This is a genomic window from Janthinobacterium sp. PSRC1-1, from assembly GCF_049897525.1.
Taxonomy (GTDB): Bacteria; Pseudomonadota; Gammaproteobacteria; order Burkholderiales; family Burkholderiaceae_D; genus Janthinobacterium; species Janthinobacterium tructae.
In genome coordinates this window covers 168,875-226,545 of sequence record NZ_JAFCWK010000009.1, presented here as the reverse complement: position 1 = coordinate 226,545, position 57,671 = coordinate 168,875, and the positions used below count along the sequence as shown (strand labels likewise).

Annotated in this window: 46 protein-coding genes and 2 tRNA genes (2 of these 48 running past the window's edge); 15 read left to right on the top strand and 33 right to left on the bottom strand. The window is 62.9% G+C overall.

Going from position 1 to position 57,671, the window contains the following annotated elements; all coding sequences use genetic code 11:
* Both ACP7DW_RS20375 and ACP7DW_RS20370 read left to right on the top strand, forming a co-directional pair.
* Window positions 1–270: the 3' end of a PEP-CTERM sorting domain-containing protein gene (locus ACP7DW_RS20375; RefSeq protein WP_426056384.1), read on the top strand. It extends 297 nt beyond the left edge of the window; the window shows 270 of its 567 coding nt (coding positions 298–567); the start codon falls outside the window, past its left edge; its stop codon occupies window positions 268–270.
* 171 nt (window positions 271–441) lie between these two features.
* Window positions 442–621: a hypothetical protein gene (locus ACP7DW_RS20370; protein ID WP_282409389.1), complete on the top strand. Its 180-nt coding sequence runs from the start codon at window positions 442–444 to the stop codon at window positions 619–621.
* 70 nt (window positions 622–691) lie between these two features.
* Here the strand turns inward: ACP7DW_RS20370 and ACP7DW_RS20365 are convergent.
* The 6 genes from ACP7DW_RS20365 to ACP7DW_RS20340 all read right to left on the bottom strand — a co-directional run bounded on the left by ACP7DW_RS20365 (window position 692) and on the right by ACP7DW_RS20340 (window position 6,207).
* Window positions 692–766: transfer RNA gene (locus tag ACP7DW_RS20365), tRNA-Arg, on the bottom strand.
* Between the two features lie 93 nt (window positions 767–859).
* Window positions 860–936 (bottom strand) — tRNA-Pro (locus tag ACP7DW_RS20360).
* Window positions 937–1,109: 173 nt separating this feature from the next.
* Window positions 1,110–2,447, bottom strand: coding sequence for a phosphoglucosamine mutase (glmM, locus tag ACP7DW_RS20355; protein ID WP_426056383.1), 1,338 nt, complete (start codon window positions 2,445–2,447; stop codon window positions 1,110–1,112).
* A gap of 40 nt (window positions 2,448–2,487) precedes the next feature.
* On the bottom strand, window positions 2,488–3,321 hold the full coding sequence (gene folP / locus ACP7DW_RS20350; RefSeq protein WP_426056382.1) for a dihydropteroate synthase: 834 nt from the start codon (window positions 3,319–3,321) through the stop codon (window positions 2,488–2,490).
* A gap of 115 nt (window positions 3,322–3,436) precedes the next feature.
* On the bottom strand, window positions 3,437–5,320 hold the full coding sequence (gene ftsH / locus ACP7DW_RS20345; protein WP_071077941.1) for an ATP-dependent zinc metalloprotease FtsH: 1,884 nt from the start codon (window positions 5,318–5,320) through the stop codon (window positions 3,437–3,439).
* Window positions 5,321–5,523: 203 nt separating this feature from the next.
* Window positions 5,524–6,207 (bottom strand): RlmE family RNA methyltransferase, encoded by a 684-nt coding sequence (locus tag ACP7DW_RS20340; RefSeq protein ID WP_096234939.1) that lies wholly within the window; start codon window positions 6,205–6,207, stop codon window positions 5,524–5,526.
* A gap of 42 nt (window positions 6,208–6,249) precedes the next feature.
* On the opposite strand from ACP7DW_RS20340, the gene ACP7DW_RS20335 reads away from it, so the two are divergent.
* Window positions 6,250–6,720 (top strand): YhbY family RNA-binding protein, encoded by a 471-nt coding sequence (locus ACP7DW_RS20335; protein ID WP_010397237.1) that lies wholly within the window; start codon window positions 6,250–6,252, stop codon window positions 6,718–6,720.
* Between the two features lie 194 nt (window positions 6,721–6,914).
* Here ACP7DW_RS20335 and ACP7DW_RS20330 read toward each other — a convergent pair whose 3' ends face one another.
* The 6 genes from ACP7DW_RS20330 to ACP7DW_RS20305 all read right to left on the bottom strand — a co-directional run bounded on the left by ACP7DW_RS20330 (window position 6,915) and on the right by ACP7DW_RS20305 (window position 14,079).
* On the bottom strand, window positions 6,915–7,364 hold the full coding sequence (locus ACP7DW_RS20330; RefSeq protein WP_426056381.1) for a DUF4149 domain-containing protein: 450 nt from the start codon (window positions 7,362–7,364) through the stop codon (window positions 6,915–6,917).
* Window positions 7,364–7,840, bottom strand: a complete 477-nt coding sequence (gene greA / locus ACP7DW_RS20325) for a transcription elongation factor GreA (RefSeq protein WP_298407915.1) — start codon at window positions 7,838–7,840, stop codon at window positions 7,364–7,366. The genes ACP7DW_RS20330 and greA overlap by 1 nt, the downstream gene beginning before the upstream one ends.
* A gap of 163 nt (window positions 7,841–8,003) precedes the next feature.
* Window positions 8,004–11,234, bottom strand: coding sequence for a carbamoyl-phosphate synthase large subunit (gene carB, locus ACP7DW_RS20320; RefSeq protein ID WP_426056380.1), 3,231 nt, complete (start codon window positions 11,232–11,234; stop codon window positions 8,004–8,006).
* Window positions 11,227–12,405 carry a glutamine-hydrolyzing carbamoyl-phosphate synthase small subunit gene (carA, locus tag ACP7DW_RS20315; protein ID WP_071077946.1) on the bottom strand — a complete coding sequence of 393 codons (1,179 nt, stop codon included), beginning with the start codon at window positions 12,403–12,405 and terminating at the stop codon, window positions 11,227–11,229. The genes carB and carA overlap by 8 nt, the downstream gene beginning before the upstream one ends.
* Window positions 12,406–12,700: 295 nt before the next feature.
* A complete protein-coding gene (locus tag ACP7DW_RS20310; RefSeq protein WP_102123312.1) occupies window positions 12,701–13,108 on the bottom strand; it encodes a GlcG/HbpS family heme-binding protein in 408 nt (135 codons plus the stop codon).
* Between the two features lie 59 nt (window positions 13,109–13,167).
* Window positions 13,168–14,079, bottom strand: coding sequence for a patatin-like phospholipase family protein (locus ACP7DW_RS20305; RefSeq protein ID WP_071077947.1), 912 nt, complete (start codon window positions 14,077–14,079; stop codon window positions 13,168–13,170).
* Window positions 14,080–14,371: 292 nt separating this feature from the next.
* Between ACP7DW_RS20305 and ACP7DW_RS20300 the strand changes: the two genes are divergently transcribed.
* On the top strand, window positions 14,372–14,659 hold the full coding sequence (locus tag ACP7DW_RS20300; RefSeq protein ID WP_426056379.1) for a barstar family protein: 288 nt from the start codon (window positions 14,372–14,374) through the stop codon (window positions 14,657–14,659).
* 14 nt (window positions 14,660–14,673) lie between these two features.
* On the opposite strand, the gene ACP7DW_RS20295 is transcribed toward ACP7DW_RS20300, so the two are convergent.
* The 6 genes from ACP7DW_RS20295 to tssF all read right to left on the bottom strand — a co-directional run bounded on the left by ACP7DW_RS20295 (window position 14,674) and on the right by tssF (window position 25,389).
* Complete coding sequence (locus ACP7DW_RS20295; protein ID WP_426056378.1) at window positions 14,674–16,020, bottom strand: virulence factor; 1,347 nt, start codon at window positions 16,018–16,020, stop codon at window positions 14,674–14,676.
* 54 nt (window positions 16,021–16,074) lie between these two features.
* Window positions 16,075–16,908 carry a hypothetical protein gene (locus ACP7DW_RS20290; RefSeq protein WP_426056377.1) on the bottom strand — a complete coding sequence of 278 codons (834 nt, stop codon included), beginning with the start codon at window positions 16,906–16,908 and terminating at the stop codon, window positions 16,075–16,077.
* 548 nt (window positions 16,909–17,456) lie between these two features.
* Window positions 17,457–19,679, bottom strand: a complete 2,223-nt coding sequence (locus tag ACP7DW_RS20285; protein ID WP_426056376.1) for a T6SS effector phospholipase Tle3 domain-containing protein — start codon at window positions 19,677–19,679, stop codon at window positions 17,457–17,459.
* Between the two features lie 40 nt (window positions 19,680–19,719).
* Window positions 19,720–22,473, bottom strand: coding sequence for a type VI secretion system Vgr family protein (locus tag ACP7DW_RS20280; RefSeq protein ID WP_426056375.1), 2,754 nt, complete (start codon window positions 22,471–22,473; stop codon window positions 19,720–19,722).
* A gap of 79 nt (window positions 22,474–22,552) precedes the next feature.
* Window positions 22,553–23,584: a type VI secretion system baseplate subunit TssG gene (gene tssG / locus ACP7DW_RS20275; protein WP_426056374.1), complete on the bottom strand. Its 1,032-nt coding sequence runs from the start codon at window positions 23,582–23,584 to the stop codon at window positions 22,553–22,555.
* Entirely contained in the window at window positions 23,548–25,389 is a 1,842-nt protein-coding gene (gene tssF, locus ACP7DW_RS20270) for a type VI secretion system baseplate subunit TssF (RefSeq protein WP_426056373.1), read from the bottom strand. The genes tssG and tssF overlap by 37 nt, the downstream gene beginning before the upstream one ends.
* A 489-nt stretch (window positions 25,390–25,878) precedes the next feature.
* Between tssF and leuA the strand changes: the two genes are divergently transcribed.
* Window positions 25,879–27,585 (top strand): 2-isopropylmalate synthase, encoded by a 1,707-nt coding sequence (leuA, locus tag ACP7DW_RS20265; protein ID WP_426056372.1) that lies wholly within the window; start codon window positions 25,879–25,881, stop codon window positions 27,583–27,585.
* A 169-nt stretch (window positions 27,586–27,754) separates the two neighbouring features.
* Entirely contained in the window at window positions 27,755–29,359 is a 1,605-nt protein-coding gene (locus ACP7DW_RS20260) for a methyl-accepting chemotaxis protein (protein WP_426056371.1), read from the top strand.
* Between the two features lie 5 nt (window positions 29,360–29,364).
* On the opposite strand, the gene egtB is transcribed toward ACP7DW_RS20260, so the two are convergent.
* Both egtB and egtD read right to left on the bottom strand, forming a co-directional pair.
* Window positions 29,365–30,597: an ergothioneine biosynthesis protein EgtB gene (egtB, locus tag ACP7DW_RS20255; RefSeq protein WP_426056370.1), complete on the bottom strand. Its 1,233-nt coding sequence runs from the start codon at window positions 30,595–30,597 to the stop codon at window positions 29,365–29,367.
* 151 nt (window positions 30,598–30,748) lie between these two features.
* Complete coding sequence (egtD, locus tag ACP7DW_RS20250; protein WP_426056369.1) at window positions 30,749–31,741, bottom strand: L-histidine N(alpha)-methyltransferase; 993 nt, start codon at window positions 31,739–31,741, stop codon at window positions 30,749–30,751.
* Window positions 31,742–32,061: 320 nt separating this feature from the next.
* Here egtD and ACP7DW_RS20245 point away from each other — a divergent pair, with 320 nt between their 5' ends.
* The 3 genes from ACP7DW_RS20245 to ACP7DW_RS20235 all read left to right on the top strand — a co-directional run bounded on the left by ACP7DW_RS20245 (window position 32,062) and on the right by ACP7DW_RS20235 (window position 38,985).
* Window positions 32,062–32,754, top strand: coding sequence for an ABC transporter ATP-binding protein (locus ACP7DW_RS20245; protein ID WP_141168680.1), 693 nt, complete (start codon window positions 32,062–32,064; stop codon window positions 32,752–32,754).
* Between the two features lie 179 nt (window positions 32,755–32,933).
* Window positions 32,934–33,221: a hypothetical protein gene (locus ACP7DW_RS20240; protein ID WP_034786045.1), complete on the top strand. Its 288-nt coding sequence runs from the start codon at window positions 32,934–32,936 to the stop codon at window positions 33,219–33,221.
* A 286-nt stretch (window positions 33,222–33,507) separates the two neighbouring features.
* Window positions 33,508–38,985, top strand: a complete 5,478-nt coding sequence (locus tag ACP7DW_RS20235; RefSeq protein ID WP_426056368.1) for a CHAT domain-containing protein — start codon at window positions 33,508–33,510, stop codon at window positions 38,983–38,985.
* Here the strand turns inward: ACP7DW_RS20235 and ACP7DW_RS20230 are convergent.
* From ACP7DW_RS20230 to ACP7DW_RS20205, 6 genes are all read right to left on the bottom strand, one after another.
* Window positions 38,918–39,679 (bottom strand): GNAT family N-acetyltransferase, encoded by a 762-nt coding sequence (locus ACP7DW_RS20230; RefSeq protein WP_077402770.1) that lies wholly within the window; start codon window positions 39,677–39,679, stop codon window positions 38,918–38,920. The two genes, ACP7DW_RS20235 and ACP7DW_RS20230, sit on opposite strands and share 68 nt — an antisense overlap.
* Window positions 39,680–39,832: 153 nt before the next feature.
* A complete protein-coding gene (gene fdhD / locus ACP7DW_RS20225; protein WP_426056367.1) occupies window positions 39,833–40,660 on the bottom strand; it encodes a formate dehydrogenase accessory sulfurtransferase FdhD in 828 nt (275 codons plus the stop codon).
* 70 nt (window positions 40,661–40,730) lie between these two features.
* On the bottom strand, window positions 40,731–41,429 hold the full coding sequence (locus tag ACP7DW_RS20220) for a hypothetical protein (RefSeq protein WP_426056366.1): 699 nt from the start codon (window positions 41,427–41,429) through the stop codon (window positions 40,731–40,733).
* Window positions 41,430–41,522: 93 nt separating this feature from the next.
* A complete protein-coding gene (locus ACP7DW_RS20215; RefSeq protein ID WP_426056399.1) occupies window positions 41,523–42,980 on the bottom strand; it encodes a Ppx/GppA phosphatase family protein in 1,458 nt (485 codons plus the stop codon).
* Window positions 42,981–43,143: 163 nt separating this feature from the next.
* Window positions 43,144–44,226: a calcium:proton antiporter gene (locus ACP7DW_RS20210; protein ID WP_099759686.1), complete on the bottom strand. Its 1,083-nt coding sequence runs from the start codon at window positions 44,224–44,226 to the stop codon at window positions 43,144–43,146.
* 88 nt (window positions 44,227–44,314) lie between these two features.
* Window positions 44,315–44,491, bottom strand: coding sequence for a hypothetical protein (locus tag ACP7DW_RS20205; protein ID WP_426056365.1), 177 nt, complete (start codon window positions 44,489–44,491; stop codon window positions 44,315–44,317).
* Here ACP7DW_RS20205 and ACP7DW_RS20200 point away from each other — a divergent pair.
* On the top strand, window positions 44,490–44,804 hold the full coding sequence (locus ACP7DW_RS20200; protein ID WP_426056364.1) for a hypothetical protein: 315 nt from the start codon (window positions 44,490–44,492) through the stop codon (window positions 44,802–44,804). The two genes, ACP7DW_RS20205 and ACP7DW_RS20200, sit on opposite strands and share 2 nt — an antisense overlap.
* Before the next feature lie 6 nt (window positions 44,805–44,810).
* Here the strand turns inward: ACP7DW_RS20200 and ACP7DW_RS20195 are convergent, their stop codons facing one another.
* Both ACP7DW_RS20195 and ACP7DW_RS20190 read right to left on the bottom strand, forming a co-directional pair.
* A complete protein-coding gene (locus ACP7DW_RS20195; protein ID WP_426056363.1) occupies window positions 44,811–45,962 on the bottom strand; it encodes a diguanylate cyclase in 1,152 nt (383 codons plus the stop codon).
* Between the two features lie 37 nt (window positions 45,963–45,999).
* The gene (locus ACP7DW_RS20190) at window positions 46,000–46,275 is read right to left on the bottom strand and encodes a hypothetical protein (protein WP_426056362.1); all 276 of its coding nucleotides are present in this window, start codon (window positions 46,273–46,275) and stop codon (window positions 46,000–46,002) included.
* A 159-nt stretch (window positions 46,276–46,434) separates the two neighbouring features.
* Here ACP7DW_RS20190 and ACP7DW_RS20185 point away from each other — a divergent pair, with 159 nt between their 5' ends.
* The 3 genes from ACP7DW_RS20185 (at window position 46,435) to ACP7DW_RS20175 (ending at window position 51,451) form a co-directional block, all read left to right on the top strand.
* On the top strand, window positions 46,435–47,205 hold the full coding sequence (locus tag ACP7DW_RS20185) for a transferase spermidine synthase (protein ID WP_426056361.1): 771 nt from the start codon (window positions 46,435–46,437) through the stop codon (window positions 47,203–47,205).
* Between the two features lie 154 nt (window positions 47,206–47,359).
* On the top strand, window positions 47,360–50,227 hold the full coding sequence (locus ACP7DW_RS20180; protein ID WP_426056359.1) for a bifunctional diguanylate cyclase/phosphodiesterase: 2,868 nt from the start codon (window positions 47,360–47,362) through the stop codon (window positions 50,225–50,227).
* A gap of 273 nt (window positions 50,228–50,500) precedes the next feature.
* Window positions 50,501–51,451 (top strand): hypothetical protein, encoded by a 951-nt coding sequence (locus ACP7DW_RS20175; protein WP_426085163.1) that lies wholly within the window; start codon window positions 50,501–50,503, stop codon window positions 51,449–51,451.
* An 82-nt stretch (window positions 51,452–51,533) separates the two neighbouring features.
* Here ACP7DW_RS20175 and ACP7DW_RS20170 read toward each other — a convergent pair whose 3' ends face one another.
* The 4 genes from ACP7DW_RS20170 to ACP7DW_RS20155 form a co-directional block, all read right to left on the bottom strand.
* The gene (locus ACP7DW_RS20170) at window positions 51,534–52,415 is read right to left on the bottom strand and encodes a LysR family transcriptional regulator (RefSeq protein ID WP_141168670.1); all 882 of its coding nucleotides are present in this window, start codon (window positions 52,413–52,415) and stop codon (window positions 51,534–51,536) included.
* Between the two features lie 69 nt (window positions 52,416–52,484).
* The gene (gene trhA, locus ACP7DW_RS20165) at window positions 52,485–53,102 is read right to left on the bottom strand and encodes a PAQR family membrane homeostasis protein TrhA (RefSeq protein WP_426056357.1); all 618 of its coding nucleotides are present in this window, start codon (window positions 53,100–53,102) and stop codon (window positions 52,485–52,487) included.
* Between the two features lie 100 nt (window positions 53,103–53,202).
* Entirely contained in the window at window positions 53,203–54,693 is a 1,491-nt protein-coding gene (locus tag ACP7DW_RS20160; protein WP_426056355.1) for an NYN domain-containing protein, read from the bottom strand.
* 113 nt (window positions 54,694–54,806) lie between these two features.
* Window positions 54,807–55,937: a dienelactone hydrolase family protein gene (locus tag ACP7DW_RS20155; RefSeq protein WP_426056354.1), complete on the bottom strand. Its 1,131-nt coding sequence runs from the start codon at window positions 55,935–55,937 to the stop codon at window positions 54,807–54,809.
* A 214-nt stretch (window positions 55,938–56,151) separates the two neighbouring features.
* Between ACP7DW_RS20155 and ACP7DW_RS20150 the strand changes: the two genes are divergently transcribed.
* A complete protein-coding gene (locus ACP7DW_RS20150; protein ID WP_426056353.1) occupies window positions 56,152–56,523 on the top strand; it encodes a flagellar basal body protein in 372 nt (123 codons plus the stop codon).
* Between the two features lie 25 nt (window positions 56,524–56,548).
* On the opposite strand, the gene ACP7DW_RS20145 is transcribed toward ACP7DW_RS20150, so the two are convergent.
* On the bottom strand, window positions 56,549–57,148 hold the full coding sequence (locus tag ACP7DW_RS20145) for a TetR/AcrR family transcriptional regulator (protein WP_298413150.1): 600 nt from the start codon (window positions 57,146–57,148) through the stop codon (window positions 56,549–56,551).
* Between the two features lie 140 nt (window positions 57,149–57,288).
* On the opposite strand from ACP7DW_RS20145, the gene ACP7DW_RS20140 reads away from it, so the two are divergent.
* A protein-coding gene (locus ACP7DW_RS20140) for a sugar phosphate isomerase/epimerase family protein (RefSeq protein WP_426056352.1) crosses the window boundary here: on the top strand, window positions 57,289–57,671 show its start. 679 nt of this gene lie beyond the right edge of the window; 383 of the gene's 1,062 nt are visible here — the first part of the coding sequence; the start codon lies at window positions 57,289–57,291; the stop codon falls past the right edge of the window.

Below are 57,671 nucleotides of genomic sequence, written 5' to 3'. Positions count from 1 at the left end.
ACCACGGCAGGCTGGAGCGGCGGCGTCAATTCGTATACGAGCGCGGCCGCCTATGACTATCTGGCCATCCACTTCGGCCAGGGCGAACTGGTGTTCCACTGGGCCGCACCCGTGGCCGCCGGCACCACTTTCACGGTGGCGGGCCTGCCCAAGGATCTGAGCAACTACAGGGCCTTCATTTCCGCCGTGCCGGAACCTGAAACCTATGCCATGCTGCTCGCCGGCCTGGGCATGCTGGGCTTCCTGGCACGCCGCCGCCAGGGAGAGTAAGTCTCATCATCAGCCGCATAACGGCGGCGGCGCGCCAGCGCCCGCTGCCGCCCTCAATGCCAGCAGCATCTTTACGCCGCGCTTGCGGCGCCAGGCCCGCTTTTTACACCATCTTTAGACTCCCCTCGCTATGCTCGACAGCATCAACTGCTGATCGACAAGGGAGAACTCATGCACGAACAACCGTTTCAGCCACGCGCGCGCAGCGTGATCCGCCAGCACTTGCCTGTGCGGGAACGGCTGCGTCTGGCCCGACTGGCCAACAGAAAAATCGTTTCGCTATGCTCGGCGCTGCTGTGCGCGGTGCCGCTGTTGTATTTGCTGAGCGTGGTGCTGTTTGCGCAGCCTTAGGGCCGCGTGCTGACAGACAGGAAAGAGAGAAGATGCGGCCGCATGGCGCAAGCCGTGGCCAGTATGAAACTGGTCCGCCCAGAGGGAATCGAACCCCCATTCACGGTTTAGAAGACCGTTGTCCTATCCGTTGAACGATGGGCGGAAAGGTGCAGTATTTAATCCATGCGCGCCAGCAATGAATTGCCAGCGCGGAATAGAAAACGGGCTGTCATTTCTGACAGCCCGCTTATGACTTTGGTCGGAGTACAAGGATTCGAACCTTGGACCCCCTGGTCCCAAACCAGGTGCGCTACCGGGCTGCGCCACACTCCGAAGACAAGATAATAACGCCCCCATCCAATTTCGTCAATTGCCATAGACGAATTAGATGGAAATAACTATCGGCGCTTGCTTGAAGAGGCTTGCTGAAAACGTTCAGAGCAAGGCGCGCTGCCGAAGACAGTACGCTAGTACGGCAAGGCAGTGCAACGCCGCCCTGGGCGTTTTCAGCTGCCGACTTTATCGGCGATGCGGCGCGCCATCAATTCGGCCTGATCCTTGTCTTTCGCCTCGACCATCACGCGGATCAGCGGTTCGGTGCCCGATGCACGGATCAGCACGCGGCCCGTGTCGCCCAGTTCGGCCTCGACCAGTTCCTTCTCGGCCACCATGGCGGCATTTTTCTGCCAGTCAAAACCGGGGGCCACGCGCAGATTGATCAGGGTTTGCGGGAACAGCACCAGTTCGGCCAGGCATTGCTGCAGGCTCTGGCCGCTGCGCTTGAGCGCGGACAAGACTTGCAGCGCGGAGACGATACCATCACCCGTCGTATGGCGGTCCAGGCACAGCAGATGGCCAGAGCCCTCGCCACCCAATATCCAGCCCTTTTCCTTCATGACTTCCAGCACGTAGCGGTCGCCCACCTTGGCGCGCGCAAAGCCGATGCCCTGCTGCTTGAACAGCACTTCCAGCGCCATATTCGTCATCAGGGTGCCCACAGCGCCCGCCACGGGGCCCGTTGCCAGGCGGTCCTTGACCATGACGTACAACAACTCGTCGCCGTTATACAGGCGGCCTGTGGCGTCGCACATGATCAGGCGGTCGGCGTCGCCATCGAGAGCGATGCCGAGATCGGCGCCATGCTCGACGACGGCTTCAGCCATCGCCTTGGTTGCCGTGGCGCCGAAGCCCGCATTGATGTTGAAACCGTCGGGCTTGTTACCGATGGCGATGACTTCCGCGCCCAGCTCATGGAACACGTGCGGCGCGATATGGTAGGCGGCGCCATGCGCGCAATCGACGACGATCTTCAGGCCGCGCAAGTCCAGTTCGTTCGGGAAAGTGCCCTTGCAAAATTCGATGTAGCGGCCCTGGGCATCGTCCAGGCGCTTGGCGCGGCCCAGCTTGTCCGACGGCACGCAAGCCATGGGCTCGTCGAGCGCCGCTTCGATTTCCAGTTCCACGCTGTCGGGCAGCTTGGTGCCCTGGCCGGAAAAGAACTTGATGCCATTGTCATGGTACGGATTGTGCGAGGCGGAAATGACCACGCCGGCCGCCAGGCGCAGCGCCCGCGTCAGGTAGGCGATCGCCGGCGTCGGCATGGGGCCTGCCAGCATCACATCCACGCCAGCGGCCGACAGGCCCGCCTCCAGCGCCGCTTCCAGCATGTAGCCGGAAATGCGCGTGTCCTTGCCGATCAGCACCGTCGGGCGCGCCTTGCCGCCCTGTGAATTGGCCAGCACCTTGCCAGCCGCATAACCGAGGCGCATGACGAAATCGGGAGTGATCGGAGCCGTGCCCACCAGACCGCGGATGCCATCGGTGCCAAAATATTTACGTGTCATCGTATTTCTCTTTTTGTTGTTTATGATAAATCTTACAGGCTCAGTGTGCCATGCGCCAGACCTTCAGCGCATCGACGGTTTCAGCTACATCATGCACACGGATAATTTCTGCACCTTGCGCTACCGCAGCAAGCGCACCGGCAACACTGCCGGCCAGGCGCTGCTCGACGGGACGTCCCGTGACGGCGCCGATCATCGACTTGCGCGACAGGCCCGCCAGCACGGGCAGATCCAGTTCGCTGCGCAACTGGCGCGTGGCGCGCAGCAAGGCATAGTTTTGCTCCACCGTCTTGCCGAAACCAAAGCCGGGATCGACACACAGGCGCTCGCGGACGATGCCCGCCGCCGTCATCGTGTCGATGCGTTCGCGCAGAAAGTCGGTGACTTCGCGCACCACATCCTCGTACTGCGGCTGGGCTTGCATGGTTTCTGGCACGTTTTGCATGTGCATGATGCACAGCGCGCAGTCGCTGCCCTGCACGGCCTCGATGGCGCCCGGCGCGCGGAAACCGTTGATGTCGTTGATCATGTCGGCGCCCGCCAGGATGGCTTCGCGCATCACTTCGGGTTTGTACGTGTCGACGGACAGGGGCTTGCCGCAGTCGCGCAAGGCGTACAGCACCGGCATGACGCGCGCAAGCTCGTCCTGCAGGGGCAACGGCGGCGCGCCGGGGCGGCTCGATTCGCCGCCGATATCGATGATGTCGACGCCGTCGACTATCATCTGCTCGGCGCGCGAAAGGGCAAATTCAAGCAGTTGATACTGGCCCGCATCGGAAAACGAGTCGGGCGTGATATTCAGGATGCCCATCACCAGCGCCTGCGTGCCGGACAGGTTGAAGCCGAAACGGCCGAATTGCAAATAGTGTCGCATGTGAATCTTTGTAGTCGTCAGGGAAAAACTGCTGCGGCAACGAAAAAGGGCAAGGATCGCTCCTCACCCTCGTTCTTGCCATACCCTTGCGTGCCGCCCGTCAGGGCGGCCGTTATCAGGCTGGCGCCGTCACGTTTGGCGAGATGCCGCCCGTGCCGCTGTCACCGCCCGCATTGCGGCGTGGCGGAATGACTTTCGGTGGACGCGGCTCCAGGCCGGCCATGATGTCATTGATTTGCTCTGCATCAATGGTTTCCCATTCCAGCAAGGCTTTGGTCATCATTTCGACCTTGTCGCGGTTGCTTTCCAGCAAAGTACGCGCCAAAGCATATTGCTTGTCGAGAATGTTGCGGATTTCAGCATCGACCTTTTGCTGGGTCGCTTCCGAGATCGTCTTGGTGGCGCCACCGAAGAAACCTTCGTTTTCGCTGTCTTCGTAGACCATCACGCCCATGCTGTCGGACATGCCGAAGCGGGTCACCATGGAACGGGCCAGCTTGGTGGCACGCGAGAAGTCGTTCGACGCGCCGGTGGACATCTGCCCCACGAAAATCTCTTCGGCGATGCGGCCACCGAACAGGATGGAAATTTCTTCCAGCATCTTGTCCTTGTAGGCGGACAAGTTGTCGTGTTCCGGCAGCTGCCAAGTCAGGCCCAGGGCCCAGCCGCGCGGCATGATCGTCACTTTGTGCACGGGGTCGGCTTTTGGCAGCAGCTTGGCCACCACCGCGTGACCGGACTCATGGTAAGCCGTATTGCGACGCTCTTCCTCGCGGATGATCATCGATTTGCGCTCAGGACCCATGTAGATCTTGTCTTTCGCATCTTCGAAGTCGGCCATTTCCACCAGGCGCTTGCTGCGACGGGCGGCAAACAGCGCTGCTTCGTTGACCAGGTTGGCCAGGTCCGCGCCCGAGAAACCGGGGGTGCCGCGGGCCAGGATATCGGCTTTCACGTCAGTACTGATAGGTACTTTGCGCATGTGCACGTTCAAGATCTGTTCGCGGCCGCGGATATCGGGCAAGCCGACGGAGACCTGGCGGTCGAAACGGCCCGGACGCAGCAAGGCTTTGTCGAGCACGTCGGCGCGGTTGGTGGCGGCCACGACGATCACGCCGGAGTTCGCTTCAAAACCGTCCATCTCGACCAGCAACTGGTTCAAGGTCTGCTCGCGCTCATCATTGCCGCCGCCCATGCCGGCGCCGCGGTGACGACCGACAGCGTCGATCTCATCGATGAAGATGATGCACGGCGAATGCTTTTTCGCGTTTTCGAACATGTCACGCACGCGGGAGGCGCCCACGCCGACGAACATTTCCACGAAGTCGGAACCCGAAATCGAGAAGAACGGCACCTTGGCTTCGCCGGCGATGGCGCGCGCCAGCAGGGTTTTACCCGTGCCCGGAGGACCGACCATCAGCACGCCGCGGGGAATGCGGCCGCCCAGTTTCTGGAATTTGCTCGGGTCCTTGAGGAAGTCGACCACTTCGTTGACTTCTTCTTTCGCTTCGTCGCAACCGGCGACATCGGCGAAGGTGACGGTATTGCTGGCTTCATCCATCATGCGCGCCTTCGACTTGCCGAACGAGAATGCCCCGCCCTTGCCGCCGCCTTGCATCTGACGCATGAAGAAGACCCAGACGCCGATCAACAGCAGCATGGGGAACCAGGATACAAAAATAGTTTGCAGGAAAGACGCTTCCTCAGGCGGGCGCACATCGAAGTGCACGCCATTGTCGCGCAGATCGCCGATCAAGCCCTTGTCGAGGCTGGTGGCGGTGGTACGCACCTTGGTGTCGTCCATCAGCTTGGCGGTGATCGACGAACCTTCGATCACGACATCCTTGACACGCTTGGCTTTGACTTCATCCAGCAAATCGGAATAAGCGATGGCCTTGCTGCCGCCTGTGGCGCCATGACTGTCGAATTGCTTGAACAGCATGAACAACAGCAGCAATACGACTACCCAGATGGCAGATTTGGAAAACATGTTATTCACGAAGACTCCTTGGATGCAGTGCGCATCTCTTTACCAATAGCTAGAAACACGATTTTACTCGCAATAAGCGGGCCGTGCCAAAGCCCGCCGATCCGTGCGCGCGAAAAAACCGCGCTCACGCAAAAAAAATGCAGTATAAACAATTTAGGCTTTTATGCCATCAGACGCTACTGCACTTCTCGTTCCCATGTGCGGATTCCCGCTTAAATATCAAGGGCGGAATCATCTTCTTGCACGGCATTTTTCAGCGGATTCTTGAGACCACGCCCCATCAAGAAGATTTCTGATGATTTGTCGCGGCTGGCCTTGGGCTTTTTCTGCACCACGACCTTGAATTCGGCGCGGAATTTCTCCACGATCTGGCTGAAACCCATGTCTTTGAAGCATTTCACCAGCAAGACGCCCGACGGCTTCAAATGCAATTGCGAAAATTCGATGGCCAGGTCGATCAGATGTTCCATGCGCGCGGCATCCGCCGTGGCGATGCCCGACAGATTCGGCGCCATGTCCGACAGGACCACGTCAACCTTGCGTCCTTGCAACACCACTTCCAGCTGGCGCAGCACGCGCGCTTCGCGGAAGTCGCCCTGGATGAAGTGGAAATCGGCGATCGGTTCCATTTCCAGCATGTCCAGGCCAATCAGGGTACCATTGACCCCGCCGCCGTCCTTGCCGGCCAGCTTGCGCCGCAGATACTGGGCCCAGCTGCCAGGAGTGCACCCAAGGTCAACAATTACCTGGCCATGCTTGATCAGTTTTTCGTCTTCATCGATTTCTTTGAGCTTGTATGCTGCCCGGGCGCGGTAGCCCTCTTTTTGCGCCAACTTCACATAAGGATCATTTATGTGGTCGTGCAACCAGTTTTTGTTTAATTTCTTCTTTGCCATTCGCGTAGAATACTGCTTTTAAGGGAATTACTAAATATTATTATGCTAAAACTTACACCCGTAGAGCGCAGCGCACTGCGCGCCGAAGCACACGCGCTGAAGCCTATCGTCATCATTGGCGAAGCGGGCTTGACACCTGCTGTCCTCAAAGAGATCGACCTTGGCCTGGATTCGCACGGTCTGATTAAAGTCCGCGTGTTCGGCGACGACCGCGAAGCCCGCGTCGGAATGTACGATACGATTTGCGGCAATCTCGGCGCCGCCCCGGTACAACATATTGGCAAACTGCTGGTAATCTACCGTCCGAAAAAAGAAGTGGTTAAGGAGAAGGTCAGCGCCGGCAAAGGCATGCGCGAAGTGACCATCGTCAAGGCCAGCGCCAGCGGCACCAAGCGCCCCAGCGTGACGAAAGTCATGATCAAGGGCAATGAGCGCGTTACCGAAGGCGGTTCCATCAAGCGTGCCAAGCCACGTCAGAAAAGCGCCAAGAAAAGCGCACTGGGCAGCAAGTAAGCCTGTTCACCCGGTCACCGCAAGGCGGCCGGGCTTGAAACAAGAAGCGGAGCACGGGATCTTCCCTGCTCCGCTTTTTTATTGCCGCTGCGGCGTCGGATTACGCGCGGCCTACGGCCTCGCTAATCCGACCTACGTGTTGTCATGTAGGTCGGATTAGCGCGCAGCGCGTAATCCGACAAGCACGGCAGCGATTACTGCTGTTTCCAGATCAATACGCCCGCCAGCAAGCTCTGCACGGCAAAGATCAGGGTCGACACGCCATGCAGCATGCCGAAGCGGCTGCGCATGGCCTCGTCCATGATGCCGGAGGAACCCTGCGCCTGCGCCTTGAGTTCGGCCATCAGCGGCGAAATGCCGAAATGACTGAGCAGCGCGCACACCAGCATAGCCAGCACCAGCGCCCCCAGCAGGCGCCGGCGTTTCGGCTCCAGCGCGCCGGGACTCCACTGCAGCAAGGCCAGCAACACCACAGCACAGGCGATCGACAGCCACGCCTCGGCACGGAACATGCTGCCGGCGATATTGCCCGCCAGCACACGGTCGCTCAAGGTAGCGAACAAGGTGGGCGCCACGATGAAGCCGATGGTCCACAGGCTGCCGGCCCACAGGGTGGCAACCAGGAAGCGCACGCGGGCGAGCATCAGATGTACTGTACTTCCAGGATTTCGTATTCGCGCGGGCCGGACGGCGCCTGCACTTCCACCACGTCGCCGGCGTACTTGCCGATCAGCGCGCGGGCGATCGGGGACGTCACGGAAACCTTGTTCATTTTCAGATCGGCTTCATCGAGACCGACGATCTGGTACGTGACTTTCTGACCCGATTCCAGGTCTTCCAGGTTCACGGTCGAGGCAAATACCACGCGGCCTTCCGCGTCGAGCGCGGTCGGGTCGATGATTTGCGCTGCGCCGAGCTTGCCTTCGAGTTCGGCGATGCGGCCTTCGACGAAGGCCTGGCGTTCCTTGGCGGCATCGTACTCGGCGTTTTCCGACAAATCTCCGTGCGAGCGCGCTTCGGCGATCGCATCGATGACGATGCGGCGTTCCTTGGTCTTCAAGTGATGCAGCTCTTCCTTCAGAAGTTCTGCGCCGTATTTGGTCAATGGGACTGAGGTCATGTTATCTCTACTATCTGCTGGTTATCGGTGCCGTTGTCCATGTTTTACCACGGTTAGCGGACTTACCAAGTGAAAACCACAGAGGCCGCGCGCTGCTCTGCACGGAACTCTGTGGTTGATAAGCATGCAGTGTACCGCCTAACGGCGGCCACTGCAAACGCACTTAGTTCAAGGTCTTGTGCAGGCCTTGCAAATCGTACACACGCAACTCATCCAGGTGACGGATGCCTTCGACGGCCGCTTCCGCGCCCGCGATGGTGGTGTAGGTCGTCACGCGCGACGCCAGGGCCGAGGTGCGGATGGCCCGCGAATCGACGATGGCGCTGCGTTTTTCTTCCACGGTGTTGATCACCAGCACGATTTCATGGTTCTTGATCATGTCGACGATGTGCGGACGGCCTTCGATCACCTTGTTCACTGGCGTGACGGCGATGCCGGCAGCAGCGATCACGGCGGCGGTGCCCTTGGTGGCGACCACGGTGAAACCTGACTCGACCAGGTCACGCGCCACTTGCACGGCGCGCGGCTTGTCCGACGCTTTCACGCTGATGAAGACCTTGCCCGATTTTGGCAGGTTCACGCCGGCGCCCAGTTGCGACTTCACAAACGCTTCGCCAAACGTCAGGCCCACGCCCATGACTTCGCCCGTCGATTTCATTTCAGGGCCCAGGATGGTGTCCACGCCCGGGAACTTGACGAACGGGAAAACGGCTTCCTTGACGCTGAAGTAAGGCGGCACGACTTCCTGCGTGATGCCTTGCGAGGCCAGCGACTGACCGACCATGCAGCGCGCGGCGATCTTCGCCAGTTGCAGCCCGGTGGCTTTCGACACGAAAGGCACGGTGCGCGAAGCGCGCGGATTGACTTCCAGCACGAAGACGACGTCTTTCATTTCGCCATCGATTTCCTGTTTCTGGATGGCGAACTGCACGTTCATCAGGCCGACCACGTTCAAACCCTTGGCCATCAGCGCCGTCTGGCGTTTCAGCTCATCGATGGTTTCTTGCGACAGCGAATACGGTGGCAAGGAGCAAGCCGAGTCGCCCGAGTGGACGCCAGCCTGTTCGATGTGTTCCATCACGCCGCCGATGAACGTCGTTTCGCCGTCGGAGATGCAATCGACGTCGCACTCGATGGCGTCGTTCAGGAAACGGTCCAGCAGCACCGGCGAATCGTGCGAGACCTTGACGGCTTCGCGCATGTAGCGCTCGAGGTCGCGTTGCTCATGGACGATTTCCATGGCGCGCCCGCCCAGCACGTACGATGGACGCACGACCAGCGGGTAGCCGATTTCCTGCGCCAGCGCCAAAGCGTCGGCTTCCGTGCGCGCGGTGCGGTTAGGCGGCTGGCGCAGTTCCAGCTTGTGCAGCAGTTGCTGGAAACGCTCGCGGTCTTCGGCCGCATCGATCATGTCGGGCGAGGTGCCGATGATCGGTACGCCATTCGCTTCCAGGTCCAGCGCCAGTTTCAATGGCGTCTGGCCGCCGTACTGCACGATCACGCCGACCGGTTTTTCGATGGCGACGATTTCCAGCACGTCTTCCAGCGTCAAGGACTCGAAGTACAGGCGGTCCGAGGTATCGTAGTCGGTCGACACTGTTTCTGGGTTGCAATTGACCATGATGGTCTCGTAGCCATCTTCGCGCATGGCGAGGGCCGCGTGGACGCAGCAATAATCAAACTCGATACCCTGGCCGATACGGTTCGGGCCACCGCCCAGCACCATGATCTTTTTCTTGTCGGTCGGATTCGATTCGCACTCTTCGTCGTACGTGGAATACATGTACGCCGTGTCGGTCGAAAATTCCGCTGCGCAGGTATCGACGCGCTTGTAGACGGGACGGATGTTCAGCGCATGGCGCTGCTGGCGCACGGCCGTGTCGGTCGTCTGCAGCAGGAAGCCCAGGCGGCGGTCCGAGAAGCCCTTCTGTTTCAACTTGTACAGGGTGTTCTTGTCCAGGTTGTCCAGCTTCTGCGTATCGAGCCACAGTTCCAGGTCGACGATTTCCTTGATCTGGATCAGGAACCATGGGTCGATCTTGGTCAGGTTGTGCACTTCTTCCAAAGTAAAACCCTGGGCAAACGCATCGCCCACGTACCAGATACGCTCAGGACCAGGCTCGCCCAGTTCTTCTTCGATCTTTTCGCGGTCCTTGGTTTTCTCGTTCATGCCATCCACGCCCACTTCCAGGCCGCGCAAGGCTTTCTGGAACGATTCCTGGAAGGTACGGCCGATCGCCATCACTTCGCCGACGGACTTCATCTGCGTCGTCAGGTGGTGGTCGGCGGTGGGGAACTTCTCGAACGTGAAACGGGGAATCTTCGTGACGACGTAATCGATCGACGGTTCGAACGAGGCCGGCGTGGCGCCGCCCGTGATTTCATTGCGCAGCTCGTCCAGGGTGAAACCGACGGCCAGCTTGGCGGCGATCTTGGCAATCGGGAAACCCGTCGCTTTCGATGCCAGGGCCGACGAACGCGACACGCGTGGGTTCATCTCGATGACGATCATGCGGCCATCGACAGGGTTGATCGAGAATTGCACGTTCGAGCCACCGGTGTCGACGCCGATCTCGCGCAGCACTGCCAGGCTGGCATTGCGCATGATCTGGTATTCCTTGTCCGTCAAGGTTTGCGCCGGCGCGACCGTGATCGAGTCGCCCGTGTGCACGCCCATCGGGTCGAGGTTTTCAATCGAGCAAATGATGATGCAGTTGTCCGCCTTGTCGCGTACCACTTCCATCTCGTACTCTTTCCAGCCCAGCAACGATTCTTCGATCAGCAACTCTTTCGTCGGCGACGCTTCCAGGCCGCGCTTGCAGATGGTTTCGAATTCTTCTTCGTTGTAGGCGATGCCGCCGCCGGAACCGCCCATGGTGAACGATGGACGGATGATGGTCGGGAAGCCCAGCGTGCGCTGCACGGCCCACGATTCTTCCATCGAGTGCGCCACGCCGGAACGGGCCGAACCGAGGCCGATCTTGGTCATCGCGTCCTTGAACTTGGAACGGTCTTCCGCCTTGTCGATGGCTTCCGGCGACGCGCCGATCAGCTCGACGTTGTATTTCGCCAGCACGCCATTGTTGAACAGGTCCAGCGCGCAGTTCAGCGCCGTCTGGCCGCCCATCGTCGGCAGGATGGCGTCAGGACGCTCCTTGGCGATGATGCGTTCAACGACCGACCAGGTGATCGGTTCGATGTAGGTCACGTCGGCCATTTCCGGGTCGGTCATGATGGTCGCGGGATTGCTGTTGACCAGAATGACTTTGTAGCCCTCTTCGCGCAGGGCCTTGCACGCTTGCGCGCCGGAATAATCGAATTCGCAGGCCTGGCCGATCACGATCGGGCCAGCGCCAATAATCAGAATACTTTTGATATCTAAACGTTTAGGCATTTTTCTTTTTCTCCTCCGCAGCCATCAAGTTGATGAAGCGGTCAAACAGGTAAGCAACATCCATCGGGCCCGGCGACGCTTCAGGGTGGCCTTGGAAGCAGAAGGCCGGCTTGTCCGTGCGGGCAAAGCCCTGCAGGGAGCCGTCGAACAGCGATTCATGGGTCACGCGGCAATTCGCGGGCAGAGTTGCCGCGTCGACTGCGAAACCGTGGTTTTGCGAGGTAATCAAGACCTGTTTCGTTTCCAGGTCTTGCACCGGGTGGTTGGCGCCGTGGTGGCCGAACTTCATCTTCAGCGTTTTCGCGCCGGAAGCGATCGCCATGATCTGGTGACCGAGGCAGATGCCGAAGGTCGGGATGCCCTTCTCGATCAGCTCCTTGGTCGCGGCAATCGCGTAGTCGCACGGTTCCGGGTCGCCGGGGCCGTTCGACAGGAAGATGCCGTCCGGATTCAACGCCAGGGCGTCGGCGGCCGTCGCTTGCGCCGGCAGCACGGTGACTTTGCAGCCGCGCGCCGTCAGCATGCGCAGGATGTTGCGCTTGACGCCGTAGTCGAAGGCGACCACGTGGTATTTCGCGTCGGCGTCAGCCAGTTGGCCATAGCCTTCGCCCAAGGTCCATTCCGTTTCGCGGTACTCGTAGGCGGCCTTGCTCGATACCACCTTGGCCAGGTCCATGCCGGCCAGGCCGGGGAAGGAGCGGGCCAGTTCCAGCGCTTGCGCGGCGGATGGCTCATTGCCTTGCGTGCCGACCAGGATGGCGCCGCCCTGCGCACCTTTTTCACGCAGGATGCGCGTGAGCTTGCGTGTATCGATGCCGGCGATGGCGACGATATTTTCAGCTTTCAGGTAATCGGACAGGGAGAGCGTGGAACGGAAATTGGATGCCAGCAATGGCAGATCGCGGATGATGAGGCCAGCGGCGTGAACCTTGGATGACTCGACGTCTTCCGGGTTGACGCCCGTATTGCCGATATGCGGATAGGTCAGGGTGACCATCTGGCGGCAATAGCTTGGGTCGGTAAGGATTTCCTGATACCCGGTCATCGAGGTGTTGAAAACAACCTCGCCCGTGGTATGACCGGCGGCACCGATCGAAAAACCTTTAAAGATCGTTCCATCAGCAAGCGCTAATATGGCTGGAACGGCAGGGCCAGAAAAAAATGGCGGCAAGGGCAACTCCTGATAAAGTTACCGTAGCTGCGCCACGTCAGACCGACCGCCTAGTTACCCGAGCCAGATGCACTCAGGGTGTTTCAACGGTCATTTTGAATGAGGGGATGGGTAGTCGCTACGGTATATGTGTGATTGGCTAAACCTTTGAATTATAACCAAAAGGAAGCTTTTCCACAAGGAAGAAAATACAGAAGGCCCGGCATTTTTTTGCGCAGCAGCATAAATCCTGCGCCCCATGAAAAAAGCCGCCTGGCGTGCGCGAGGCGGCTGGTTCTGCAACTGCGGCGACTATTTAGGCTGTCAGAGCGGCAATGCCTGCTTTGGCGATTTGCGCATCTTCCGCCGACTTCACGCCCGAGACGCCGACGGCGCCCACGTAGTGACCATCAAACACGATGGGCACGCCGCCTTCAAGCAAGCCGTCGATTTCCGGCGCGCTCAGGAACGATACGCGGCCGCCATTGATCATCTCTTCATAGATGCGCGATTCGCGGCGGCCCAGTGCGGCCGTCTTCGCTTTCGATGGGGCGATGTGCGACGAGATCGGCGCCACGCCATCCATGCGCTGCAGCCACAGCAGGTGGCCGCCGTCGTCGACGATGGCGATCGCGACCGCCCAGTTATTCTTGACCGCTTCCGCTTCGGCGGCGGCAGCGATTTTCTTTACGTCGTCCAGGGTCAAAATCGGTTTCGATTGCATGGTGCGTCCTTGTTATGTTGAATCAAAATTGTATACGAAATGCGGGACAGAATAACGGCTTACTGCTCGCGTTTGGCTTTCAGCTTTTGCTTGAGCTGCGCCATGACGGCAAACGTCGCCTGCTCGCCCGCCAGGATGGCCTGGTTGCGGCTGTTGAAATCGTTGCCTTTCATGGTGCCCAGGCTGGGCTGAATCACCACGTCCGCATCCTTCAGTTCGAACTGGTTGATGCGCTGGCCCATGATGGCGAACGTTTGCATCAGCACTTCCATCGAGCTGATGGCCTTTTGCGTATCCGTTTGCGACGAGATATTCACGGCGATGATGAAATCGGCGCCCATGTCGCGCGCAAAGCGCACGGGCACGGGAGCGACGAGGCCGCCATCGACATAGGTGTGGCCGGCGATCGTCACGGGCTGAAATACGCCGGGCACGGCCGACGAAGCGCGCACGGCCATGCCGGTGTTGCCACGCTGGAACAGGATCGGCTGGCCATTTTTCAAATCGGTCGCCACCACGCCAAACGGTATTTTGAGTTTTTCCAGCGGCACGCCGCCGACGGCCTTGTTGACATAGCTTTGCAGCGCTTCGCCTTTCAGCACGCCGGACGACTTGCCGAACAGGGGCAAGGCCCAGTCGGAAATGGCCGCCTCGTCCATGTCGAAGGCCATCTTTTGCAGGGCGAAGCCGGAGTTGCCTGCCGCATACAGGGCGCCCACCACGCTGCCGGCGCTGGTGCCGGTGACGATGTCGGCGTGGATGCCCTGCGATTCGAGCGCCTTGATCACGCCGATATGCGCGAAGCCGCGCGCCGCGCCACCGCCCAGGGCCAGGCCGATCTTGATCTTGCGCGGCGTGACGACGATGGGTTCCGGTGGCGTCAATACTTGTATCGGTTTCGGGGCGGTGGTATCGCAGCCGGCCAGCGCAAAGGCGGCCAGGGCAAGCAGGGTCAGGCGTTTAGGGAACATGGTGGAGAGGGGGAACCGCACGCGGCAGTGGCAATAAAGGAGAGCCGATTGTAGCGCAAGCGGGGCCGCTGGCACTGAAGGCAGTCTTAAATGTTGATAGTGACAAGGTTCGTGCAGGCCGACTCTGCCACCCCACGGCTGCTAGACTGGCGCCTGGTTTGTTACTTGCTCCCGCTATGTCAGAACATCAATTTGCCGACAGCCGCACCTTGAGCGAACCGCTTGCGCAACGGCTGGCCACGCAGGCGCCCGCGCTGCGCTCATCGAACGCCATTTTGCTCAAGGGAACAGTATGAATCGACAATCCCTCATGACCATCGACTTGAGCGATATCAACTCGCCGCGCCAGTTGCATGCGGCGCTGGCCTCCGCGCTGGGTTTCCCTTCCTTCTACGGCATGAACTGGGATGCCTTCTGGGATGCCATCACGGGCCTGGTGCACATGCCGCAACAGCTGGAACTGCGCGGCTGGCCAGCCTTCGCCACGCGCCTGCCCGCCGAGGCGGCCATCCTGCAGCGTATCCTGGCGCGCATGGCGCAGGACATGCCGGCCCAGGCGGCGCACGTACGCCATACCTGAGCCTGCGACATTGTCTATTTCGAATACCCCTGCTCATTGAATTGCCCCGCATCCAAGGTCGCCCAGGCATGGCGAATGCCCCACCACATCAGATAGGCATTGCCGCCGCCGCGCGCGCGGAACCACGGTTTCACAGGGTCGATGGGGCGCACCTTGGCCGGCGGCAAGATCAACACGCCGGTCGTCTGGCCGGCGTCGCTGGCACCCGCCACCAGCACGTTCTGTCCAAAGTGATTCGCCTGCGCGATGCCCAGCGCCACGTTGGTCAAGGCCGTGGCGGCGCCCATTTCACCCAGCAAGGCTGGCGTATTGAAGCTCTGCTGGAGAAAATCGAAGGCCGGCAATTCCATCGTCAAGGTTTGCGCCAGGTGGCCGATGCGATCCGACGAGACCGGATCCGCATTGTGCGCGTCATGGATCACATAGCCGATCTCGGCATCGGTCTTGCGCCCATTCGCGGCCGCCTGCGCCAGCGTCGCCTGCCAGGCCTGCACCGTCGGCGGCGGCAAGCCCTTCTGCGCTGCAAAGGCGCTGACCTGCTGCGTGGCCGGATAGCCTATCCACGCCAGCGCATCGCGCTCCGTCTTGTAATGGGGACCGGCCAGGACCAGCAAGACCATGTTTTCATTGATCTGCTCATCTTTGGGAAAACTGGGCGCATCCCAGCTCATCACCCACACCGTTTCCTTCGGATGCGCCTGCAGATAGTCGAGGGCGGCCGCCAGAGACACAAAGCCCGCATTCGCGCCACCCTCCGTCACGCGCACGTCGGGCGGGGTGGACTTGGTCCAGGAGTTGGGGAAGTTCGGATTCCCGATGGAAAAAGTACTTGTAATTTGCTTGCGCAAGTCTTCCCCGGCGAGAAGGGGATCAAACCGTTCTGCAGGCAAAGCGTACTCAACATGGATACCGGCCAGTTCATTCCAGCCTTTTTTGTGTTTGAAGTCGTGGGCGTTATAAAAATAGGTGGGATTGGAAAAATACATGCCATGAAATCTTGCGATCATTTGGATTACATATTTACGATGATAGCCTTTGAAAGTACCTGTCAATTTATTTGATGATGCTATATCAGACACATATTTTAGTTCAGAAAATTTCTCTGGATATAGCTCCAACATATCATCTCTCTTATTCGGCCGCACCTTCCCCATAGCCCATAATAATTGCCACTCTGTTGAATAATCCTGACGCTGAAGCGGATTTAACCATTGCACGCCCACCACTTGCGCCATGAATGGCTGGGCAATCATTTTTTCATTCTCACGGCCATCTTTGCTCGCCGGATGCGTCATGCATGCCGATAAAGCCAGGCCCGCCAGCAGTGCCGCCAAGTTGCGAAAGGAAAAGAAAAGGTTCATTTTTCACCCTGTTCAGCTCGTCAAGAGCGCCATCTGGCGCACCATCCCCATCGTCTACTTTGAATACCCCTGTTCATTGAACTGTCCCGCATCCAGGGTGGCCCAGGCATGCCGGATGCCCCACCACATCAGATAAGCATTGCCGCCGCCGCGCGCGCGGAACCACGGTTTCACGGGGTCGATCGGCCGCACCTTGGCCGGCGGCAAGATCAGCACGCCCGTCGTCTGTGCGGCATCGCTGGTGCCCGCCACCAGCACGTTCTGGCCAAAGTGATTCGCCTGCGCGATGCCCAGCGCCACGTTGGTCAAGGCCGTGGCGGCGCCCATTTCACCCAGCAAGGCTGGCGTATTAAAGGTCTGCTGGAGAAAATCGAAGGCCGGCACCTCGGTCGTCAAGGTTTGCGCCAGGTAGCCGATGCGATCCGACGAGACCGGATGCGCATTGTGCGCGTCATGGATCACATAGCCGATCTCGGCATCGGTCTTGCGCCCATTCGCGGCCGCCTGCGCCAGGGTCGCCTGCCACGCCTGCACCGTGGGCGGCGGCAAGCCCTTCTGCGCAGTAAAGGCGCCGACCTGCTGCGTGGCCGGATAGCCTATCCACGCCAGCGCATCGCGCTCCGTCTTGTAATGGGGACCGGCCAGGACCAGCAAGACCATATTTTCATTGATCTGCTCATCTTTCGGAAAACTGGGCGCATCCCAGCTCATCACCCACACCGTTTCCTTCGGATGCGCCTGCAGATAGTCGAGGGCGGCCGCCAGAGACACAAAGCCCGCATTCGCGCCACCCGCCGTCACGCGCACGTCAGGCGGGGTGGACTTGGTCCAGGAGTTGGGGAAGTTCGGGTTGCCGATTGAAAAAGTACTTGTAATTTGCTTGCGCAAGTCTTCCCCGGCGAGAAGGGGATCAAACCGTTCTGCAGGCAAAGCGTACTCAACATGGATACCCGCCAATTCATTCCAGCCTTTTTTGTTTTTTACATCATGCGCATTGTAGAAATAGGTAGGATTTGAAAAGTACATACCATGAAATGGAGATATCAACTCATTGGCATACTTAATGTGGAAATTTTTAAAACTCCCCTTCCCATTAAGGGAAGACGCTATTCCAGAAACAGATCTCACACTGGAAAAAATAGCCGGATGCAACTCAACCATATCATCCTTTTCATTCGGCCCAACCTTTCCAAGAGTCCAAAGTAGCTGCCACTCGGTAGGATAGTCCTGTCGCTGCAGGGGATTTAGCCATTGCACACCTACTACTTGTGCGATAAATGGCTTCGCAGTATCTTTTTCTATTTTCTCAACATTCATTTCCGTTTTAACGGCACACGAGGATAAACCTATCGTCGCCATCATCGCAGCCAATGCATTAAATATAAAATTTTTAGCCATAATTACCTACCTTAATCAATAAAATTCCACAATAAAATTCAGAGTGCACTGTTTTCACGCGAATTCTTTATTTTCCCCGGCATAGTTCCATCTATTGATGTTCTTGCCCAATGCGCAACAGTTTTTTCATTCATACGCCCTTCTTTAAAATATTCCTTGAAAATTTTCATTTGTTCACTATCCTCAAAATCAATAAGAAACCGCCAATCCGCCATCGTCCTCAACTCCCGCAAATCCGTTTCCAACAGATGGCAGCAGCCCACGGCCACGTCATACGCCAGTGCCTTTCTGGAATGCTCGCTATTGGTCAAAATGGTGGAGTGATCGGTGGCATAGGTGCCGACATTGCCAGCCAGGCCCGCCTGGATTTTCCGCTGGCGCCATGCTGTGTATTGCGCGCTCGCCGTCTCGGGATGGTCTTCTTCCGTGACGTGTTTGCCTTTCTCGACCTTGCCTTCGCGCTTGGCCATCATGCGCAGGGAGGCGTGGTATTCGTATTGCAGTGCCGCTTCGCTCTCCTCGTTGCCGCGCGCCGCATCGGTTCGCTGTTTTTCGCCATGCAGGCCGCCACGCGGTATCTCCAGCTCGCGCTCGCCATGGAACGGGTCGCCCTGCGGATGGGCGGCATCCTTGTTGCGATCCCAGCCATGCGGATGCAGTCCCATGTCAAAGCTGGGGCAGATCTCGCCAAACAACTTCGCCTGCGGGAAGAAGGTCTCTGGCAGGTCGGGCGCTTCCAGCGGGATTTTCCAGTACTTGTCGGGCGAGGCATTGATACGCTTGCGCATCAAGGTGGTGGCCACGATGACAATGGGCGCAAACGCCACGGTGAGTATCTTGAACAGCCAGTGCTCTTGCGCTTCCAGGCCCTTGGCCACGCTATACGTGGAAATCATGGAAGGCGGATTCCAGAAATGGTCGCTGCCAAAGTCGATGGCAGGACGATGATCGCCCCAGTAGTCGTACGCGCCTTTTATGCCGACAGGAAAACCCTCGGCAAACACGCGCTGGGTAAATATTTCCTCGCCGCCTGCCCTGGCGATTTCGCCCGGGTCAAGCTTGCCATGGCGGTCTTTCTTTGGCAGGCCATTCTTGTCCAGCACAGGGCCGGCCAGGCCGCGCCAGCCCATGCCTTGCACCGTCAAGGAGGAAATCACCTGGTCGTGCGGATTGCAATACAGGGTCACGCGTCCCACGGTTGCGCCCCGCACGCCATAACTGTCAATATCGTGCTGCGCCTTGAACGGGTGGTGCGCACTGCTCATGGCCTGGTCGATTTTCCCGGCTGGCCATTGTGCGGCGCGCCGCTCGCCGATGAGGGCGAAGAAGGCCGCCAGCGTGTCGAAGCGCGCCGCAGCCGTCTGGCGACCCGTGCTGCCATCGGCCGCCTTCAGATTCGACGACGTCCAGTTCTCCGCCATATTGTCTTCCACCACGCTGTACGGCGGATTGCACAGGACATAATTGTCGGCAATGCAAGGCCACTGCCGACCGTGCGCATCGGCCACCTTGGGCAACCGCTCGCCCAGGAAGGCTGCCGCCATGCTGACCATATTGCCCTGGCTATGGCACACGATGGTAATCGGCACATCGGCCTGCTTTTGGCGAATGGCCTCGATCAGCCGGGCCAGGCGGTAGGCGGCCAGCACGAAATACGGCCTTGGCGGGCAGGCATACACCTGCCTGTCATTGGTGGGGTTCATGTGCTGGATCTGCATCCACAAAAACAGCTGGTCCGACAAGCCTTCGCCCCACAGGTCCGGCAGCGAACTGCAGCCATTGGCGAACGGCCCGCCGCCCCAGTAATTCTGCTCGTTCAGGAATATGCCGTCGCCATACGTCTGCAACTCCTCGTCATTGGCCGCATAACCCCAGCGAAAGCGGATCACGGGCGAATAGCCATCGCCTTCCATGAAGGTTCTGGGTTTCATCAGCGGGTTAATGAAACCGTCGCGCGTCAGCTGCTTCAGATAGCGGGCCGGCGTCATGGCGATGCCCTCTTGCGTGCCGCGATCAGGATCATGCTGGCGCCGGTGCAAACGTGCATTCAATCCCGCGCACAGACCGGTTTCGGCTTCGTCATACCACTCGCCATCGGAATTGACGCCATGCACGAAAATCATGATGCCTGGCAAGGGCAAGCGTGTGCTAATGAGTAACTTGTCGTGATCGAAGCGCAACAGGCCGTCTTTTTCGCCTATCTGCAGGTATTTGCTTTCATCGAAGGGCAAGGAACCCGCCTTGGGCCTGTGTACGCTCATGCCTGACTCCCGTGAATGATGGACAACGCAATATCCACGCTCAGTCGCGCGGCCTGAAAATACGTACCTTGAGTTTTTCCAGGCTGTCGCCCACGATGGCGGCACCCTTGCCTTCGCTGTCGGCATCGACCACTTGCTGCGAACCATCTTCGCGCTCGACGACGATCTTGACGCCGCTGACGGGACTGCCGTCGAGGCCGGAAAGCACCTGCGGCATGCGGCCCAGGTCGCCCTCGTCAAAGCTTGGCAATTCAGCCTTGCTGCTGGCCGGGCCATTCCAGTGATGGCCATCGGTCTTGATGGTCAGCGCACCCGGCCCACCCAGTTCCACGTTGCCGCCCGCCAGTTTCAGATAGGCGCCACCGGCCGTCATGAACGTGATTTCATCCTGCGCCATGCCGATCATGCGGGTATTGGCCGTCAATTTCAGGGCCTTGGCGGCGTTCAGCTGCATCTCGTCAAACTGGCTCTGCATGAGAAATTTGCCATGGTGCGCGATCTGGGTGATGCCGCCCTTGTGGGCAAACACGGAAACGCCCTCGCCGGCCTGCATGCTGCAGCGCTGGCCCGCGATCACATGTACATGCTGCTGCGCCACCGTGTCGACATTCACGCCGGCATAGCTGACGATGGTCTTCGGGCTGCTCAGCGCCAGCCCCGCGGGCGCCGTCAGGCTGGCAGCGGGCGCCACGGCACCAGCCACCGCCTCTTTCAAGGCGGCGGCGGGCGCTGCGTCGACCGGCAGCGCCTGGTGCGCGCCAGCGTATTCGCCCAGCGATTTGAACAGGTCCAGGCACTCCTGCATCAGCGCCAGATGTTCCTCGGCGGATAACTGCCCGCCTGTCGCGTCGAGCCGCTGCCAGGCCGACAGCAGCAGCGCCTTGCCGCTGCGGATCGCGCCGCCATGATCGCTACGCAACTCGAATCCGTCGCCGCGCTGCCGGCCGGCGCCGCCCGCGCGCGGCTCGACCAGGAACCCAAGGTTGAGCTCAGTGGTGGCGTGATCGCTGGCCAGCTGGGCGCTGATCTGCCGGGGCGTGTCGTCAAAACGCAGCTGATTGCCGCCCTGGCCGCGCACTTCGCGGCTGCGCATGCCCGCCAGGTAGCGGTTGCCCGGCAGTGCGCCGCGCTTGCTGAGTGCAGGCGGCGGCGCCACGGCATTGAACAATTGTCCCAGTACAATCGGGCGGTCCGGGTCCCCTGCCAAAAATCCGATCAGCACTTCCGAGCCGATGCGCGGCAATGCCAAGGTGCCACACTGGTGCGCGCTGCCCTGTCCATCGCCAGCCCAGTTGCTGACGATGCGCAGCCAGGCCGTGTCGCGCTCCGTATCCGAGGCGCCGGAACCTTGCGCATGTGCATGGTCGGCAGCGCGGGTGGCGGGGAAACGCACCTTGATGCGCCCTTGCGCGTCGCAATACACTTCTTCACCGCTGGGGCCGACGACGATGGCGCTTTGCAGCTGCGGCTGGGGCACATCGCGCTGCGGATCGAATGCGGGCACCAGGGCCACGCTGGAACGCACGCAGCGAAAGCGCATGCGATAACGCGGCGTTTCCGGCCCCGTCTCGCCTGCCACCCAGGTTGCGCCTTGCGCCAGCCAATCACTGGCGGCGAACAGACGCGCGATGCGCGCATCCAGGGCGCGCGGCAAGTTGTTACTGGCATGCACTTCCAATGCCGTGACAAAGAAACGCCGGGCATCTGGCCGATGCTGGTCGATTTCCGGATGACCTTCCAGGCTGAACTGCTGGCCGGCGCACAGCGAGCGCACGACGCCCTCGCCATGAAAACACTTGGTTTCCACGTCATGGCGCGCCATCGCCAGCAAGCCCAGCTGACGGAAATCTTCTGCGTCATTGCCCATGTGCGGCGTCGCCACAAAATAGTCGTCGAGGCTGGCTGCAAGGCAATTGCCGCTGGCACCCTGATCGGCCATGCCGTCCGCATCCGTCTGCATGAACTGGCGGTTGCGCGGGGCCGCATAATCCCAGCTATGACGCCCCATGCTGCCTGGCTGCAGGGTGCGCACGGCGCCCCAGGCCGTGATGGTATCGCTCTCTTCGGTGGCGTCCGCCCGGTGGTAGCGGATGACAGGCGCCACGTTCTCCGGCAGGCGGCTGGCGTCGTCGAACAGCAACAAGACATGCGACGGCATGGCGTCGGACGCCCCATGCCGTGCGGCGCCAGGCTGGATGACCCAGGAAATGCCGCGCCGCCGCAGCAGGCGCCGGATGAATGCGGCATCGGATTCATTGTGCTGCATGGTCAGTTCGCGCGCCGGAAAGTGACGCCCGGCCAGGGCCTGATCGATTTCGCAAGCAAACGTGGCGCCGATGATGGTGTTGCCCAGCCGCCATTCAGCAATCAGCAATTCGACGATCTCCAGCTCCGTCTTGCCACGGAACACACGCGTATTGCGGCGTTTTTCCATCAAGGTCAGCGCATCGTGCAGCACCAGCTGGTAAGTGGCGAGGCCGCCATCGCTCAATCCGGCAGACGCCTGCGCGACGATGCCGCACACGCTGCGCAACTGCCCTGCGTCGGTAACGATCTGCAACTCGGCCGGCACACCGATGAACTGCTTGAGCGGCAAGTGCGCATCGAGCGAGACGCAACGTATGCGGTACTCCAGGCCGGCGCAAATGGCCTCGCGGCCATCGACCTGCTGCGGCAACAGCACATCGTCGTTGATTCCGTCCGCATACGCCAGCCGCAGGCGCAATGGCCGGTGATGGGCGTTCAGTTCCTTCGCCGCCAGCATGAACTGCATGAATTCGTCCGCGCTCTCCATTCATCCTCCCCCTGTGCCGATACGCCTCGCTCCCAGCTCATCAGTATTCATACATTTGCCGGCTGCCAATTGCGGCGCATCAAGCGGCACCGGGAAATCGGATGTCATAGCACATGGCGTCACAGTCGCGGCTGGCGTCTCCGTTCAGCAAGCGCGCGCCCTGCCCCAGGCCTGCTGCGCCCTGCTCCATCCTGTCCGTCAGGCTGCTGCCATGCACGTCGGCAGCGCGCAGGATCAGACGGATTTCGTATTGCATGCATGGCAAGCCAAACAGGCTCAACATGTTTTTCAAGGCCAGCGCAGCGGAATGTCCGGGGAGAAAATCGTCAAACTGTGCCCGGCTCAAGGGCCCCAGATACAGGCGCAGGCGCAAGTCCCGGCGCCGGCAGCGCGCGCCCAGCATGGCACCCTGCCCCAGGCTCACATTGCTACGATTGAGCAGGGAATGCTCATCGCTTGGGCGCACGTGCCAGGTGCTGACGAAGGACTCGATACGCAAGGGCACGCCGAAATAATCCGCCAGCACATCGGCCATCAACTCGGCGCTGACGGGCCGCTGACGGAGTGCCGCAGCGTAGTAAGCAAGCGCTTCCGGCGGCAGCGCGCCAGCACTTGCCAGGCGCGACGGCCAGGCGCCAGCCAGCGCCAGTTGCAACGACAAAAACCCGGGGCGGCCGCTTGCGTCGGCCTGGCACTCGATCCGGCTGCCAGCCCAGGCCTGATAAAACAGCACGGGCGCGCGTTGCGACAAGGCATCGAGAAAGGCACGCGCGCCGGCATTGCCCGTGGCCCGCTCCTGGCGCACCAGCCGCTCCGTATAGTGCAGGGGCAAGGTGCCATTCACACCCAGCAAGCCCATGAAACTGGGCCGCAGGTGCAGGCGGCCATGCTCGCTGTCATGCCACACCGCCTCTATCTCGCAGGCGGGAAACGCCAGCGCAACGCTCTGATGGAAACGCAAGCCATCGTGCAATGCGGTATCGGCGCACGCGCCCTGCCGGCATAGCCAGCGTTCGAGCAGGCGCACGGTCTGGAAGAAACCGAAACGGTATGGCGCCTGGGATAGCAGCGCGATTACGCCAGTGCTTGCTGGCCATTGCGGGGCGGACATCTCAGCAACTCCTTCCCACTTTTGTGCGAAATGACGAACAAACGGCAATAGCTGTTGACATGCACATACATCCCAAGCACATGCTCGATCACTTGCGCAAAGACGTGCAGGCCGCTGCCGACGTAGGCTTCTTCATCCACCGTCAGCAAGACGTCGATGCCAAATACCAGCACGCCGCCACTGGCGTCGGGCATCCAGGTGCTGCTGGCGCGCTGCGTCAAGGCCTGGATGCCTTGAATTTGCCGTTGTGACATGAGTGAAGCAGGCAAATCATGCAGCGCCAGCATTTCCTGGAACAACGCCAGACCATCCTCCAGCAGAGACTGATGATTCAACGACAACAATGCCAGTAAACGGGCTTGCGCAGGCAAGTCGGCTTTAAAGCGATACGCCGGACTCGGCTGGCGCAACAGGCGCACCGGCAGCGCGCCAGCCGGCCCCTCGTGCCGCAGATCGCCATCCGGCGCACCGACTGGCAATGCACTCGGCAAGTTGCGATTGCTGCAAGTCAGGTCCACCGATACCGTCGTTATCCCGGCATAGGTATCGTCCTCGTCGCCGTCGACAAACGCCAGGCTGCTTTCATAACCGGGATGGCTGAGCGCCCGCGCCTCATCGCGCCGCGCCACCCAGTAACGGCTCTTCGCGCCGCCAGCCTGCCCATGGCGCATGGCATAAAACGGCTGGCAGTGCGTCAGCGTGCCGGCATGGGCGCCCTGCCGCAGCAGGCGCACGGCATCGACACTATGAATGTCATACGCGTGCGCATATTTATGCTCGGCCAGCAGCGGATACTCGCTGTGCATTTGCGTCAGCCGGATCGGCGCTGCTGCCTGCTGGAACAAATTAATCACCGGCGTGCAGGCAAGCAGCAAATTGCTTGCCGATACAGACCGCAGCAGGCGTGCGCCAGCGCTGCTGGCAGCGATGTTCCGCAGGCCCAGATGCAAGGTCCAACGCTGGCATCCAGGCGGCAAGTGTGGTGTGATCTGGCCTAGGTCGATATCAAAAAACTGAAATTTGTCAGGGCAGGCAAAGTATTCTGTCAGCAGGCAGTAGGCACGATGCGAGCCCGGCCGACGCGGCAACAGCGCCTCCTCCGGCAAAAAACCGACGGCACGCAGCGGCACTTGCGCCAGCGGCAACTGCACGCCGCCGGCCTCGATCCAGGCGTATGCGGCATGCAAAAACAGGGTATCGCGCAAGGTGGCCGTCAGCGATGGCGTGCCATCGATGAAGACGCGCACGGCAGGCAGCCTCAATTGCTCCAGCGTACCGGTGGCCGACGTGGACACGATATCGATGGCGATCGCAGTCGCTATGTCGGACGGTAAATTGACCGCCGCAGCAACATCCATCACGGGAACGAAGCGCGCGCCGGCAAGGCTGAGCGGCGCCAGCACCACATCATAGGCGGTGCGAAACTTGCAGACGATGCCCTGATATGGCGGTGCATGCATCAAGGTTCCGCGCGGCAAGATATCGATGCCGTCGCGCGCCTGGCCCGGCACGCCGCTGGCGTCCACGTGGGCAATCGAACACGCGGGAAATGGCCTCAGGTAGTGTGGAAAATTCACTTCCAGCATGGACTCGGTGAAAACATGGCGTGCGTCATCGATCTTCTTGGCCGTGCGGGCATTGCACAAGGCATATGCCTCGATCAGACGCTCGATATGCGGGTCCTGGCAACTGTTGCCAGTCAGACCCAGTGCACCGGCGACGCCGGGATAGCGGGCGCCAAATTCCTGCTGATGCGTGCGCAGCATGCCCAGTTCCAGTTCATAGTATTTCAGCAACGATTCCATGCTGGCAGCTCCAAAGCAGGGCGGGCGACACAGGTCGCCAGACGGAAACTGCATTATTCAATAATGATAGAAAAGTAAGTTGCGCAGGAACAATAAGTCGAGCCGCGGCATGGCAGCGGCATCGTTCCCTGCCGAAATATGCTTGACAGCCCCGCCCCACATCCCTTACATTAAGTGCATGTCCTCCTTCAAACATTCCTCCCCTTCCCTGCTGTCGCTATCGCGACTACTGCTAGCACGCGCATAAGTTTGCCGCATTGCTTCGCCTGGCCACACGCCGGCGTGTTTCAAAAACCCTGGAAGGTTTGATGATGTTTGCACCATCCCCCGCTATACCCGTAACTTCTGACGCGACCGCCCCCGCTGGCGCCGTTGCTCTGCTTTGCCTGCTAAAACTACCGACCGCTTGCCTGGCCTAGTGTTGCGTGGCCGCCCGGCAAGCTTGCGCCACAACCATTGATTTCCCCCTATCTTCAGGAGTACCCGATCATGATGTTGCAAAACCCAGCTTCCAAATACCGCGCTTTTCCTCCCGTCAAATTGACCGACCGTCAATGGCCGAACCAGATCATCAGCAAACCGCCTATCTGGATGAGTACCGACTTGCGCGACGGCAACCAGTCCTTGATCGAGCCGATGAGCGCGGAAAAGAAGCTGCGCTTCTTCGAGATGCTGATCGCCATCGGCCTGAAGGAAATCGAAGTGGGTTTCCCATCGGCATCGCAGACGGATTTCGACTTCGTGCGCAAACTCGTCGATGAAGGCCGCATCCCGGACGACGTCACCATCATCGTGCTGACCCAGTCGCGCGAAGAATTGATACGCCGCACAGTGGAATCGGTCGTCGGCGCCAAGCGCGCCATCGTGCACCTGTACAACTCCGTGGCGCCCGTGTTCCGCAAGGTCGTGTTCGGCATGTCGCGCGAAGAAATCACCAACATCGCCACCACCGGCACCACCCTGGTCAAACAGCTGGTGGCGCAGCATCCGCAAACGGAATGGGGCTTCGAATACACGCCGGAATCGTTTTCCACCACGGAACTCGATTTCTCCAAGCATATCTGCGACGCCGTCAGCGCCATCTGGAAGCCGACGCCGGCCAACAAGATGATCATCAACTTGCCATCGACCGTGGAATGCAGCACGCCCAACGTATATGCGGACCAGATCGAATGGATGTCGCGCAAGCTGGCGCGCCGCGATTCCATCATCATCAGCGTGCACCCGCATAACGACCGCGGCACGGCCGTCGCGTCGGCCGAGCTGGCCGTGATGGCGGGCGCCGACCGCGTGGAAGGCTGCTTGTTCGGCAATGGCGAGCGCACGGGCAACGTCGACCTCGTCACTTTGGCGATGAATTTGTACACGCAGGGCGTGCATCCGGGCCTGGATTTCTCCGACATCGATACCGTGCGCAAGTGCGTGGAAGAGTGCAACCAGTTGCCCGTCCACCCGCGCCACCCGTATGCGGGCGACCTGGTCTTCACGGCATTCTCCGGCTCGCACCAGGATGCCATCAAAAAAGGTTTTGCCAAGCAACAACCGGACAGCATCTGGGAAGTGCCGTATTTGCCGATCGACCCGGCCGACCTGGGCCGCAGCTACGACGCCGTGATCCGCGTCAACAGCCAGTCCGGCAAGGGCGGCATGGCGTACTTGCTGGAACAGGAATACGGCCTGGTCTTGCCGCGCCGCCTGCAGATCGAATTCTCGCGCGCCGTGCAAGCCGTGGCCGACGCCACGGGCCGCGAAATCGCCGCGCAGGATATCCACGACATCTTCCAGAAGGAATACCTGCAGCAGACGGCGCCGTACGCCTACGCCGCGCACCGCATGGTGGAAGACACCAGCAGCGACGAGTCCGTGCAAATCGACATCAGCCTGTCGCACCGCCAGACGCCGCTGGCCCTGCAAGGCGGCGGTAACGGCCCCATCGACGCCTTCGTCAATGCGCTGGGCCTGGACATCAAATTGATGGATTACCATGAGCACTCGATCGGCTCGGGCGCCAACGCGCAAGCGGCGTGCTACGTGGAATTGCGCCTCGATAATGGCCCGACCCTGTTCGGCGCCGCCATCGACAGCAATATCGTCACCGCCTCGTTCAAGGCCGTCTTGTCGGCCGTGAACCGCCGCATCGGGCAGACGGAGGCCGAAAAAACAACAGCGGCCGACGTGGCGGCCAGCGCCGCCTGAGCACGACTCGGGCACCCCTCATAGGGAGAAAAAGCGGTATGGCTTGATCGCCGTGCCGCTTTTTCATTTCTCCAAAGCAATTGTTGCTGCAAAAGAAGTATCTTGCACCGTATAATCGTTTCATAATAAGACCACCGGAGACAGATTATTAGCTACCGAGGGAATCAGTATGAAATTGACGGATATGAAGATAGGCGTGCGCCTGGGCGCCGGTTTTGGCGTGGTGCTGCTGCTGATGGCAGTGCTGGTAGGCACGGGATTGTTGCGCCTGGAAAAAATCGGCGGGCTCAGCGAGTCCATCATCGAGCAAGACTGGGCCAAGGCCGACGCCATCGCCACCATCCGCAGCACCACGCGTTCGAACGCGGCGCTCGTTCTGGAACTGTTCATCCATGAAGATCCTGCCCGCGCCAACGCCATCCACGGCGAAATCGATGCCAACAAGGCCATCATCAGCGATGCGCTGGTCGTGCTCGACCGTCTGGTCGTGCTGCCTGAAGGCAAGGAACTGCTGGCTACCCTGAAGCAGCAGCGCAAGGCCTATGTCGTCTCGTTCAGCCAGGCCGACAAGCTGCTGATGGCGGGACAACGCGCGGAAGCGGCCGTGCATGTGCGCGACGATACGCTGCCCGCCCTGAACCGCTTGCAAAAGACGGTGAACCAACTGAACGAGCTGCAGCGCGCGGTGGTCGTGCATGGCGGCCAGCAAATCCAGCACAATATTACAGCAGCCAATATGCTGATGGCCAGCCTGGGCACGGCCGCCCTGCTGCTGGGCGTGCTCTTTGCCTGGTGGGTCACGCGCTCGATCACCACGCCCATCGCGTATGCCCTGCGCGTGGCGCAAGCCGTGGCCGCAGGCGACCTGAGCAGTAAAATCGTGGCCGACGGCAAGGATGAAACGGGCCAGCTGCTGCAGGCGCTGCGCGACATGAATACCAGCCTGGCCACCATCGTGGGGCAAGTACGTGGCGGCACGGGCACCATCGCCGTGGCGTCGAGCCAGATTGCCAGCGGCAATGCCGACCTGTCGGCCCGCACGGAAGCGCAGGCCAGCGCGCTGGAAGAAACGGCCTCGTCGATGATCGAACTGACGAGCACCGTACGCAGCAACAGCGACAATGCGCGCCAGGCGGACAGCCTGGCCCGCTCGGCATCCACCATCGCCCAGCGCGGCGGCACGGCCATGGCGGAAGTGATCGGCACCATGGATGCCATCAATGCCTCCTCGCGCAAGATCGTCGACATCATCGCCGTCATCGACGGCATCGCCTTCCAGACGAATATCCTGGCCCTGAACGCGGCCGTGGAAGCGGCGCGTGCCGGCGAACAGGGACGCGGCTTTGCCGTGGTGGCCACCGAAGTGCGCAACCTGGCGCAGCGCTCGGCGGCGGCGGCCAAGGAAATCAAGGAACTCATTGCCGACTCCGTCAACCGCGTGGGACAGGGCGCGCAGCTGGTCAGCCAGGCGGGCGCCACGATGGATGAAGTGGTGGCCAGCGTGGGCCGGGTCAGCGCCATCGTCGGTGAAATCAGCGTCGCCAACCACGAGCAGAGCGAAGGCATCGAGCAGATCAATGCCGCCATCATGCAGATGGACCAGACAACCCAGCAGAATGCGGCCCTGGTCGAGGAAGCGGCCGCGGCAGCGGCAGCCATGCACGAACAGGCGGGCGAACTGGAAACCCTCGTCAGCCAGTTCAAGCTGGAACAGAACGCCAGCGCCAAGGCGCCGCCCCGCCCTGCGCCAACCGCCACCCCGCGCTTGAACTAGTTCAGCTATTCCACCTGGCGCGCCAGGCGGATGCCGGAAAATTGCCAGCGCGCACCAGCCGGAAAGAAATTGCGGTAGCTGGCGCGCGCATGGCCGGCCGGCGTGGCGCACGACGAGCCGCGCAGCACATACTGGTTCAGCATGAACTTGCCGTTGTACTCGCCCAGCGCCCCGGGCGCCGTGCGGTAGCCGGGATATGGCGCGTAGCTGCTGCTGGTCCACTGCCAGCAGTGGCCGAACATTTGCCGCAGTCCCGCTCCCGGCGCACCAGCGGCCGGATGCAGCTGCCCCGTTTCCACGGCGACGCCTTGCGCCGCCACTTCCCACTCCGCTTCCGTCGGCAGGCGCGCGCCAGCCCAGTGCGCATAGGCATCGGCCTCGAACAGCGACAAATGCGTGGCCGGCGCCTGCAGGTCGAGCGGGCGCAGCCCGAACAAGGTGAATTCCTGCCAGTGACCCGCCGCGTCGCGCTGCCAGTACAGCGGACATGCCAGCTGCGCGCTGCGCACCCAGTCCCAGCCTTCGGCCAGCCACAGGTGCGCCGAGCGGTAGCCGCCCGCCTCGATGAAGGCGAGAAACTCGCCATTCGTCACCAGCGCAGTGGCCAGCTCGAACGGCGCCACATATTGCGGATGGCGCGGCAATTCATTGTCGAAGCAAAAACCGTCGCCCGCATGGCCGATCTGCGCCAGGCCGCCGTCAAACGCAAGCCAGGCCGTGGGCTGCGCGGGTTGTTGCGCTGGCGGCGCGGCGTTGTCAAGATAAGGGGGAAACAGCGCGCTCTGCGCCAGCAAGTGTTTCACGTCCGTCAACAGCAACTCCTGGTGCTGCTGCTCGTGTTCGAGGCCCAGCGCCAGCAGCATGGTCAGGCGTTCGCGCTCGGGCCGCGCCAGCTCGCCCGCCAGCAGGCGGGCGATGCGCGCATCGACATCGATCCGGTAGGCGCGCACTTGCGCCATGCCGGGGCGCGTCAGCAAGCCCCGCTGGGCACGCGGATGCTTCTCGCCCACGCCGTTGTAATAGGAATTGAACAGCACGCGGAAGGCGGGGTGAAATGGCGCGAACGCCGCTTCCATGCTTTCCAGAATAAACGTTTCGAAAAACCAGGTGGTATGCGCCAGATGCCATTTCACGGGACTGGCGTCCGGCATCGACTGCGCGCCGCAATCCTCGTCGGACAGGGGTTCGGCCAGCAGTAGCGAGTGCTGGCGCACTGTATTGTAATAATCGATCAGCATGGTAGTTTTTTGTCTTGTGTTGGCATCTTGAACGCCTGACAAAACCGTAGCGAGCGGCAGTGATTTGTGGCTAAGAAGCGCAACCGTACTTTAGTACGGTGAGCATCGCAGGCCGCAAAGCGCGACGCGCAGTAGGTTTGGTCAGGCGTTGTTAGTCTCTGATGACACGGGCGTAAATGACGGCAAACCACTGCTGCGGGTCCGTCCAGACTTGTACGGTGGAAAACCCCGCCTGCTCCAGCAAGCCGACGAAGCTGGCGCGCGTGTATTTATAGCTGTCTTCCGTATGGATGCGTTCGCCTTTCGCGAAGCGCCGCTGGCCACCTTTCCAATGGACAACTTGTTCGCTGCGCGCTTCCAGGTGCATTTCCACGCGGCGCTCGTCGGCATTGAAAAAGCCGTGGTGCTGCCAGGCGCGCACGTCGAAGTCCGCGCCGATCAGGCCGTTCACGTGGCGCAGCATGTTCAGGTTGAAGGCGGCCGTGACGCCCAGCGCATCGTCATAAGCGGCGTCGAGGATGGCGTCGTCCTTGATCAGGTCGACGCCGATCAGCAAGCCGCCATCGCCGTCCGCATTCGCGCGCAGGCGGCGCAAAAAAGCGGTCGCTTGTTCAGGCGCAAAATTGCCGATCGACGAGCCGGGATAGAAGAACAAGCGCCGCGCCTCGCGCACGCTGTCGGGCAAGTCCAGGCGGCTGGAGAAATCCAGGCCCAGGCCCGTCATCTCGATGTGCGGAAAGCGCTGCTGCAGCCGGCCCAGCGATTCACTGAGGAAATCATAGGAAATATCCACGGCCACATACTGGGCCGGGTGCAGCAGGGGGAACAGGCTGGCGGCCTTGGCGCAATTACCCGCCCCCAGGTCGATCAGGGTGCTGCCCGGCCCCACGGCGTGCGCGATCTCGGCGCCGTGACGGGCGAAGATGGCCGCCTCCGTGCGCGTCGGATAATACTCGGGCAAGGCGCAGATGGCCTCGAACAGTTTCGAGCCCAGCGCGTCGTACAGGTACTTGGGCGAGGTCCAGGCCGCGCGCGCCAGCAGGCCGCTGCTGATCTCGACTATCGTGGCAGGAGTGGCGCTGGCCACTCGGACGTTGCTGGCGGGAGACAAATCTGACTGCGGTTGCGCGAGTGGCATGGTCATGGGTTGGCGTCGTCTATCAAGGTTCACGAAGGGCTTGCACGGTCAGCCACCGGGCGCCGCCCCTGCCACAGTGGTTTGCGGGCGCCTTTTCCGATGACTTTTTCCCATCATAGCGGAATCCGCACAAGCCAGCCGTGCGACAGGTAACGCAAGATCAAATGAGCAGTGTGCACACAAAGTGGGTATTGCCCAGCAAGAATGATAAGCCTGTCGTATACTACACATTGCCGGCCAAACAATCCGCGCCCCTTTGCAGTTCCCAGGCCCCCCTCTCCCCCGCGTGCCTCCCTTTACGATAGCCGTTATTAATCAAGATCACCATGCTCGAATTGCGCCATCTGTCGAAGTCCTATGCCCATGCCCGTCCCGTGCTGGCCAACATTTCCTGCCGCTTCAAGGCAGGGGAATTCATCGCCATCATGGGTGACTCGGGCGTCGGCAAGTCGACCTTGCTGAACCTGATCGCCGGCCTCGATACGCCCGATGCGGGTGCCGAAGCGCACCCTATCCTGGTGGACGGCATCGCCATGTCCAGCCTCGATGACGCCGCCGCCACCCGGCTGCGTCGCGCCCGCATGGGCTTTATCTTCCAGGCCTTCCACGTCTTGCCGCACCTGACCCTGCTGCAAAACGTGGCCCTGCCGCTGCTGCTCAACGGACTGCCCCAGGAGCGTGCCGCCAGCATGCTCGAAGCGGTCGGCCTGGGCGGCCGCGGCGGCGACTTTCCGCAGCAATTGTCCGGCGGCGAAATGCAGCGCGTGGCCATTGCCCGCGCGCTCGTGCACAAGCCGGCGCTGGTGCTGGCCGATGAGCCGACCGGCAACCTCGATCCCGATACGGCGCACAGCATCCTGCAATTGCTGCGCGCTGAAATCAAGGCCAACGGCAGTTGCGCGATCATGGTCACGCATTCGCTGGCCGCCGCCGAAATGGCGGACAGAACCATGATCCTGACGAAAGACGGCTTACAAAATACAACAACCGTCGACCAAATTGATCAAACAATCAGTTAATTTAACTGACCATCTTTCACAAGTTTTGTTATCGTAGTATTATTGAAAACACTTGCCTGGTTATCAATGTTGTAACGCGAATGGTATCACGTCACCCGGAGAGCCTTACTGCGATGACGAACTATAGCTGGGACCACATACAGTGGTCTCGTCCCTTGCATAACCTGAAGGAGGAGTAAATGAACGTTCGCCAAAAGAAGCTGGAAATGATTGAAGCGATGAACCGGGCGCGTGCGCTCGAACCATCGAGTTTTGTGCCCAACAAGCTGCTCGATACCCTGATCGAGAAGATGAACCTGAAAAATGATGCGGAACTGTGCCGTGTTCTGGAAGTCCAGCCTCCCATCATCAGCAAGATTCGTCACGGCAAACTGTCGGTCGGTGCAACAATTTTATTGCGCATGCATGAAAAATCGGACATCACCATCCGCGAACTGAAGGAACTGTCCGCCACGCCAGTCCATTGAATGAGCCGCTGTTGTAATGCCATGCCAGGCACCCAGGTCCCCGGCGCCAAGAACTTTTGCCATGCAATTCGCGTAGTTCGCTCACCGCACAACATCCGAGCACGATAGCGAAGAGACCCAGCCCAAACCATGCTGACCGTTTCTCTGCCCACCCGCTACAGCGCCATCCCCGCTTTGACTCCGCATTCCCCCTGCCAGCCAGCATTTCCACTCAAACTTGATCTGACACAACACGCATAGTCTCCGCAGGCATCAAGGTCAGCTTTTAACCAGTGATCCCAACGGCATGTCCAGCGACCCTCTTGCGCCGCCCGTGCTGCGCCTGACGCTCACGCGCGATCCCCTCGCCGACGCCGGCGACTGCCCCGCCGCGCCCGGCTGGCACAGCGAGACCCACGTGCTGTCGGGCGCGCGCGGCATCGGCAGTTGCCGCACGGCACTCGATATCGGTCCGGCCGACGTGGTGCAACTGCTGCTGTGCGACGGCAGTTCGCTGCTGGCGAGCAGCCTGGACCTGCCACGCTACCTGGGGCCGGCCACGGCGGCACGCGACGGCGCGCCCGCCAGCATCGAGGTGGGGCTGGCCTTGCGCCCGCAGGCGGCGCGCCTGCCGCCCGGCGCCAGCCGCGACGGCCTGGGCGCCTGGATGCTGCGGGCCGTGCGCGTGTACCGCTGCGGCGCCGCCGCCATGACGGCGCTGGCGGCGGCAGGCGCCTTCCAGGACCGCCAGCTGGAACAGCGCCTGGGCCTGTACCGCTGCGGCATCGAAGCGGGCAGCATGACATCCGTCGCCAGCGTGCCCGCCGGGCCGGAACCGGTACTGCTGCTGTTGCACGGCACGGCGTCGTCGACCCAGCGCAGCTTTGGCGGCCTGTGGCGCAATGGCCTGGCGCCGCAGCTGGCGGCGCAGTACGGCAACCGCATCTACGGCTACGAGCACCGCAGCCTCAGCGACAGCCCCATCGAGAACGCGCTGGCCCTCGTGCGCCAGTTGCCGCACGGCGCCGTGCTGCATCTGCTGGCCCATTCGCGCGGCGGCCTGGTGGGCGAATTGCTGGCGCGCGCGCAGCGCATCGACAGCCGCGGCGCCGTCGACCTGGCTGGCGACGGCCTGGAACGGCTGAGCGAAAACACGGTGGGCGGCGAAGCGTTCAACAGCCACGATATCGAACACTTCACGGCGCAGGCACGGCTGGGCGGACGCGGCGGCCACGACGCGGATGCGGCGCGCCTGCGCACACTGGGCGAGGAGTTGAAGACGCGCGCCATCCGCATCGCCCGCTTCGTGCGCGTGGCCTGCCCGGCGCGCGGCACCACCTTGATGTCGGGCCGGCTCGACCGCTGGGCCAGCGTGATGTGCAACCTGCTGCCGCGGGACGATGTGCCCGATGGCGGCTTGGCCTTCCTGCTGGCCGTGGTGCAGCAGCGCTGCGACGCGCGCATCCTGCCGGGCCTGGAAGCGATGATGCCCGACTCGCCCCTGGTGGCGCTGCTCAACGCGCCCGACGTGCGCGTGGCCAGCCCGCTGCACGTGCTGGCCGGCGCGTGCAGCGGCGAAGGCTTGCTGGGCTGGCTGGCCGACTGCCTCGGCGACCAGCTGTACGGCGGCCAGAACGACCTGGTGGTCAACTGCGCCTCGATGGCGGGCGGCGCCACGCGCAGCACGCCGGTGCGGCAACTGCTGCTGCGCGGGCCGCACACGCACCACCTGAACTACTTCGAGCGCGCAGCGTCCGGCCTGGCGGCAGTGCAGGCGCTGACGGGCGACGACACCGCCTACCAGCCGCTGGCCGGCATCGAGCACGGCGCGCTGGGACGCGGCGGCGAAGTGCCGAAGCGGCGCGCGCACGCCCCCATCGTGCTGCTGCTGCCCGATATCATGGGCAGTCATCTGCAAGTGGGCAGCAACCGCATCTGGTTCGACCCCGTCAACCTGGTCGAAGGGCGCATCGAGCGCCTGGCCGTGGGCCAGCCGCACATCGTCAGCGCCGGCTGGATCGAATCGTGCTATGAGCCGTTTGCCCGCTTTCTCGCGCAAAGCCAGGAAGTACGGCCCTTTACGTATGACTGGCGTTTGTCGCTGCAGCACTCCGGCAACGCCTTCCTGCCCGTGCTGGACGAGGCCATGCGCGACGCCGAACAGCGCGGACAGCCGTTGCGCATCGTTGCCCACGGCATGGGCGGGCTGGTAGCGCGCCTGGCATTGAAGGACCGCTGGCAGCGCTTCGGCGCCCTGCCCGGCAGCCGATTGCTGCAGGTGGGCACGGCCAACAGGGGCACGCAAGCGATGGTGCAAGTGCTGCTGGGACGCGATCGGCTGGTGCGGATGCTGGCCTGCTGGATCGGCTGGAAGCACACGCGGCGCCAGTTTCTCGGCTTCGTGCGCGCCTTTCCCGGCGTGCTGGAGATGCTGCCGTGGCCGCAGCCGCAGGTGGCCGGCAGCATCGATTATTTCGACAGCGGCGCCTGGGCGCAACTGGCCGCCGGCGACGCGCAAGCGGGCCTGCCCGACGGCTGGCAGGCGCCCGAGGCGCCAGCGCTGGCGGCGGCGCGCGCCACCGTGGCCCTGCTGGAGGCCGCCCCGCCCGATGCCCGCCATTGCAGCTACCTGGCCGGCTGCGCCGACACGCCGGTGGCGCTGCGCCTGCGCGACGGCGGCATCGAGACGGCCTGGTCGCCGGACGGCGATGGCCGCACGGCCTGGCAAGGCGCGGTCCCGGACGGGGTGGAAGCGTGCTACCTGCCGGTGGCGCATGGCGACCTGCTGCTGCAAAAAGAAACCTACCCGGCCATCGCGCAACTGCTCGACAACGGCCAGGGCGCGGGCCTGTCCCGGCGCCCGCCGCACGCGCCTGGCGGCGACCCGCCGCGCTTCCGTGCGTACGCTCCCGCTGCGCGGCCGCTGTACCCGCAGCCGCAGGAACTGCTCGACGCCGCCCTCGGCGCCGCCGGCCCCGCCAGCGCGCCGGAGAGCCGCGCGCCGCAGCTGAGCCTATCCGTCATCCACGGCAGCATGGCCTCGGCCGACGCGCCCGTCATGAGCGGCTGCTACGCGTTCGAATCGCTGCGCGGCAGCATGAGTTTTCTCGACCGCCTGCTGGCGGGCAAGCTGCAGGAAATCCACGCGCTGGGGCGCTTCCCGCAACGTCCCGACTCCGCCCTGGTGGTGCTGCAGCCCGATGCGGCGCGCCGGCCCGGCGGCGCCATCGTCATCGGCCTGGGCGCGCTGGGCGAACTGACGCCCGGCGAACTGGCGCGCGCCTTCGCCGGCGGCCTGCTCGAATACGCGTGCGTCTGCCTGCAGGTGCGCGCCGCCGGCCACGTGGCCGCGCCGCCGATGGGCGCACACGGCTTGCGCGTGGCCAGCCTGCTGTCCGGTTCCGGCTACGGCGGCTTGAGCATCGCCCTGTGCGCGCGGGCGCTGATCGACGGCGCGCGCAGCGCCAACCGGCGCCTGGAAGACGCGGGCATGGCGTGCCGCATCGGCCATATCGCCATCTACGAACAGTCCGAGGCGCGCGCCATCGCCGCCGCCGTGGCCATCGAGCAGATCATGGCCGAAGCGCGCTACCAAGGCAGCTTCACGTTCGAGCGGCGCATCCGCCACAGCCCGGGCGGCTACCGGCGCATCCTGCCCAGCCTGAGCGGCGACAATGGCTGGCGCCGCGTGCAGATCGTCGCCGCGGACCTCTCCGGCGCGCTGCGCTTCACCGTACTGACGGACCGCGCCCACAACAGCGTCGACGAGGAGCCGAACCAGCGCCAGGCCGTCGATGGCCTGATCATGGACGCCACCGACAACACCACCGACCAGCCGGGCCTGTCGCGCGCGCTGTACGAACTGATGCTGCCCAATGGGCTGAAGGCGGCCATCCCCGAGATGCGCGGCCTGATCCTGGCCGTCGACCAGAGCGCCGCCATCTATCCATGGGAGCTGATGCGCGACGAGGCGGGCAGCGAGGAAAGCCCGCTGTCGACGCGCATCGGCATGGTGCGCCAGCTGGCCAGCCTGCGCGAGCAGCCATCGGCCGTCAGCCCGCCCAGCAACAGCGTGCTGGTGATCGGCGACACCGATTCCGGCCTGCCCGAACTGCCCGCCGCGCAAGCCGAGGCGCAGGACGTGGCGCGCATGTTCGGCGCGCACGGCTACCAGGTGCGCGAGCTGCTGCGCCCGCAGGCGCAGCGCGTGCTTGTGCACCTGTTCGACGAGCGCTATTTCGCCATCCACCTGGCCGGCCACGGTGAAGTGGCGGGACCCGGCATCGCCCACACGGGCCTGGTGCTGGGACCGAAGACGCGGCTGACGGCGGCGCAGGTGGGCAAGCTCAAACGCGTGCCGCAATTCGTCTTCATCAATTGCTGCCACCTGGGCGACATGCGCCCGGACGCCGTCGCGCCGTGGTCGAAACTGGCCGCCAGCCTGGCCACGGCCTTCATTGAAATGGGTTCGCAGGCGGTGATCGCGGCCGGCTGGCGCATCGACGACCAGGCCGCCAGCATCTTCGCGCACAGCTTTTATCACGCCATGCTGAGCGGCGAATACTTCGGCGACGCCGTACGCCAGGCGCGCGAGGCGGCGTATCTGCAATTTCCTGCCTCGAACACCTGGGGCGCCTACCAGGCGTATGGCGACGACCGCTACCGTTTCCCGAATACCCGGAGCCGGCCCTGGCAGGCGCCCGACTACCACTACCACGGCCACCTGCTGGCTGACCTGGAAACCCTGCACGCATGCCTGGCGGGCGCCGATCCGGCGCGCCGCGCGGCCATCGAGGAAAAGCTGGCCAGCATCGAGCAAGCCGTGCGCGCGCGCTTCTTCGGCTGCGCCGACATCCGCGAAAACATGGCCGCCACGCGCGCCGGCCTGGGGGGACTGGAGAACACCCTGCGCGCCATCGAACACTACCGGGCGGCGCACAGCGCGGCCGACGGCAAGGTGGGCTTGCACGCGCTGGCGCACTGGGCGGAACTGGAGATACGCCAGGGCGCGGCCCTGTGCGGCATCGATGCGGGCGCCGGCATCGAGGTGCCTGGCGTGCCGGATATGGCGCAGGGACGGCAGTTGCTGCAGGATGGGAAACAGCATATCGACCTGCTGGTGGCGCTGGCGCCCACGGCGCAGCGCCTGGCCCTGCTGGGACGCTACTGGGCCTTGCAGGCACGCCTGGCCTGCGCCGGGGGGAGCTCCGGCGCGCCGGCGCTGCGCGCCATGACCGACGCCTGCCTGGCCGCGCTGGAAGAAGCGCGGCGGCGCAGCGGCGTGGCCGACTGCGACCTGATTTTTCAGGTGCTGGCGGGCGCCCTGCTGTTGAAAGCCCATGGCGCCAGCGACGCCTGGCGCGCACTCGATGCGCAACTGGGCGACTTGCTGCACGACGCCATCGCCTATGCGCGCCAGCGCCACGCGGACGAACACCGCGCCATCGACGCCGGCGCCCCCGTGCGCGCCGCCCTGCTGGCGGCCCTTTGGCACGTGCCGGACGGCCAGCCGTTCGACGCGCCCGCGCGCGCCGCTTTCCTGGCCCTGTACCACGACGCCGTGCGGCGCCACGGCAGCATCGGCGAACCCGAAGCGATCACCGTGCCGCTGCGCTTCCTGCTCGAACTGCTGCCGCCCGACAGCGCGAATACCGGCTTGCGCAGCGCCGTGCAGGCGCTGGCCAGCCAGCTGCAGTCCTCACTGCCCGGCATTAACCTTAGCCAGGCACCACGCCATAATGGCGCGCATAGCGCTCGTCCAGATTCGCCAGCGGCATCATCATGAACATGTCGGCGCTTTCGAAATCAGGGTCCCACGCCGGTTCGCCGCAAATCCAGGCGCCCGAACGCAGATAGCCCTTGATCAGCGGCGGCACCTGCGGCTTGTGCGCCGCTTCCACCTGGTGGATGGGGAAAGGCAGATGCGGCGTGACGCGGTATTCGCTTGGGGCCATGTGCTTTTCGGCCAGCGCCTGGTACACGGCAACGGCGTTATGCCCGCCATCGGCCAGGCTGATGCTGGCGCAGCCGACCAGGTAGTCGCAGCGCTCGCGGCGCATGTACTCGGCCAGGCCCGACCACAGCAGCATGATCACGCTGCCGCCCCGGTATTTCGGGTGGATGCAGGCGCGGCCCGCTTCGACCATGCGGCCGCGCAGGTTTTTCAGGCGGCTCAGGTCGAACTCGTTTTCCGCATACAGCCGGCCGATCTTGGCCGCCTTGGCCGCGCTCAGCACGCGGTAGGTGCCCACCACTTTCAGGGTATCGGCATCGCGCACGATCAGATGATCGCAATGCGCGTCGAATTCATCGCTGTCGAGGCCATCGGCATTGGCCAGCGACGTCAAGCCCATGGTCTCGATAAACACCTTGTAACGCAAACGCTGGACTTCGCGCAATTCGGCCGCGGTAGTGGCCTGGCTCAGCACCAGTTGAACCGGCCGGGCCTTGGCTTCGTTTGATGCGACTATGTTTTGCATGGTTTCATCCCCTGTGATCAAGACGACTCCAGCGTACTTGTCTAATATGTCAGGAAAATGACAGCCAAATGTCATTTCCATGACGCAAGTCAATGTCAGGGGAAGAGCGTGCGCATTTACCACACTCGCCGGCGCCGTCAGTGAAAACGCCGCTTACAGCGTGATGCCGGGCGTGTAGTCGACGAAAGCATCCTGGCGGCAAAAGCCCACCAGTTTCATGCGCGCCTGCGTGGCGATGGAAATGGCCAGCGAGCTGGGGGCGGAAATCGTCGCCAACAGGGGAATCTGCATGCGCGCCGCCTTGCGCGCCAGCTCGTAGCTGCCGCGGCTGGACAGGAACACGAAGCCGCGCCGCATGTCGACAGCGTGCAGCGCGAGGTGGCCAATGAGCTTGTCGAGACCATTGTGTCGGCCGACATCCTCGAACACGTGCACGATAGCGCCATCGGGCGTGCACCAGGCGGCCGCATGCACGCCGCCCGTTGCCTGCATCAGCGTTTGGTGTTCGCGCAAGCCGCTCGACGCGCGCGCCAGCGCGGCCGGCAGGTCGACCTGGATCAGGGACGGCGGCAGCGCCTGCGGCTGCAAGTCGAGCATGTCGATGCTGTCGATGCCGCACACGCCGCAGCCCGTGCGGCCCGTCAGCTGGCGGCGCCGGTCCTTCAGGCGCACGAAATCTTCCTGCGCGATGCGCAAGGACACTTCGGCGGAATCGGGGCGCAGGAACACTTCACAGTCGAAGATGGCGCCGGCCGAAGCGACCACGCCTTCCGTCAGCGCGAAGCCATAGGCAAACGCTTCCAGGTCGCGCGGGGTGGCCATCATGACGACGTGGGAAATGCCATTGAAGACCAGCGCCACGGGGATTTCCTCGGCGACGTGGTCGATGGCATCGGTGGACTGGCCCGCGCGGTGGCGAACGATGGCGCGCTCGACGAAGCCGGCGCGTTCACTACTGATTTCTTCTGACATGGCAACCATGGGGGAACTATCACAGGCCCCATGGTAAACCAGAACGGGCAAGCGGGGGGCGGCCCCTCCGCTGGCGCCATCAATCCTTCTTCGGACGGCCCGTTTTCAGCTGCGGCAAGCCGGCCAGCACGTTTTGCAGGGTGGCCAGGTCGATCTGGCTGATCAGCGCCACGCCGATGCGCAGCAATTCGCTTTTCTTGATCTCGAAACCGGCCTTCAGGCAAGCTTTCTTGACCTGGCCCAAGACTTCATATTCCGCTTCGGGCATGGTGAAGCTGTCGCGCACCAGTTTCGGCTTGCGGGCTTTTTCCTTGACGGCGGCGACCTTGGCGACAGGCGCTTTTTTCGCGGCGGCTGGCTTGGCGGCCGCTTTGGCCACCGGTTTGACGGCGGCTTTCGCTGCCGGCTTGGCGACGGTCTTGGCGGCTGGTTTCGCAGCAACCTTGGCGGCCGGCTTGGCAGCGGCTTTGGCGACTGGCTTGGCCACAGCGGGTTTGGCCACGACGGCCTTGGCCGCCGGTTTGGCGACGGGTGCCTTGGCTACCGCAGGCTTGGCGGCAACAGGCTTGACTGCCGCCGGCTTCGCAGCGGCGGCTTTGGCGGCCACTGGCTTGGCTGCGGCCTTGGCCACCGGCTTGGCGGCCGGCTTGGCTGCCGGCTTTGCCGCAGGCTTGGCGGCCGGTGCGGCCTTGGCTGCGGCCGCATTGATCGAGGCGCTGGTGGGGAACATCGATACGGTCGCGCTGTCGGCTTTTTTCACTGGGACGGTTTTGGTCATGAATTTTCCAATCTAATAAATAATATAAACAATATATACTCTTTTTTGAAATCTTGCTTGCTGCACATCAAGCCATGCGCACGGCATGCGCCGTCAAGCGCTGGCGCGGATGGTGAAATCGACGCCGACCTCATCCCAGAATTCCTGCTCCTTCTCGATCCAGAACGACACGGTGGGATGGTGCGCCACCCAGCCGCGCTTGATGTCGAGCTCGATGCGGCTCTTCATGCGCAGGCGCAGTTCGCTGAAATCGGCTTCGATGCGCGCATGCATGAGCAGAATCGACAGGCGCAGCGCCAGCACGGCCTTGGCGAAATCGGCGTCGGACAGCACTTCGCCGATCTTGCGCAAGTTGCCCTTCTGCGCCAGGATCAGGCGGCTCATGGTCTTCTGTTCGCGCGTGGTAAAGCCGGGCAAGTCCGCGTTTTCCACGATGTAGGATGCGTGCTTGTGGTAGCCCGTCTGCGACACGGCCAGACCCACTTCGTGCAGCAGGCTGCTCCAGCGCAGGCATTTCACCAAAGCGTCGGACGTGGGCTTGAGCTGCGCATACATGGCCAGCGCCTGCTCGGCCACCCGGCCGGCACGCTGCTGGTCGATATGGAATTTCTCCATGCAGCCCTGCACCGATTGTTCGCGGCGGTCGCGCTTGGTCGAGCGCAGGTACAAATCCCACATCACGCCCATGCGCAGGCCCGCCTCGATCGGCGTCATGGCGGGAATGGCCAGCTCGCGGAACAGGCCGATCAAGATGGCCAGGCCGCCGACGATGGTGCTGGCGCGATCGGGGCGCAAACCGGGCATGTCGATGCGGCTGGTGTGACCGAGCTCGATGAAGCGCCGCGCCAGCGCATCGAGGCTGGCGCTCGTGAGCAGGCCGTCGCCCAGCTTGTTGCGGGCGATGATGTCGGCGATCGTGCGGATGGTGCCGGAAGAGCCATACGCCGTCTTCCAGTGCTGCGGACCGAATGGCGGCGCGCCATCCTCGAAATGGCTGCGCGCCGAAAGGATGGCCGCCTCGAACGACGGCGCGTCGATGCGCCCGCCGATGAAGAACGACAGGCTTTGCTTGACGGTGCCCAGGCTGAACGACTCGACGCGCTCGATATCGTTGCCGCGCCCCAGTATCAGTTCGGTCGAGCCGCCGCCGATATCCATCACCAGCCGGCGTTCGCCGGGAATGGCCAGCGCATTGGCCACGCCCATGTAGATCAAGCGCCCCTCTTCCTCGCCCGAGATGATTTCGATCGGGTAGCCGATGGCTTGCTCGGCCAGCGGCAGGAAGACGGCGCCATTGCGCGCCACGCGCATGGCCGACGTGGCCACCACGCGCACGGCATCGAGTTCGAAACCGGCGAGGATGGCGCGAAAGCGCTGCAGGCAAGCCAGCGCACCCTGCATGGCCGCCTCGGTCAGGTCGCCATTGGCGTCCAGGCCAGCGGCCAGGCGTATCGGGTCGCGCACGCTCTTGACCACGCGGATGGTGTCGCCATCATGCTTGCCGACGTGTAAACGAAAACTGTTGGACCCCAGGTCCACCGCTGCATACATACTGGCCTCTTGTCTTGTCATTGCTGTGCCAACCGAAAAAGTTGGCAAAATCAGTTGCTAAACTATATAAATCATTTAGACGATTTAAAAATCCTACCACACTACCCCCATCGTATGACAGCGGCGTGACAGGATTGTGACAAAACAGCAGACGTACGGCGGCTTATGGGACGATGGTGGTAAATAAGTAAACGGCAAAAATCACCAGGTGCACCGTGCCCTGCATGACCGTGGTGCGGCCCGTGCCCAGCGACAGCGTGGCCACCATCAGCGACAGCAGCAGCAGCACCGTCGATTTGATATCGAGTCCGAGGGTGATCGTCAGGCCCGTGGCCAGCGACACCACCACCACGGCGGGAATGGTCAGGCCGATGCTGGCCAGCGCGGAGCCGAGGGCCAGGTTCAAACTCGTTTGCAAACGGTTGGCGCGCGCGGCGCGCACGGCGGCCAGGCCTTCGGGCAGCAGCACGATGGCGGCGATGACGATGCCGACCAGGGTTTTCGGCGCGCCCATGGCGGCGATCGCCGTCTCCAGCGCGGGCGCCAGCGACTTGGCCAACAGCACCACGGCGCCCAGGCACACCAGCAGCGCGCCGGCGCTGACCCAGGCGACGGTGGGCGTGGGCGGCGCCGCATGCACCTCTTCGTCGCCGACGGCTTCCTTGGGCAGGAAGTAGTCGCGGTGGCGCACCGTCTGCACCAGCACGAAGGTGCCGTACAGGACCAGCGAGATGACGGCGATGAAAATGAGCTGGCTGGAGTTGTAGTACGGACCGGCGGCGCTGGAGGTGTAATTCGGCAGCACCAGCGTCAGGATGGCGATGGCCGCCAGGGTGGCCAGCGACGCGCTCACGCCCAGCAGGCCGAAGGTCTGCTCGCGGTGGCGCCCGGCGCCCAGCAGCAGGCAGATGCCGACGATGCCGTTCAAAATGATCATGATGGCGGCAAACACGGTGTCGCGCGCCAGTCCCGTCGTTTCCGGCCCGCCGGCCAGCATCAGCGAGACGATCAGCGCCACCTCGATCAGGGTCACGGCCAGCGCCAGCACCAGGGTGCCATACGGTTCGCCGATGCGGTGCGCCACCACTTCCGCATGGTACACGGCGGCCAGCACGCTGCCGATCAGGCCAGCCACCAGCAGGATCTGATAGTAGCCGCCGACATTGAAGGTGGAACCGAACAGGAACAGCCAGCCGGCGAGGGGGGCGGCAAGCGGCCATACAGGCAGGGATTTGAGCATTTTCATTATGGGCCTGGCAAGAGTAAGAAAGGGGAACCGCGGTGCGGACGACAAGAGGGGCCGAGCGAGCACCCCACAGCATAACTTGCCTAGCTTAAATGAAAGTTAGAGAATGCACATGTTCTGCGTAGCGGCGTCCGGCATGGCCTGTCTGGTAACATACCGTTGCAATTTTCTTGTCTTTTTGCTTGCTGCCGCCGTCATACTGCAGGGCAAGCCTTACCGGCAACGACCAGGGACAGACCATGATTTCAATAAACAACACGGCCATGCGCACGCTCTTCTTCGCGGGCAGCGTATTTTGCGCCGCCGCATACGCGGACACGCCGCCGGCGCGCGCAGCGCAGGTTGACGCGAACTGGGCCACCCCGCCTGCGCCTGCCGCTGAAGCAAAGTGGCAAGACAGCCTGCCGCCCGCGCCACCGGTGGCGCCGCGCGAAGAAAAGATCCTGCCCAAAAGCGAATGGCTCACCGTCGAGCCGATGAAGGCGCCTGACCGGCGCTGCGATCCCGGGCTCGACGCCCTGTTCCTGAGCAAGGAATGCGGCAAGGAACCGAGCTGGCTGGGCTCGCGCAAGAAGTAAGCCGATTCAAATATCCAGGGTGCGGGCGCCTTGCGCTTCCACCACCCGGTTGCGGCCCGCCTGCTTGGCCGCCTGCAGCGCCTCGTCAGCCCGCTTGAACAGGCTGACGGTGCTGTCCTCGGCGCGGATGGTGGTCACGCCCAGGCTGGCCGTCAGCTGCAGCACGGCGCGTTCCGTCTTGACCGGCAGCGCTTCGACGGAGGCGCGGATACGCTCGGCCACCATCAGCGCATCGGCCAGCGTCGTGCGCGGCAGCTGGATGGCGAATTCGGCGCCGCCCAGGCGACCCATCAGGTCGCTGTCGCGCAATTGCTGGCGGCACGTGTCGACGATGGTTTTGAGCACCGCATCGCCCACCGGATGGCCATAGCTGTCGTTGACTCTTTTAAAGTGGTCGATATTGAGCACCACCAGGGCCGTCGGCAAGCCGGGCCGGCGCGCCAGCGCCATCCACGGCGCCAGCGCCTGGTAAAAGCCGCGCCGGTTCGGCACGCCCGTGGCCGCATCGAGCACCTCCAGGCGCGCCAGTTCGCCGCCCAGTTTTTCACGCGACAGCAGCAGGTAGCCGAAGGCGTTCGTCAGCATCATCAGGTACAGGGCGCCAAAACCGGCCAGCTGCAGCAGCTCGGCGTCCACATCCGGCACGGCGGCGGCGAGCACGCCGCGCGCGGCGATCAGCAGCGACAGGATGCCCATGCTGACGACGAGGAAGCGGCGCAGCATGCTCGCCTCGCGCCATTTGAGGCACAGCGCGGCCACGCCGGCGAGGAAAAAGCCGGCCACGATCAGCGAGCCGCCGGCGCTGCGCAGCAGCGGCGCCACGTCCAACAGGTAGCAGGCGGCAAACAGCGCCACCGACACACCCAGCGCCGGCAGCACGGTGCGGCGCCAGCCGCTGCGCCCGGCCGCCTGCCACAGCGCGCCCGCGTCGAGCGCCATGCCGGCAAACAGCAAGCTGTTGCCCAGCAAGATGGACAGCATATCGGGCAAGACGCCGCGGAAATACAGCAAACACCAGGCCACGGCCTGGCATTGCTTGGCCACCGCCCAGGTGGACAGGCTGAGCGACTTCTTGCGCTCGTACTCGAAGAAGAACAGGGCCGCGCACAGGCTCAGGTTGCCGAGCGCCAGGGCCAGTACCAGGGTCTTGATATCCATGGGCTACGCTATCGATGCGCAGGCGCGGCGCGCCAGGTCAGATTTCGTGTTCGACATTCGTGCTGCCGTCGCCGACCTTGCTGGCCCACGCCTGCACGAAATACTGTTTTTCAACGTCAGTGGGCGCCTCATGCCAGAACACGATGAGGGTGCCCTTGTGGTCATGGATCTGCGCCACTTTTTCGATGAATCCGAAGTTGGCGGCCACGTCGGCCAGCGCCGCCGCATAACCATAGACGCGCGTCAGCCGCTCGATGCGGTCAGGCTCGGTAAAACTGTTCGTCGCGGTAATGATGGGGTGATCCAAAAACATGCTTGTCTCCATGGTGCCCGACTGCGCGGCCGTGCCGCCGCGTGCCATCTACATATACACATGCTCGGCGCGGATTAATCGGGTATGCTCACGGGAGCTTATCAGATTTCTCTGAATGCAACAAAGCATCTCCCCCAGTCCACTCAGCGAAGTCGCCCTATGCCGCATCCCCAATTACCTGCCGTGCGCGCGCCCCAGGTGCATACCTGTGGCGACCGGCGCCGCCTGGAATTCCAGCCAGGCATGATCCAGAGCGAAATGCTGCTGTCGCGCCCCGACCATCTGCTGCTGCGCTATGCGCGTGCCATGATGTGCTTTACCCTGTTCGTGCCGCGTCCCCGGCACATCCTGATGGTGGGACTGGGTGGCGGCTCGCTGCTGAAATTCTGCCACCGCCACCTGCCCGAGGCACGCATCACGGTGCTGGAATTACGCGCCGACGTGATCGCCCTGCGCGAGCAGTTCATGCTGCCGCCCGACGACGCGCGCTTGCGCATCATCGAAACGGACGCCGTCAGCTATATCCGCCAGCATCCGGGCTGCGCCGACGTGCTGCTGCTCGACGGCTACGACGAAACGGGCCTGCCGCCCGCACTGGGCAGCGCGCGCTTCTATGCGGACTGCCTGCGCACCCTGCTGCCCGGCGGCGTGCTGGTCGCCAACCTGTTCAGTTATGACGAGCACTACCCTGCCATGCTGGCGCGCCTAATGCTCACCTTCCGCGGCGCCGTGTGCCACTTCGACGGCATCGCCGGCAACAACCGCATCGTCTTCGCCGCCAGGCCAGACACGCTCGGGGCGGGCCGTGCCCTGCGCGTCGTGCGCCTGGTGCGCTGGCGGCGCGTGTGCGGCCTGGGTTTCCTGAACCGCTGGCTGCCTGCATGGCAGTTGTGGCGCGTGCGCCGGCGCTCAGGCGCGGTCAGCAACTGAAAGTCATCCTCGCCGGGCATGGATGTTGTTGCTTATTGGCAGCGATTGGGTGCAAAATCCGCATCATGGATGTGGTTTATGACACACTATGGCCTGCGCGGGGCCGGCAGGCGCCGCCGAATCCAGGTATCCATGAAGTGAGATAGGAAAAAACATGCTGCGTCGCCGCCTGCCATTGTCGACTTCTGCCGCGGCTGCGCTGACCTTTGCCTGCGGCGTGAGCATCACCGCCGTGCTGTTCGCCGCCATCAGCCAGCTCGAATACGACAAAATGAGCCTGAGTCTGCAGCAGCGCGCCGGCGCGCGCGTGGCCGCCATCGAGCAGGGACTCGACGACGCGGTCGAGGTGCTGACCACGACGAACCAGCTGTTTGCCGCCGTCGTACCGGTCACGCGCGAGCAGTTCCACGACTTCACCACGCCGCTGCTGCAACGCCACCCGTTCATCCAGGCCTTCAATTTCCACCGCATCGTGCCGCATGCGCAACGCGCGGCGTTCGAGGCCGAGCTGCGGCGCATCGTGCCCGATTACGCCATGACGGAAATGCACGATGGCGTCGTCGTGCCCGCCACGCCGCGCGCCAGCTACCTGGTGGTCGATTACCTCGAACCGCTGCAGGGCAACCGCCCCGCCTTCGGCCTGAACGTGCGCCCTGACGGCTTGCTGGCCGGCGCGCTGGAACAGGCCATCCTCAGCGGCCAGACCACCGCCACGGGCCTGCTGGCCCTGGCGCAGGGTCCGCAGCTGGGTTTCGTTATCCTGCGCCCCGTGTACCGCCATGGCGTGCCCCTGCAGACGGTGCAGCAGCGGCGCGCGGCGCTGATCGGCGATACCGCGGCCATCGTCCGCGCCGGGGAACTGGTGCAGAAAATCCTCGCCGGCGCCGACCTGCTGGGCGACCCGCAGCTTGAACTGAGCGTCTACGCCGACGCTGACGCCGACCCGCGCCAGTTGATCTTCCGGCATGGCCGGGCGCCTGCCGCCGCAGCGGGCGACGCCTGGGAGTCGCTGCCACGCTGGCTGCGATTTGCCTATCACAGCCATTATGACCGGGGCTTTGCCTCCGCCGGCCGGCCCTGGCATGTGCGCGTGGTGGCCCATCCGCGCCCTTTCCTGGCCGACCACCTGGGCTCATTGTTCACCCTGATCACGGGTTTGCTGTTCAGCGTGCTGACGGCCGCCTTCGTGCAATCGCTGACGCAGCGCTCGCGCCGCGTGCAGCTGCTGGTGGAACAGCGCACGGCCGACCTCAAGCGCAGCAATGAACTGCTCAGCGCCGACGTGCGGGCGCGCCAGCGCACCGAACGCGCCCTGCAGGAAAGCGAAAAGCGCTTCCGCCGCCTGCTGGCCCTGTCCTCGGACTGGTACTGGGAACAGGATGCCAACTTCTGCTTCACCCACATCACCGGCGGCTTTGCGGACAAGTCGAACATGCCGCTGGAACGCTTCATCGGCCTGACACGCTGGGACAACAACCCGGAGATGCGCAATTCGCGCTGGGGCAAGCAGCATATCGCCAACCTGGAAGCGCACCTGCCCTTTTCCAACCTCGAATATGCGATGAAAGACCGCGATGGCCAGCTGCGCTGGTTCAGCATCAATGGCGAACCGCTGTTCAACGAGCTGGGCGAATTTCACGGCTACCGGGGCACAGGGTCCGAAATCACGGAACGCAAGCTGGCCGAGCAGAAAATCCAGCACATCGCCCACCACGACGTGCTGACGGGCTTGCCCAACCGCGCCCTGCTGCGCGACCGCCTGGCGCAGGCCATGGCCCTGTCACGCCGCAAGAACCGGGCCTTGTGGGTGCTGTTGATCGACCTCGACCGTTTCAAGTTTGTCAACGACAGCCTCGGTCACAAGGCTGGCGATCTGCTGCTGAAAACCATCGCCACGCGCCTGCAGGCCAGCCTGCGCGAAAGCGATACGGTGGCGCGCCTGTCGGGCGATGAATTCGTCGCCATCCTGTGCGAACAGGCCGACGAAGTGCTCAGCGGCGCCATCGTGCAGCGCGTGATGGATGCCGTGGCGCAGCCGGTACTACTCGACGGCAAGGAATTTTTCGTCACCTGCAGCATCGGCGTGGCCGTCTACGACATGTCGCGCTACGACGCCCCCGGCGACGCGACCTTGCATGGCGAGACGCAGAACCTGATCGAGCAGGCCGACATCGCCATGTACTGCGCCAAGAAACAAGGCCGCAACAACATCAAGTTCTACACGACGGCCATGAACCAGGCCACGCTGGAGCGCCTGCGCATCGAGACGGCGCTGCGCAACGCGCTCGAACGCGAGCAGTTCGTGCTGCATTACCAGCCGCAGGTGGACCTGGCCAGCGGACGCATCGTCGGCGTGGAAGCGCTGCTGCGCTGGCAGCACCCGGAACTGGGCATGGTGGCGCCGCAGCGTTTCATCGCGCTGGCCGAAGATACGGGCCTGATCGTGCCGATCGGCGCCTGGGTCATGCGCGAAGCGTGCAAGCAGGTGAAACGCTGGCATGCGGCGGGGCTGGACACGCTGCGCCTGGCCGTGAACCTGTCGGCGCGCCAGTTCAACGAGCCGAACCTGGTCGCCTCGATCGCCGACGTGCTGCTGGAAACGGGCCTGCCGCCCGCCAGTCTGGAACTGGAGCTGACGGAGAGCCTGTTCATGCACGACGTGGCGCTGGCCGTCAGCCAGCTGCACGACATGAAGGCGCTGGGGGTGCAACTGTCGATCGACGACTTCGGCACCGGCTATTCCAGCTTCGCCTACCTGCGCACCTTCCCCATCGACGTGCTGAAGATCGACCGCAGTTTCGTCGGCGACGTGGCGCGCGACGCGGACGACGCGGCCATCGTCGTCTCCATCATCGCCCTGGCGCACAATTTGAAGCTGCGCGTGGTGGCCGAAGGCGTGGAAACGGCCGAACAACTCGATTATTTGCGCCAGCATGGCTGCGACGAAGCGCAAGGCTATTACTTCAGCCACCCGCTGCCGGCGCTGGAACTGGAACTGCTGCTGCAGACGGAAACAGCGTAGCGCAGAGGGACGATAATCAATCCGGCCAGCCGCCCTCATCACGGTCGCCATCCACGTCCACAACCTTGACATCTTCCACTGACGTGCCCTACCCGAACCTGCCCGTCAAATCGCCCTTGCCGGCAAACACGATGGTACGCACGCCATGCAGCTTGCCATCGCTACCGACGACCTGCATTCTATCGGTGACTATTGAAGAGATTGCGGCATATCAAAGACGCTATAATTTTTTTCATAATGGCAACCTTCCTGCAACACACATCGGAAATGAGCATGATCATGAAGCCGAAGTCGCCAGTCTTCCCCGCTCCACCCGTGATAGTGCGTACCAGAGCGGTCCAGACAAGACTGGTGCAGCGGCCCAGTGCGCCGCCAGCGTTCATCCCGCGCGATTCCCGCACCGCCAGGCTGCCGCCGGTGTTTCGGCCGCAAAGTGTGTCACCAGTATTACAAGCGAAGCCTGCATTTGCGCCTTTCCGGGCCCTGATACAGCGTGCAGTGGCAGCAAACACCTGTCCGGCTTGCAATAAGAGCTTCCCGACGCCGCAGGAATTGGTGGTGCATCGCAGCCAATCGTGTACGGTCGCGATAGAGCTTGACGAGATGAGCGATTGGACTGACGAGTCGCTCGATTCCGGCGACGAGCGTGAGGCCTTCGCCACCTCGAACAAGCGCTCCAAGCAAGCGGGGCTATACCGAAAACACAAGCACCGCGAGCTGCCATTTCATACCAGCGCCGGGTTGGCCGGTGCTGTGCGCGACGTTGGGCATGACGGCGCGGGCCAGTTTGCCGCCAACACGCATGCGCTGCTCAGCGGCGTCAATAGCACAGGGACTCCGGTCCGTCTCATGGCCAATCTGAGTACGCTCAACGCCATGAAGGCATACGCGTACCGTCATGGCGCACTGGTGATGTCAGCGGCATCAAATGTTTTTGGCAAGAGCCAGCATATTCACGCCGAGATGTACTTGCTCGCGGTGCTGACGGGCGGCGACGAATCGAAGATCCCGGGATGCATGGCAGGTATGCACTTGGTGGTGGACAAGCCCATCTGCCAGCAGTGCTACCCTTTCGTCAAATTGGCAGCGCCCGATTTGGTGGACGATGGCGTCAATTTCAACGATAGCATGACCGGCCGCGGAGATTTCAGCGCCAGCTGGAAGACGCCGTTTACAAAAAAGCTGCAGCAGCGCGCCTCTGCTGTGAAAAACCCTTTCCTCTAGAAATCTGATGATGATTTCAAAATACCAATAGATATTACCTTGAGAAAAATACGGGCATGCTCGCGCAAACCGCTGCCGCTGCTTAAAGCTTCTGCTGCAGGAATTCGAGGAAGCAGCTGATGCGCTGCGCCAGCTGGGTGTTACGGTAATACACGGCGTGGATCTGCTGGCGGTAGCCCGTATAGAACGGCTGCAGCACCGGCACCAGGCGGCCGGCGGCGATGTCGTCCTTCGTCATGAAGTCGGACAGGCAGACGATGCCCTGGTCATGCAACGCCAGCTGACGCAGGGTTTCGCCGCTGGAAGCGGCCAGCGCAGGCACGATCTGCAGGCTGTTGCCGGCAGCGTGGCGCAGCGGCCAGTTGTTGCCCAGGTCGTACTGGGCAAAGCCCAGCAGCGCATGGCCGGACAGCGCTTCCGGCGTGGCCGGTTCGCCGTGGCGCGCCAGATAGGCGGGCGTGGCCAGCACGTGCAGTGGACTGGCACTGAGCGGGCGCGCATGCAGGGTCGAGTCGACCAGGGCGCCGATACGGATGGCGATGTCGGTACGGTGCTCGAGCAGGTCGGCGATCTGGTCATTGCTGGTCAGTTCCAGGCGGATGTCGGGGTACATGGCGCGAAACTCGGCCACGTGCGGCACCACGCAATGGAGCATGAAGGGCGAGGCGGCATCGACGGACAGGCGCCCGGCCGGCTTCTGGCGGCGGATGCGGATCGATTCCTCCACGTCTTCCATCGAGGCGAGGATGGCGCGCGCCTTGTCCAGGAACAGCTGCCCCTCTTCCGTCAGCTCCATGCGCCGCGTGGTGCGCGTCAGCAGCGAGGTGGCCAGCTTGTCTTCCAGACGCGACAGGGCGCGGCTGACGCCCGAGGTGGTTTGCCCCAGGTGCACGGCGGCCGCGCTCAGGGTGCCGCTGTCGATGACGGTGACGAAGATTTTCAGGTCGTCCGAGTTGATGTCCATTCTTGCCCTTGTTTCACAGATCGGGGCATTATAATGGAATCACGGCAACAGTGAGGGCGAGCGGCTACGTCAGGCAACGTAGAACAAAATGGCGATAAAATGACAGCTACTGCCGGCCAGCACGAACAGATGCCAGATGCCGTGACCGTGGCGCAGCTTGTGGTCGGTGGCGTAGAAAGCGATGCCGCCCGTGTAGCACAGCCCGCCTGCCACCAGCCACAGGAAACCGTTCCACGCGAGCGCCGCCAGCAACGGCTTGATGCCGATGACGATGAGCCAGCCCATGGCCACGTAAATCACCAGCGACAGGATGCGCGCGCCTTTCGCGTACACATATTCCTGCACGATGCCGCACAGGGCCAGGCCCCAGACGACGCCGAACAGCGACCAGCCCCACGGCCCGCGCAGGGTCACCAGCATGAAGGGCGTATAGGTTCCCGCGATGAGCAGATAGATGGCGCAGTGGTCGAGCCGCTGCAGCACGGCCTTGGCCTTGCCGCGCACGCTGTGATACAGGGTGGAAGTGAGGTAGAGCGTGAGCAGCATGGCCGCATACACGCTGCAGCTGACGATTTTCCAGGGGTCGCCCGTGCGGGCCGCCGCGACGATCAGGATGACGCCACCGATGGCCGCCAGCGCGGCGCCCACCGTATGGGAAATGCTGTTGAAGCGTTCGCCGTGGTACATGCTTAACACCGCTTTGCTAAGACGCAACAGACACCCGGGGTCAGACCCGTCGGGACTCGGCGTCCCCGTCTGACCCCAGCCTTGCTCGGCAAGGTGTCAATCAAGCGTCTTCCGCCTTCTTGCGCGCGGGACGGCGTGCCGGCGTCTTGCGCGGCGCCTTGGCCGGCTTGTCTTCAACGACCGGAGCCACTTCGACCGGCGCAGGCTCGATGACTTCGACTACCGCCTCAACCGCCTTCTTGGCCGGCTTTTTCGCCGCCGCCGTCTTGCGGGCCGGCGTGCGCGGCTTGGCTTTAGGCTTCGCTTCGGCGACGGTTTCCACGATCACCTCGGCTACCGGCTCGGGCACTGGCGCAGGCACGGCTTCCACCGGAGCTGCCTCGACGGCCTCGGCGCGCGCTGCACGGGCGCCATCGCCATTCTTGCGGCCGCCACGGCCATTGCGGCGCGAACCGCGCTTGGCGTTGCCCTCCTCGGCCACCGCTTCCACGGCTTCGGCCACCTCGTGCAGCACTTCCGGCTGCGGCGCCGGCGCATACTGCTCGATGACAGCCGATTCGGCCTCGGCCACCGGCACGAAGGCCTGTGGCGCGGACTCGCCGCGGCGCTGCTCGTTCTGCTTGCGGCCGCCACGGCCATTGCGGCGCGAATCGCGGCGGCTACCGCCTTCGCGGCTGTTGCCCTCTTCCGCCGTCGCGCCGGTCTCGCCGCTGGCGATGACGTCAGTGGCGGCTTCCCCGTTCACGGGCGCAGCCACGGGAACCAGGCCGCTGCTGCGGTAGACATACGCGCCCGATTTTTCATCGCGGCCAAATTCCAGCAAGCCGCGCGTCTGCGCTTCTTCCAGCAGGTTGCCGAAGGTGCGGAAACCGTAATACGATTCACTGAAGTCCGGCTTGCGGCGCTTGATCGCTTCTTTCAGCATCGAAGCCCAGATCTTGCCGCTGTCGCCGCGCTCCGAGACCAGCGCGTCGAACGTTTCGACGGCCATCTCGATCGCTTCCGTCTTGCGCGACTCGTATTTTTCCTTGCGACGCACTTCTTCGTCGGGTGAGCGCTTGACAGCGGCAGCCGGGCTTTCGCGCGCGTCGCGCTTGGCGGCCGTGCGGCGGCTCTCGCGCACCAGGTCATCGTAGAAAATGAATTCGTCGCAGTTCGCCACCAGCAGGTCGGAGGTCGACTGCTTGACGCCCACGCCGATCACCTGCTTGGCGTTTTCGCGCAGTTTCGACACCAGCGGCGAAAAATCGGAATCGCCACTGATGATGACGAAGGTGTTCACGTGGGCCTTGGTGTAGCACAGGTCCAGTGCATCGACCACCAGGCGGATGTCGGCCGAATTCTTGCCGGACTGGCGCACGTGGGGAATTTCGATCAGCTCGAAGTTCGCTTCGTGCATGGTGCCCTTGAAACTTTTATAACGGTCCCAGTCGCAATATGCCTTCTTGACAACGATGCTGCCCTTGAGCAGCAAGCGTTCGAGGATGGGCTTGATATCGAATTTTTCGTAATTTGCATCTCGCACGCCGAGCGCGACGTTCTCGAAGTCGCAAAACACGGCCATGCTGAGGTTTTCTGGGGATGACGCCATAAGGATGAATTCTCGCTGGATAATAAGGGCGGACGGGAAGCGCAACGCCTCCCTTTTCGCCTAGTATATTCGCCCATCCCCCGTTTCGGCGACAACTATCGTGCGCGGCAGCGCTATTGCGCACCGCCGACGGCGCTGGCGCCCGGCCAAACCACGCTTTCATCGACCGAATACAACTGGCACGGCAGGCTGCTGCGGCGCTGGCACGAAGCGAGTGCGCGCACGTCGGGGCTTTCGCCCTCCTCGGCCCAGCCCCAGGCGCCGCTGGCCGACAGGGCAAAGGCGCGCGGCGCGGTTTTCTCCAGGAAGACGCGGTAGGCGGCGCGGCCCTGCTCTTCCAGATAGGGCACGGCGGCGATATCGTCCTGCGGCGCGAAATGCGTGGCGGGCGGCGACGGCGCATCGGCCACGCGGTAGACCTGGCGCACCGGCATGCCGATGCTCTGCAGGAAGCGCTCGGTGGCGGGCAGCCACACGGCCACGCCGTCGCGGCTGCCCAGGGTCAGGTGGGCGTCGCGCTTGAACGGGCCATATGCGACCAGTTCCGCCTGCCCGCCGGAACCCGTGAACGAGCGAAACAGGCGCTGCGCCAGGGCGGGTCCGAAATAGGAGTCATTTGCGCCATACAGCCACAGGCTGGGAATGTGATTGTAGGCGCCGAAGGTGGCGAAAGTCTTGGCCAATGCCCCTTGCCAGTCGCAGCCGGGCATGTCGACGCGCAGGCCGCCGGAAAAATTGAGCACGCCGCGCACGCCGGGCAGCACCCGGGTGGCCAGCGCCAGCGCCGCCATGCCGCCATACGACTGGCCCGCGACGACGATGCGCTGCGGGTCGACCCAGCTCTGGCCGCGCGCATACGCCAGCGCGGCCAGCATGTCGCGCGCCTGGCCCTGGGCGTTGCCCAGCATGTCGCAGCCAAAATCGCGGTAGGCGCCCGTGGAGCGCGCAAAGCCGGCGCGCATGGGCAGCATCACCGCATAGCCGCGGCGCACGAATTCGGTGGCCATATAGATGAAGCGCTCGCGCTGCTGCAGCCGGGCCGGGCCGGCCTGCTTGCCGTGATTCATCAGCAACAAGGGAAACGGACCGGGGCCGGCGGGACGGAACACCGTCGTCTCCAGCGCCTCGCGCAAGCCGTCACCGGCCGGCACCATGATCACCTGCTCGTTCAGGCGCGCATCGAGCGGCAGCGGCGAGGGGACAAGCTGGGCGTGCAGGGGCAGGCAAGGCAGACTGAGCAGCAAAGCCAGGAAAATGGGGTGACGCAGATGGAAAATGGCGGACTCCGTGGACGACTTCCCTGCCAGTCTAGGCAGTGAAATGCCACAGAGCAATATGAAAATATTATGTGATGCCGCTATTTTTTACGGCAATCACTGGCCGGAAAAATGGTTGCCTTACGCTGCCACACTTTTCCCGCTGGCAGGAGTAAACTGGGCATATTCTGAAGGAGTCGCCATGTCCATCTCCGCCCTCACCAGCGGTACCTCGGGGCTGACCGCCAACCAGCGCGCGCTGGATGTGGCCGCCAACAATATCGCCAATGCGAATACGCCGGGCTTCAAGCCGCAACAAGCCGCGTTCCAGGAGTCCAGTCCGGCCGGCACGGGCGTGACGCTCTCCGTCGAAGGGCGCAAGCTGGCCGCCAGCGAAAGCGTCAGCGGCGCCAATGCGACTGCGGCCAAGGCGGCCGAAAGCCGGCCGAACGGCGTGGGCCTGGCGTCCGAACTGACGGACAACCTGGTCTACAAGGCCGGTTTTAATTTATCGGCGAATGTCGTCAAGGCCGCCGACCAGGCGCTGGGCAGCCTGATCGACGTCAAGACTTGAAGACACTGACTATCGACAAGCTAGTCTAGCTTTGCATTTCCAGCGCCAGCGGCGCCATGGCCGGTGTAATCAGCGCCAGCAGCCGTTCGGCCGGGATGCCGTCGCGCGCCTGCACCGACAAGCCGTGCAGCAAGGCCGCATAGTAGTCGCCCAGCGCCTGCACGTCCGCCCCCTCCTTTAATTCTCCCGCCAGCTGCGCCGCGCGCAGGCGCTCGATGACCGCTTGCGTGCGCGCGCGCCGGTGCTGCGCCAGCCAGTCGGCAATCCCCGCGTTTTCCGCGCTCGTGTTGGTCGCGGCCGTGACCACCATGCAGCCTTGCGGCTGGCCGCTGCGCGTATACAGCAGCACGGCTTCTTCCAGCATGCGCGCCACGGCCTCGCGCACATTCAGGCTGGCCGCCAGCGCGTGCACGGCAAACGCGCCCTCGCCCGTTTCATACAATTCCACGGCTTCGCGGAACAGCTGCTCCTTCGAGCCGAACGCCGCATAGATGCGCGCCGAGGCGATGCCCAGCGCCGCCACCAGGTCGGCCATCGACACGCCTTCATAGCCGCGCGTCCAGAACGCGTCGCGCGCTTTTGCCAGCGCCAGCGCGCGGTCGAATTCTCTCGGTCTTCCTGCCATTGTGATCCTCTGCTTGCGAAGTGGCGGCCAGTATAACGCCTGGCACGCCACCCGCCGCCGCGATTTATTTTGCAGCGACGTCTTGACCGAAGGGAAAATTTCGCCTATTCTTTGTCGATCGACAAACAATAGGAGCCGATATGAAAACCATCCAAGGACCGAGCCTGCACCTGGCCCAATTCGCCGCCGATACGGCGCCCTTCAACACCCTGCCCGCCATCGCCGAGTGGGCGGCCGGCATGGGCTTCAAGGCCCTGCAGATTCCCGCCTGGGATGCGCGCCTGTTCGACGTGGCGCAGGCCGCACATAGCCAGCAATACTGCGACGACCTGGTCGCCATGCTGGCCGGCCATGGCCTCGTCATCAGCGAACTGACGACGCACATCCTCGGCCAGCTGGTGGCCGTGCACCCGGCCTACGACGCGCTGTGCGACAGCTTCGCGCCGGCCCACCTGCACGGGCAGCCGGCGGCGCGCACCGAGTGGGCCATCGAGCAGGTGAAACTGGCGGCGATGGCCTCGAA

Excerpts from the sequence above, each read along its gene's own strand:
- ACP7DW_RS20370 (WP_282409389.1), top strand. The coding sequence starts at position 442 with ATGCACGAACAACCGTTTCAGCCACGCGCGCGCAGCGTGATCCGCCAG.
- glmM (WP_426056383.1), bottom strand. The coding sequence starts at position 2,447 with ATGACACGTAAATATTTTGGCACCGATGGCATCCGCGGTCTGGTGGGC.
- folP (WP_426056382.1), bottom strand. The coding sequence starts at position 3,321 with ATGCGACACTATTTGCAATTCGGCCGTTTCGGCTTCAACCTGTCCGGC.
- ACP7DW_RS20340 (WP_096234939.1), bottom strand. The coding sequence starts at position 6,207 with ATGGCAAAGAAGAAATTAAACAAAAACTGGTTGCACGACCACATAAAT.
- ACP7DW_RS20335 (WP_010397237.1), top strand. The coding sequence starts at position 6,250 with ATGCTAAAACTTACACCCGTAGAGCGCAGCGCACTGCGCGCCGAAGCA.
- ACP7DW_RS20330 (WP_426056381.1), bottom strand. The coding sequence starts at position 7,364 with ATGCTCGCCCGCGTGCGCTTCCTGGTTGCCACCCTGTGGGCCGGCAGC.
- greA (WP_298407915.1), bottom strand. The coding sequence starts at position 7,840 with ATGACCTCAGTCCCATTGACCAAATACGGCGCAGAACTTCTGAAGGAA.
- carB (WP_426056380.1), bottom strand. The coding sequence starts at position 11,234 with ATGCCTAAACGTTTAGATATCAAAAGTATTCTGATTATTGGCGCTGGC.
- ACP7DW_RS20310 (WP_102123312.1), bottom strand. The coding sequence starts at position 13,108 with ATGCAATCGAAACCGATTTTGACCCTGGACGACGTAAAGAAAATCGCT.
- ACP7DW_RS20305 (WP_071077947.1), bottom strand. The coding sequence starts at position 14,079 with ATGTTCCCTAAACGCCTGACCCTGCTTGCCCTGGCCGCCTTTGCGCTG.
- ACP7DW_RS20300 (WP_426056379.1), top strand. The coding sequence starts at position 14,372 with ATGAATCGACAATCCCTCATGACCATCGACTTGAGCGATATCAACTCG.
- ACP7DW_RS20295 (WP_426056378.1), bottom strand. The coding sequence starts at position 16,020 with ATGAACCTTTTCTTTTCCTTTCGCAACTTGGCGGCACTGCTGGCGGGC.
- ACP7DW_RS20285 (WP_426056376.1), bottom strand. The coding sequence starts at position 19,679 with ATGAGCGTACACAGGCCCAAGGCGGGTTCCTTGCCCTTCGATGAAAGC.
- ACP7DW_RS20280 (WP_426056375.1), bottom strand. The coding sequence starts at position 22,473 with ATGGAGAGCGCGGACGAATTCATGCAGTTCATGCTGGCGGCGAAGGAA.
- tssG (WP_426056374.1), bottom strand. The coding sequence starts at position 23,584 with ATGTCCGCCCCGCAATGGCCAGCAAGCACTGGCGTAATCGCGCTGCTA.
- tssF (WP_426056373.1), bottom strand. The coding sequence starts at position 25,389 with ATGGAATCGTTGCTGAAATACTATGAACTGGAACTGGGCATGCTGCGC.
- leuA (WP_426056372.1), top strand. The coding sequence starts at position 25,879 with ATGATGTTGCAAAACCCAGCTTCCAAATACCGCGCTTTTCCTCCCGTC.
- ACP7DW_RS20260 (WP_426056371.1), top strand. The coding sequence starts at position 27,755 with ATGAAATTGACGGATATGAAGATAGGCGTGCGCCTGGGCGCCGGTTTT.
- egtB (WP_426056370.1), bottom strand. The coding sequence starts at position 30,597 with ATGCTGATCGATTATTACAATACAGTGCGCCAGCACTCGCTACTGCTG.
- egtD (WP_426056369.1), bottom strand. The coding sequence starts at position 31,741 with ATGACCATGCCACTCGCGCAACCGCAGTCAGATTTGTCTCCCGCCAGC.
- ACP7DW_RS20245 (WP_141168680.1), top strand. The coding sequence starts at position 32,062 with ATGCTCGAATTGCGCCATCTGTCGAAGTCCTATGCCCATGCCCGTCCC.
- ACP7DW_RS20240 (WP_034786045.1), top strand. The coding sequence starts at position 32,934 with ATGAACGTTCGCCAAAAGAAGCTGGAAATGATTGAAGCGATGAACCGG.
- ACP7DW_RS20235 (WP_426056368.1), top strand. The coding sequence starts at position 33,508 with ATGTCCAGCGACCCTCTTGCGCCGCCCGTGCTGCGCCTGACGCTCACG.
- ACP7DW_RS20230 (WP_077402770.1), bottom strand. The coding sequence starts at position 39,679 with ATGCAAAACATAGTCGCATCAAACGAAGCCAAGGCCCGGCCGGTTCAA.
- fdhD (WP_426056367.1), bottom strand. The coding sequence starts at position 40,660 with ATGGTTGCCATGTCAGAAGAAATCAGTAGTGAACGCGCCGGCTTCGTC.
- ACP7DW_RS20220 (WP_426056366.1), bottom strand. The coding sequence starts at position 41,429 with ATGACCAAAACCGTCCCAGTGAAAAAAGCCGACAGCGCGACCGTATCG.
- ACP7DW_RS20215 (WP_426056399.1), bottom strand. The coding sequence starts at position 42,980 with ATGTATGCAGCGGTGGACCTGGGGTCCAACAGTTTTCGTTTACACGTC.
- ACP7DW_RS20210 (WP_099759686.1), bottom strand. The coding sequence starts at position 44,226 with ATGAAAATGCTCAAATCCCTGCCTGTATGGCCGCTTGCCGCCCCCCTC.
- ACP7DW_RS20200 (WP_426056364.1), top strand. The coding sequence starts at position 44,490 with ATGCGCACGCTCTTCTTCGCGGGCAGCGTATTTTGCGCCGCCGCATAC.
- ACP7DW_RS20205 (WP_426056365.1), bottom strand. The coding sequence starts at position 44,491 with ATGGCCGTGTTGTTTATTGAAATCATGGTCTGTCCCTGGTCGTTGCCG.
- ACP7DW_RS20195 (WP_426056363.1), bottom strand. The coding sequence starts at position 45,962 with ATGGATATCAAGACCCTGGTACTGGCCCTGGCGCTCGGCAACCTGAGC.
- ACP7DW_RS20190 (WP_426056362.1), bottom strand. The coding sequence starts at position 46,275 with ATGTTTTTGGATCACCCCATCATTACCGCGACGAACAGTTTTACCGAG.
- ACP7DW_RS20185 (WP_426056361.1), top strand. The coding sequence starts at position 46,435 with ATGCCGCATCCCCAATTACCTGCCGTGCGCGCGCCCCAGGTGCATACC.
- ACP7DW_RS20180 (WP_426056359.1), top strand. The coding sequence starts at position 47,360 with ATGCTGCGTCGCCGCCTGCCATTGTCGACTTCTGCCGCGGCTGCGCTG.
- ACP7DW_RS20175 (WP_426085163.1), top strand. The coding sequence starts at position 50,501 with ATGATCATGAAGCCGAAGTCGCCAGTCTTCCCCGCTCCACCCGTGATA.
- ACP7DW_RS20170 (WP_141168670.1), bottom strand. The coding sequence starts at position 52,415 with ATGGACATCAACTCGGACGACCTGAAAATCTTCGTCACCGTCATCGAC.
- trhA (WP_426056357.1), bottom strand. The coding sequence starts at position 53,102 with ATGTACCACGGCGAACGCTTCAACAGCATTTCCCATACGGTGGGCGCC.
- ACP7DW_RS20160 (WP_426056355.1), bottom strand. The coding sequence starts at position 54,693 with ATGGCGTCATCCCCAGAAAACCTCAGCATGGCCGTGTTTTGCGACTTC.
- ACP7DW_RS20150 (WP_426056353.1), top strand. The coding sequence starts at position 56,152 with ATGTCCATCTCCGCCCTCACCAGCGGTACCTCGGGGCTGACCGCCAAC.
- ACP7DW_RS20145 (WP_298413150.1), bottom strand. The coding sequence starts at position 57,148 with ATGGCAGGAAGACCGAGAGAATTCGACCGCGCGCTGGCGCTGGCAAAA.